This is a genomic window from Iodobacter fluviatilis, assembly GCF_900451195.1.
Classification (GTDB): Bacteria; Pseudomonadota; Gammaproteobacteria; order Burkholderiales; family Chitinibacteraceae; genus Iodobacter; species Iodobacter fluviatilis.
In genome coordinates this window covers 2,304,186-2,361,856 of record NZ_UGHR01000001.1, presented here as the reverse complement: position 1 = coordinate 2,361,856, position 57,671 = coordinate 2,304,186, and the positions used below count along the sequence as shown (strand labels likewise).

The window sequence follows — 57,671 nt, the reverse complement described above, 5'->3', positions numbered from 1 at the left end:
CTTCACAAGCGGTAAATAATACGGAGTCGCCTGCCTTTAAGCGCTCTACCAGGTATTGATGCCCTGCTTCTAAATCTGCCTTTTGATTAAAATGCTGGCGATATTCATCAAACAAGGCCCATGCGCCCCATAAACGCCAGATTTCATGCAAGTCATTTAAATCAGCCTGGCGTATGGTCAGTGTTGTTCCATCATTTAATAGGGTGTTCATTTTCTCATCATCCAGATAAATCATTAGGCAGCGGTTTATTCTTTAGTAAACAACTGTTTTGTATTCCCTTGTTATTTAGCATTCAAACACATGCTTGATTTATGGTAAAACAAGCAATTCTTATGTTGCATAAGCCAAACTGATGCTTGACTACAAATTACTGGAAGCGCTGGATATGGTGGTGCGTGAAAGCAGTTTTGAGCGGGCCGCCAAGCGCCTGTTTTTAACGCAGTCTGCCGTATCGCAGCGCATTAAATCGCTGGAAGAAAAACTGGGCAAAGTATTAGTGGTGCGTGAAAGCCCAGTGCACGCCACGCGCGCGGGTGAAAAGCTGATTGTGCATTTCAGGCAGGTGCGCCAATTAGAGGCCGCCCTTGCCGAGCAAATCGATTTTAAAGAGCAGGATTGGCAAAGCGTGCGCCTAGGGGTGAATGCTGACAGCCTAGCGATTGGTTTACTGGATGCGCTGGCCCCGCTATTAGAAAGCGAGCGTTTACTACTTGAATGTGTAATCGATGATGAAGGCTATACGCTGGATTTGCTGCGGGCAGGCGATGTGGCAGGCTGCATCAGCACGCAGCCCAGCGCGGTAACGGGCTGCGCCGTACAAAGCCTGGGCAGCATGCCCTATGTTTTTGTGGCAACGCCTGCTTTTGCAGAGCGGCATTTCGCTCAGGGCTTTACCCAAACCGCGCTGATGCATGCGCCAACGGCCATTTTTGGCAACCGCGATTCCCTGCACAAACGCTGGTTAGGCGAGCGTTACGGCATTATGGATGATCACTTCCCCTGCCATCAGATCCCTGAAAGCCATGCGCTGTTTGATGCGGTATGCTTTGGCTTGGCTTACGCTGCCATTCCTTACGCCCAAGCCAAACCCGCCATTGCATCGGGTAAAATCATTGAGCTGGCCGCAAGCGAGCGTATTCATATCCCGCTGTACTGGCATCACTGGCAAAAACAAACGCAGGAAGCCAAGCGCATCAGCGATGCGGTATTGGCCTTTGGACGACGCGCTTTGCCATCACAAGAAGCGTCGCTCTATCTGAACGCATTGTAAGTACAATGCAAAGTGGGGCTTACCCCCAAGCGATTAAAAGCACTTTTACTCATAAATAACATGATCAGAGCGAAATAAGCTAAAAATAGAGCGTTTAAGGATAAAACAAGCAGGCAAGGCTTTATATGATGAGGGCTCTGATTAAGGAGCCACACAATGAAAGCCATGCTATTAACCGCCTTACTGATAAGCCAAACAGTTTTTGCCGCAGATTTTAGTGTTCGCAGTACAGATATCAAGGCCGATACCCCGATGTCGGCCAAACAAGAATTTAACGGCTTTGGCTGCAGCGGAGCAAACCTCTCCCCCCAATTACAATGGCAAAATGCGCCCGCTGGCACCAAAAGCTTTGCAATTACCGTATTTGATCCAGACGCACCGACAGGCAGCGGTTGGTGGCACTGGAATGTGGTCAATATCCCAGCAAGTACAACATCTGTAGCCACGGGCAGCGTCCCTAAGGGCGCATTAGAAACGCGTACCGACTACGGCGCAGCAGGCTTTGGTGGAGCATGTCCACCCGCTGGAGACCCCGCTCACCGTTATATCCACACTATCTGGGCTTTAGATATTGAACAGCTTCCATTGGATGCCCAAACCAGCGGTGCATTGGTGGGCTATATGCTGAACCAACACAAGCTTGGCACCGCTCAACTGATCGCGACATATCAGCGGAAAAAATAAACGCCAGAAACCAAGCCGTTTGTACTTGTAAGGCAGGTGAAACCCACGGGCTATCATCCTGCCCCTATCAACTTAAGACAAAAAAACAGGAGCAAGTCTGGTTTTGCATAGGGTGTGCAAGTCGTTTTTCTTGCACCGCATTTTCTGCGCTTCGTCGTTGTACACCCTAAAAAAATGCCGATTTCCTAGAACAAAAGCATCGTTAATAGGATGAGCTTACTTCTGCCTTGCAATCAAGAAAGTGCTTACAATAATTCTCAATCAACTGGAGCCTGAATGAGCCAGCTTACAAGCCGCAGTATTCAGCAGTGTGTGATTCAGGCCAAAGCCACCCAGTCTTTACGACAAGTGTGCTTTCTGCAATTCACCCTGATGCGGGTACGCCATGGTGCCAAGCATATTTACCTCAACGAGCAAACGCAGATTGCCCGTAGTGGCGAGATCATCATTGTGCCCGCAGGGCTAGAAATGAGCTTATCTAATCAACCAGATGCACATGGCTATGTTTGTGAAGTGCTGCAACTCGACCCCCAAATTATGCAAGCATGCCGCAGGGCCTATCCCAAGGCCGTACACGCCTTGCAAACCATAGACCCTAAGCTGTGCGCCAAACTCAACCCCACCCTTACCCAGCTATGGGATGAGCTTTTTACAGCAAGCCAGCATGGCGAAATCATAGAGCTACTAGAGCATAGAGCCATTGGCTTATTACTAGGGCTGGCCTTAGCAGGCTTAGGTGGCGCACTCTTTGTTGACCGTAGCTCAGCGGTCGTTACGCGGGTCCAGCAACAGGTTTTATTCCAGCCAGGCAAAGAATGGACCGTAGAAGAAATGGCTCAACATTTACAAATGGGCGCATCCACGCTACGCCGCCAGCTAGGACTAGAAGGCAGCTCATTTCGAAAAATACTTGAGCACGTCAGATTAAATACAGCTTTAGGCATGATTCAAACAAGCAGGCAACCCATAGGACAAATAGCAAGGCAATGCGGCTTTGCCTCTGCCTCCCGTTTTAGCAGCCGCTTTCATCTGCACTTTGGAATCAAGCCCTTGCTACTCAGGGCCAGTGTAATGTAAGTGCTGTGCCAAACTTATTGCATTTAAAACACCGCCGTAAGCTCTGCGACAAAACACTACATTAAAACGATCGTTTGTAAAGGCGGGATATTCCGGTCACAAGCGGCGCGGTTTCTTGCTATTTTATCTTCTACTCCAGATCGATAAGGCCGCCCAGATGACCCGCCCACTCAATAAAATGAGCCGTATTGCCGCCAAAACGGCCAATCTGCCACAAGGCTTACGCAGCTTTATCCTGACCCGCCTGTTTGGCCGTATCGTGCCTTTTTTATCCACGGCCTCTGTGCAGTTTGAAGAAGTCAGTGCGGCGCGGCTGGTGGTCTCCATTAAAAACCGCCGCAAGGTGCAAAACCATATCAAAGGCGTGCACGCTGCGGCGATGGCATTGCTGGCCGAAACCAGCACCGGCTTTGTGATGGGCATGAATGTGCCGGACGATAAGCTGCTGCTGCTTAAAGCCATGCATGTGGATTACCAAAAGCGCTCACAGGGCGATATGCGTGCCGTAGCCACCCTAAGTGATGATCAAATCGAGCTATTACACAGCACAGAAAAAGGTAATTTTTCTGTAAATGTAGAGATCAGCGATGAATCTGGCGAAGCGCCTATTCAGTGCGAAATGGTCTGGGCGTGGCTGCCTAAAAAGCGCGATTAAGCCTTTCACAACAATTTAATACCACTGCAAGCTTCTATTAAAAAAGGACGCCCCATGCAATACGAAACGATTGAAGTGAATGTCAGCAACGCCATCGCCCTTGTCACCCTGAATCGCCCTAAAAAAGCCAATTCGCTCAACGCCCTGATGTGGCAAGAAATCAAAGCGGCCTTGCAATGGTGCGACCAAAGCGCCGAAGTGCGTGCAGTGGTACTGAATGGCGCCGGGCGTAATTTCTGTGCAGGCATCGATTTAATGATGCTGGCTGAAATTCAGACCAGCCTGACGAGCGAATGCGAAGCGCGTAATCGCGAAACCATCCGCGCACTGATTTTAAACCTGCAATCCTCAGTCAGCAGCCTAGAACTCTGCCGCAAACCCGTGATCGCCGCGATTCATGGTGCCTGCGTGGGTGGCGGCTTAGATTTGGTACTGGCAGCCGATTTTAGATACGCCAGCACAGACGCCAGCTTTAGCGTGCGCGAAGTGGCAATGGGCCTTGTTGCCGACGTAGGCAGCTTGCAGCGCCTAGGCCGTGTGGTTGGGGAGGGCACAGCGCGTGAAATGACCTTCACCGCCATGGACATGCCCGCCAACGAGGCGCTAAGCGTGCGCCTAGTGAACAAAGTCTTAGCCAGCCCAGAAGAATGCCTTGCCGCCGCCATGCGCACCGCCAGCGTCATCGCCGCCCAATCCCCGCTGGCTGTGCGCGGCAGCAAACAGGTGCTGAACTACAGCCGCGATCATAGCGTAAACGACGGTCTGGAATACGTCGCCACCTGGAACGGCGGCATGCTGCTCTCTGCCGACATTAAAGAAGCCATCACCGCACAAATGAGCGGGCGAGCGGCGCAGTATTTGGATTAAATACTCAGGAGGGGCATAAGTATCTAGGCAAGTTTAATGCACTTATTCCACCCTTTGAAAAAGGGGGGTCAGGGGTGATTTGGAATGGCATCTTTTTACAAAGATGCAATAAACAAAGCTACCCCAAGGTAAATCCCCCTCGGGCCCCCTCAGCCCCCTTTAACAAAGGGGGAGGCTACAGTGCTGAAAGAGCCGCTTATTGTATGTAGTTACTTATGCAGAAGTGCTCACCACCAGACCTGCGACTTAAAACAAAAAACAGTTCGATATCTGATTTTATATAGGGTGCACAAGTCGCCTTTCTTGCGCACCGCCCTGTGCACTCCGACTACCTGCTGTACACCCTAAGAAATGCCAATTCATCTTTATGTAAATCAAGAACACAGGCTATAAGCTGTCAAATTATTTAGCAGACTATTAACAGTTTTTAACTAGCGGATGTTAGGCGGTGGAAACCCAAATATTATGCAAGGGATGTTGGCTTTGACCCGAAGGTAATATTGCAAGAGGCAAGGACTGACCCCAGCCCCTGAATAATTACAAAACAAGAAAGAAAATAGGAAGTGATTAAAGCACAGAGAGACGAGGCATTTTAGATAGAAGGATCATTTAGTACGGGCCCCTAGAAAACTTTTCGCGACTTCAAACACGCGATTAGCAATGGTGCGCTCATAACCAGACATTAATAGGTTGCCAACTCGAAAGAGATCCGCATAGGAGGCAATGAGAATTAGTTCACAAATAAAGCCTGCAGTTGCATACCATGTTGACGATGACTCTCTTTCGCCCGCAATGTACTGCGCATGTAAGTATTCCTTCGACCATCGAACTGCTCTATTGAGCACGGCATCAAAATCTTCTACTGTTGTAAGGCCAGCAATTGTAGCAAGCCGAAGTGTATCGGAGAGCCGATCTATAGAGTCATCTTCGTCGACTATTTCATTGTCAGGGGTCTCAAAAGAAAAACCAGCAGATTCCGCGTCGGCACAAATCTCCATAACCACTAGCGAGGTAGAAATGTATTCGTCTAGTGAGACACTATCGAGCAGAATAGAACGCTCCCCTGTTGCAAGTTGAGCAGTGATCTCCTTTCGAACCTCCCCCGAGGCATCGCGTAGAGAAACGAATTCATCATCTGCAAGTTCGAACAGGGCAGAAAGGCGGAAGAGCTTTCGCTTGAGAGCGATCGGGACGTCTTCTTCACGCTTATACTGGAGCTTATGAGAGATGGCGGCCCAAGCGTGCTGCAGCACAGTTCGCACTTGAATTTCTGCACAAATGGCGTCAAACCCACCCCACTCCAATAAAGCTGAACGCGTTGGAGAAAGACGCACCACAAAGTGTGATGACCGATAGCCAAACTCAGCCCCCTGTGATGAGTGAAGAACTGAGAGGCCGTCATCTACGAGAAACTCCTCTTGGATAAGTCTGCCAATCGCGTCTGCATGATCTTGGTAGTAGGTAATCACCCGGAGACCGCATAAGTCAGACACTTCGCTCAACGGGTCGCGGTATGATTTTGATGAGCGGTTAATCTTCTCCTTGAGACTAACGACATCCTTGGTACGCGATTCGATGAGATGAAACTCGAGCTTCTGAGCCTGAAGAAGATCGCGAAGCAAAACCTCAAGTTTAGTAGTAAAACTCACCAACAGCGGGCGCTTCAGAGCATATTCATTCACCGCCTCTACGTTTGAGAGGGCAGGTTTTGAAGTAAGCATGGGTATTCCTAGTCCTAACGCCGAGTTCAGCGGCAATTAATAAGTTGTGGTCTTGTGAAATATTGTTTCACAGCAAAAACACAAAACTGCGATTTAAAAACCATCCGACGGTAGCGGGGCGCAGTCATTGTCTTTATTCACTTACTGACTGGCGTACTGCGCATCGCTGAGCGACTAAAAACTGTCGCACGCGGAGCTTCGAGTACGCCCTACACATATCATTCAAACAAAAATACTAAGCCAATCCCTGCTCCAAATCAGCAATTAAATCATCAATATATTCCAGCCCTACCGAAATACGGATCAGGCCTTCGGTGATGCCTGCTGCTTCACGCGCGGCGGGGGTGATTCGGCCGTGGGTGGTGCTGGCGGGGTGGGTGATGGTGCTGCGGGTGTCGCCCAGATTGGCGGTGCGGCTGATCAGTTGCACGGCGTCGACGATTTTCCAGGCTTGCTCGCGGCCACCTTTCACCACGAAAGACACCATGCCGCCGCCCGCGTTTTGCTGGGTCATGGCCAGCGCGTGCTGCGGGTGCGAAGGCAGGCCGGGGTAGTAGACTTGCTCTACGGCGGGGTGCGCTTCTAGGTAGGAGGCCAGTTTTAAGGCGGTTTCTGAATGGGCGCGCATGCGGATTGGCAGGGTTTCTAGGCCCTTGAGTAAGACCCATGCATTAAAGGCTGACAAGCTTGGGCCAGCGGTGCGCAGGAATAAATACACGGGGTCAACCAGTGCTGATGAGCCGACGACCGCCCCGCCCAGCACGCGGCCCTGGCCATCGATATATTTGGTGGCCGAATGCACCACCAAATCGGCGCCAAGTGCTAATGGTTTTTGCAGGATGGGGGTGCAAAAGCAGTTGTCCACCACCAGCAGGGCATCGTGGGCATGGGCGATATCGGCAATGGTGCGAATATCGCTAATTTCAGTCAGCGGATTGGATGGCGTTTCTAAAAACAGCAACTTGGTATTCGGCTGGCAGGCCGCTGCCCATTCGGCGGTATCCGTCGCTGAAACATAGGTGACACTAACACCAAACTTACTTAGGTAGACATTTAGTAGCTGAATGGTGGAGCCAAACAGGCTGGCCGAGGCCACTACATGATCGCCGGATTTTAAATGCGCCATAAACAGCGACAAGATCGCGCTCATGCCTGATGCGGTGGCCACGGCGCGCTCGGCCCCTTCTAAGGCGGCGAGTCTTTCTTCAAAGGCTGTGACTGTGGGATTAGTAAAGCGGGAGTAAATAAAGCCGGGCATCTGGCCGGTAAATTTTAATGAGGCTTCTTCAGCGCTGCCCACCACAAAGCTAGATGTCAGGTACATCGCATCAGAGTGTTCGCCAAACTGACTGCGGGTAGTGCCCGCTCTAACGGCTAAAGTATCGGGGTGCAGGAATTCATCTTCAAACATGGCTTTCTCTACTTGTTCTAAGGAGGGGCATTCATTCAAGGCAGCAACATCCGCTTTTGGCGCTTATTATAACGTAAGCATTACAGCCCGCTGCCCCTTTCCCCGCTTATTCAAGCCTTTTTTCAGCCACTCCCAAGCCATGCAATTACTGATCTGCAAAACGATCCTGTATCCGCCGCCGCTCCTGCTCTGCGCCACGCAGGGCATTCACGCATTCTGCATCCAGACGTCCAAGCGCTGCTTCGCGCTCTAGCTCGGCCCAAACCCGCTCTTCTGTCCATGACAGCTTGTAGGGCCGTACATTGCTCAGGGCATCAAACACATCGGCTACGGCCACAATGCGCGCTTCCAGCGGGATATCTGCCATCAGCAGGCCACGCGGATAGCCAGAGCCATCTCCCCGCTCATGATGACCCGCCACCATATTACGCATCACACTGGTTGACATGTTTTCTACCATCCCCAAGCCTGAAATAATCTGATCAATCAGATTTTCGCCCATTTCCACATGACTGCGCATGACCCGCCATTCTTCATCATCTAATTGACCCGGTTTAAATAAAATTCGATCAGGGATGCCTACCTTGCCAATATCATGCAAAGGTGCAAATAAATAAACATATTCAACAAATTCATCTGGCAGTGAATATGAATGAGCCAGTTCTTTAGCAATAATGCGCGAATAGCTGGCCATACGCTCTAGGTGATTACCGGTTTCCAAATCACGGACTTTGGCTAAATCACTGGCAATATGCACCGTGCCAATCAGGCTGCGCACGGCGGTGAGCTGCAATAAATAAAGCTGAGCAATCAGACCCGTAAAAATATCTAAAAAGCGGGCAGATTCTTCAGTAAAAAAACAGGCCGACTTTGAATCAAAAAAGATAAACCCTGCCAGCTCGTCTCTTTGATATACCGGCACGGTATAGCTGGATAAATAGCCCATACCCTTCAGCCAAGCGGTATGTTCTGTGCATTTAGGGAAACTGTCGTCAATATCCTGCACAACGCGCGACTGACGAGCCTTTGCAAGCGCTCTTAAGGAGGGCACGTTTTGCAACTTCGCCTCATAGGCAGCCAAAGCCACGCCATCATGGTTGCTGCTCACAAAGGTTTTCAGCGTATCACTGGCCGAGTCATAAATCGCCAGTGCCACCCGGTCTACACCGGGATAGCGGGATGAAATCACTTTGTGAATTGTCTCTACACTTTCAGTCATGTTTTTGGCTGAAGGGCCCAGCTCTAAAAATTGGGGGGTCGCATTGTGCATACAAAACCTGCTGATGGTTTAGAAGCGCCATAAAAGCAAAAGACCAGACTAAGCTAGAAATAAACTAGATTACTTAAACAATAGATTCAATCCATGGCCGCAACAAGACTACAGCCAACCTTTGGGCAGGTAGCCATAAAATGTGCGTAAGCTAACAACTTAATGCAATCTATTTTTGTAAGAAATGCATGCGTCATACCTATTCGCCCTCTTTTTTTATCTGACACCCAGCGAAAACACTGCTTACCTAGGATAAGACAAAGAAACGTTTATGCTGGAAACGGCAGGCAAAAAAAACGCCAGCCCTCAGGCTGGCGTTTTAATTATGGGCAGGCTTAGAGCAAATTCTGCTCGCCTACGCCAATATTCATATCTAATAAACGGCTTTCTGCCACATCACCAGCTTTTGCAGACAAGGGCGACAAACGCTTTGCTTCTAATTCATCCAGATACGCAGGTGTAATATCACCTGTAATGTACTGACCATCGAAACATGATGTTTCAAATGAAGTGATTACCCCGCCGCTGGCTTTGCTGCATGCATCAATCAGGGCATCTAATTCCTGATAGATAATGGCATCCACGCCAATTTCATCGGCAATTTGCTGATCAGTGCGCCCTGTTGCAATCAGCTCGGCACGGGTTGGCATATCAATACCGTAAACATGCGGATACATAACAGGTGGCGCTGCAGAGGCCAGATACACCTTTGTGGCACCGCAATCTCGCACCATTTGTACGATCTGGCGGCTAGTTGTGCCACGCACAATGGAATCATCGACCAGCAATACATTTTTGCCACGGAATTCAACGGCAATTGGATTGAGCTTTTGGCGAACCGATTTTTTACGGCTGGCTTGGCCAGGCATAATAAAGGTGCGGCCAATATAGCGGTTTTTCATAAAGCCTTCGCGATATGGCAAACCTAATTTATTAGCTAATTGCAAGGCTGAATCACGGCTAGTATCCGGAATAGGAATCACCACGTCGATATCAAGCTTTGGAATCACGGCAGCTACTTTATCGGCCAGATTTTCACCCATGTTTAAGCGCGCTTCGTGCACTGAAATACCATCAATCACGGTATCCGGGCGGGCAAAATAAACATGTTCAAAAATACAAGGCACCAGCACAGGATTAGCGTGGCATTGCTTGCTGTGGAATTCGCCTTCAAAAGTCACGAATACGGCTTCACCCGGCGCAATATCGCGCTCAAATTTAAAGCCCAATACATCATGCGCCACCGATTCGGAGGCCACGATGTACTCCAAGCCTTCTGGTGTTTCATGCGTACCTAAGCAAAGCGGGCGAATACCGTAAGGATCACGGAATGCCACCAAGCCAAAGCCTGCAATCATGGCAACTACCGCGTAAGCCCCTTTAACCCGGGCATGCACCGCAGTAATTGCATCAAAAATGGTTTCCGCATTCAGCTCAGGGCCTTTTACGCGGCGGGACAATTCGTGGGCAAAAACATTCAGCAGTGCTTCAGAATCAGAATTGGTATTGATATGGCGCAGGTCAGTGCGGTACATATCTTCTTTGAGCTGCTTATCGTTGGTTAAGTTGCCGTTATGCGCCAGCACGATACCAAACGGGCTGTTGACATAAAAAGGCTGAGATTCAGCCAAGCTGGATGCAGATCCTGCGGTTGGGTAACGCACATGCCCAATACCGGCATTGCCCATCAAAGAGCGCATATTGCGAGTGCGGAACACATCACTCACTAAGCCCTGCCCTTTGTGCATATGGAGCGTCAGCCCCTCTGCCGTTACAATCCCTGCTGCATCTTGCCCACGATGCTGTAAAACCAACAAGCCATCGTACAACAGCTGATTAACGGGTGTCTTGGCGACGATACCTACAATGCCACACATCAGAAATGCCCCTTTGAGTTCTTAATCGTAACAAATGCGTACTGCCAGTCAGTCTGGCAGTTAATTTTGGCCTGAACGGCAACTGCTAAAAACAAGGGACGAAGGACTCATCCAAATCAATCCGCCAACTGCACAGCGGTTAATCATAATGAATGCGGGCTGCCAGTGCTTCTGGCAGCCAAATCTTGGCCATCACGGCCGCTTCTTCAAACAGGGGGCTGAACATGGCATTCCGCCATATTGTTTGCTTGGGCAGACTAGTAAACCCCGCCAGCAAAACCAGCGTTAAACTCAGTAAAAAACCGCGAACCAAACCAAAACCTGCACCAAAAAGCCGGTCAGCCGGCTTAAGTCCGGTGGCTTGCATAAATTGATTCAGCGTTACCCTTAACATAGCCGAGGCCACCCAGGTCACAAAAAAAATCGCGACAAAAGCGGCCAGATAGCGCAGCTCTTCATTCGGCAGATTTTTAGGCATCCATACAGACACCTGGCTGGAATAATGGCTGGCCAGCCAAAACGCCAACACCCATGCCGCCAGCGCCAACGCTTCCTGCACAAGGCCCCGCATTACTGAGAGCAGCATGGAAAGCCCCATGATGCCTAATATTGTGTAATCAAAGCCAGTCATGCTTTAACCTATTTGCCAGACAGGTGCCCGCTAAAACCAAGCACTCCCATTTTTTTAAGGTAACTCTGAGCTTTTTCTTCATCGTGAACAGGGCCAACACGTACACGGGTTAAAGCGCCTTTGTCTGTAACCGTTTTTTCGGAATAAGCAGGAATCCCAGCTCCTTGTAATTTACTGACCACCTGAGCCGCCTTATCCGCGTCGGCATAAGCGCCAATTTGAATGTAATAGCGCTTAGGATCAGCAGCCGCCGATTTTGCTGCGGGGGCTACATCCAGCCCTTCCAAAATACGCTGCGGGTCGACGGCAGGCTTGGGAGTGGGCGTGGGTTTGGCTACAGGAGCAGGTTTAGGAGAAGGTGTCGCGGTAGGAATCACCACTTTTTTCTGGTGATTCACCAGTTTACCCGGCAGCACACTCTGTGCAGGGCTGGCCACGCGGTAAGCGGGTTCGGGTGTTGCAACAGGAGGCTGAATTTCTTCAGGCACAGGGGTAATCAGTGCGGCACCGGCCTGCTCTACAGCTGAGGCCTGCGCCACAACGACAGGCTCGGGCGATGGCTGTTGTAATGCCGGCGAGCTGGAAATAATTTCAATATTATTTCCACCGGCAATGACGGCTGGCGGCGCACTATCGAGTGCAGTCCATAAAACGATCAGAGCAAACAGCACCAGTGCAATCGCACCCACAAGGCGGCGGCGGGCACGTTTTTTAAGCTGCAGCAAATCATCGCTGACATTTCGGTTGATCATATTCAGCGCTCACGCGTCGCCATGACTTCAGCAACTGTGTAAAAGGATCCAAAGGCGAGAATTCTATCACTTTCATCCGCAAGCTTACAGGCCGAAGCGAAAGCAAGCGCTACATTCTCATAAATATTTATTTTCGCCAGCGGTGCAAGCTTGCCGACAATTTCAGCAAGTTGCGTCGGGGTTGCTGCTCGTGGCAGCTGTGGTGCAGCTAAATGCCAGACATCAATACGATCTGCCAATAAAGCCACTACACCGGCAATATCTTTATCCGCCATCATCCCCAGCACCGCATGGGTGCTTGAATAAAAGCCCATATTATCTAAATTGGCACGTAAGACTTTCGCCGCATGCGGATTATGCCCCACATCCAGCACAACAGCAGGACGGCCGGGTAAAACCTGAAAGCGTGCAGCCAGCTCAACTTCCAGCAGGCCACGTTTAATATCACCAATCCCAACCGGCAGTACATCTTTTACCGCATCGAGCAGCGCCAGCACAACGGCAGCATTACCTAACTGGTACTGGCCGCGTAGTGCAGGAAACGGCAGCGCATGGCGGCGCACGCCTGCTTTATTCCACCATGTCCACTGCTGCCCTTCTGCCTGTTTTTCAAAACCGAAATCTTGTCCGATCAGCTGCAGATGCGCGCCGATGCGCTGCGCTTCAGCAATCAGCGTGGCAGGTGGTTCGGGGTCTGCGCAAAGTGCAATTTTGCCCTGCCGGTAAATGCCGGCTTTTTCATGCCCGATGGCTTCGCGGGTATCACCCAAAAATGACTGATGATCCAGCCCCACATTAACCACAGCAGAAGCCACAGGCTCAAAAGCATTCACGGCATCCAGACGCCCGCCTAAGCCGACTTCCATCACAGCCACATCAACGCCTGCGGCCATAAACTGCTGCATTGCGGCTAAGGTGCCAAATTCGAAATAAGTGAGGGAAGTGTCGCCACGGGCGTTTTCAATTGCTTGAAAGCTGGCGACAATATCGGCATCAGAAGCGGGGCGAAGATTAATCGCCACCCTTTCCTGATAATGCAGTAAGTGAGGTGAGGTATAAGTGCCTACTTTATATCCTGCTGCACACAAAATACTGGAAAGCATGGTACAAACTGAGCCTTTGCCATTTGTCCCCCCCACCAGCAGCACAGAAAAATCAGGTTTTAAACCTAAGGCATCCCGCACGCGAACAACACGCTCCAAACCCATATCAATGGCGCTTGGGTGAAGTTGCTCTAAATGGGATAACCACGCATCAAGGGAGAGGGAATCAAACGGCATAGACATCAGTTAAGGGCTGGCTGTTTAGAAAGAAGGGTCATTAATTGCGCTAATTTCTGACGCATTTCACGGCGATCAACCACCATATCCAATGCGCCTTTTTCCAGCAGGAACTCAGCACGCTGAAAACCTTCCGGTAATGTTTCACGCACGGTCTGCTCAATCACGCGCTGGCCCGCAAAGCCAATCAGTGCACCAGGCTCAGCCATTACGATGTCACCCAGAAAGGCAAAAGAGGCAGATACCCCCCCATTGTCGGGTCCGTCAGAATAGAAATAAACGGCAGTTTCTTATCCGCAAGCTTAGTCAAAATGGCGCTGGTTTTGGTCATTTGCATCAGCGAATTCAAACCTTCCTGCATTCGCGCACCGCCTGAAGCTGAAACGCAAATAAAGGGGACATTGTTTTCAATCGCAGTAAGTACGCCGCGCACAAAACGCTCGCCCACAACCGAGCCCATTGAGCCGCCGATAAATTTAAATTCAAATGCCGCCATGACAACCGGCACATTCTGAATCGCGCCCTGCATCACGACCAGCGCGTCTTCTTCGCCCGTTGCTGCCTGAGCTGCGCTCAGCCTCTCGCTGTATTTCTTGCTGTCTTTAAACTTCAGAACATCCAGCGGTTTAACTTCTGCGCCAATCTCAAATCGCCCTTCCTGATCAAGCAGGATGTCCAGCCGGCGACGTGCAGAAACAGCATTGTGATAATCACATTTAGGGCAGACTTCTAAATTATTTTCCAGATCAGTGCGGTATAAAACCGCGCTGCAGGCCGGGCACTTGTGCCAGAGGCCTTCCGGTACACCGGACTTACTCACCGTGGTACGGATCTTAATCTTTGGCGGAAGCAGTTTTTGCAGCCAGCTCATTGTATTCCTCCATCAGCACCGCTCTAAGGGGCGTTAAAATCCCGCCATCTTTGCAGATGACGGGATTTTAAAACACGCTTAAACGCGAGCGGTGTCCATCGCGGCACGAATGCCGGTAAGAAAATCAGTTAATCGATCAGCAAGGCCTTCTTCTCCGGCCTCAGCTTCTTTTACCAAACGTGAACCAATCACCACTGCATCGGCCACGGCAGCCACTGCTTTTGCAGTAGCTGCATCACTAATCCCAAAACCAACGCCAATCGGGATGGTGAGATATTCTTTTAATACACTTAGCTTTTCTGTTACATCAGCGATGTCCAGATTGGCCGAGCCTGTTACCCCTTTCAGGGAAACATAGTACACATAGCCCGATGCCAGCTCGGCAACTGCTTTAATTCTGGATGCGTGCGTTGTTGGTGCCAGCAAAAAGATCGGATCAATGCCGTGAGCTTTTAAAATAGCCACGCGCTCTTTGGCTTCTTCCGGCGGCAAATCAACGGTCAGTACGCCGTCCACGCCCGCTTGTACTGCTGCTTTGGAAAAAGCCTCATAGCCCATTGCTTCCATCGGATTCGCGTAGCCCATCAGCACAACGGGTGTTTCTGTGTTTTTCTGGCGAAATTCAGCCACCATTCCAAGCACATTGCGTAAACTCACGCCGTGCAGGAGTGCGCGCTCTGATGCGCGTTGAATCACCGGGCCATCGGCCATCGGATCAGAAAAAGGCACGCCCAATTCCAAAATATCCGCACCGCCAGCGACCAGTGCATGCATGACATCCACCGTTACACGGGGATGCGGATCACCTGCCGTGACAAAAGGAATCAGGGCTTGGCGATTTTGGCTTTGTAAGCGCGAGAATGTCTGTTGAATTCTGGACATAGCATTAGTTTCCAAGTTCGATGCCGGAAAGGCGGGCCAACGTAGGAATATCTTTATCACCACGACCGGATAAATTCACCAGAATCACCTGATCTTTAGACATCGTTTTTGCCATCTTTGCAGCATGGGCCAGCGCATGGCTCGACTCAAGGGCCGGAATGATACCCTCAAAATGACAAAGATCGTGAAAAGCTGCAATGGCTTCGTCATCATTAATTGCCACATACTCAGCGCGACCGATGTCTTTCAGGTAGCTGTGCTCTGGCCCCACCCCCGGATAATCCAGCCCGGCAGAGATAGAATGCGTGTCTGCAATCTGCCCATCTTCATCCTGCATCAGGAAGGTACGGTTGCCGTGCAGGATACCTACTTTAGCGTCAGAGGTCAGCGGCGCAGCATGGCGGCCGGTTTCAACGCCATCCCCCCCTGCCTCTACACCAATCAAACGCACGGATAAATCATCCACATAGGGGTAGAAAATCCCAATCGCATTCGAGCCACCGCCCACACAAGCCACAACCGCATCAGGCTGACGGCCTATCATTTCCGGCATCTGTACTTTGCACTCATCGCCGATAACACGCTGAAAATCGCGCACCAGCTGCGGATAAGGATGCGGGCCTGCACATGTGCCAATAATGTAGTAGGTAGAATCCACATTGGTTACCCAATCACGCATCGCTTCATTCATCGCGTCTTTCAGGGTTTTTGTGCCTGATTCTACGGCGACCACTTTTGCGCCCAGCAATTTCATCCTGAATACATTAGGTGCCTGGCGCTTCACATCTTCCGCGCCCATATAAACGATACATTCAAGGCCATAACGTGCCGCTACGGTCGCCGAAGCGACACCGTGCTGACCCGCGCCCGTTTCGGCAATGACCCGTTTTTTACCCATACGGCGGGCAAGCAGCGCCTGGCCGATGGTGTTGTTCACTTTATGCGCGCCGGTGTGATTCAGGTCTTCGCGCTTTAAATAGATTTGTGCGCCACCCAGTGCCTCGGACCAGCGTTTTGCGTGATAAATGGGGCTTGGACGTCCAACATAGTGTTTGAGCTCGCTGTGATACTCAGCAACAAAATCTGGGTCTTGCAGGGCTTTTTCGTACTCAATACGTAGCTCATCCAAAGCAGGAATCAGGGTTTCAGCAACAAAAATGCCACCAAATTGGCCAAAATGGCCGAGGGAATCAGGTTGCTGATAGGGCTGCTGCTCGTGTTTAGTCTCAGTCATGCGCTTTTCTCTCTGCTTGATTAATAAAGGCAGCAATTTTTGCTGCATCTTTGATTCCCTTGCTGCTTTCTACGCCGCTAGATACATCCACGGCCCAAGGCCTAACCTTACAAATCGCTTCATAGACATTATCCGGATGCAAACCACCCGACAAAACCAGTGGCAAAGACAGATCTTTAGGCAAAAGATCCCAATCAAAAGCCTCACCCGTCCCACCTGGCACCCCTTCTACAAAAGCATCAACTAAAATCCCTTTGCAAAGCGCGTCCACAAAACGCTGTGCATATTCTACCAAATTTATGTCAGGTGTTACCCTTAGTGCTTTTAAATAAGGGCGTCCAAACTGACGGCAATACTCAGGTGTTTCATCACCATGAAATTGCAAGATATCCAGCGGCACACGGTCAAGTACGCTGCGCACAAAAGCCGCCTCTGCATTCACAAACAAACCCACACTGCTTACAAAAGCAGGCAAAGCGGCGACAATTTGCGCCGCAACGGCAATCTCTACATGCCGTGGGCTGGGTGGATAAAACACCAGACCAATTGCATCAGCCCCCAGCTCCGCCGTACGTCTTGCCATTTCCGGATCAAGCAAACCGCAAATTTTGATACGTGGATTCATTCGCCTCCCCCCTTTTTAAATCAAACCATGACGCGAAACCGGCTCGCTGGCCAGACCAAACTCAGGGGGATAGCTTACACCAGCAAGATAGAGTCCGTCTGGCATAAAGGTAGGAGGAGCACTCGTTCTGTCACGGGCAAGGATTAAATCAGCCATCCATTCAGGGGATTCATGCCCTTTTCCGACATGCAGCAAGGCCCCCATAATATTGCGCACCATATGGTGGAGGAAGGCGTCTGCAGAGAAATCACAGATAATCAGACTGCCTTCTTTCTGAATATGGGCCCTAGTCATGGTTTTAACGGGGGTTTTAGCTTGGCACTCCGCCGCTCTGAAGCTTGAAAAATCATGCTGCCCCAAAAGATGCACGGCTGCGGCTTGCATTGCAGCAAAATCCAGATCATTAAAAGCCCAGCCCATGCGGCCAGACCATAATGCCGGGCGCACAGGGTGATTGAGCAGCAGATAACGATAGTGACGAGCAAAGGCAGAAAAGCGCGCATGAAAGGCATCGGGTACGGGCGCAGCCCACAATACAGCCACCGTATCAGGCAAAAAGCTGTTCACCCCCCTCACCCACGCAGTTAATGGGCGATTAACATCCGTTTCAAAATGAACGATTTGTCTGGCCCCGTGCACCCCGGCATCTGTGCGGCCAGCGGCATGAACCTGAACAGGCTCTCCTGCCATTTGACTGAGCGCAGCCTCTAAAGCGGCCTGCACAGTCGGTAAGTCTTTTTGAATTTGCCAGCCATAGAAGGCCCGGCCATCGTATTCCACTGCGAGCGCGTATTTCATTACACCATCATCAATAAAGTGAACAGCACTGCGGCAAACAAGGCCCAAAGCAGCGCCAAATCAAAAAAAGACAGCGACTCTACCAGAATAGAGACTTCCTGCAACTCGCAAGGCTGCTCAGCCCCGGCCAATTGCATCAAAAACCCCTCCCGGTTTAAAGCGTGTTGTTGCAGCAGCAGATCACCCGAAAAAGCCATGGTCAGGCTTAAACGCAGGGCCCAGCGCTCACGATCGAACCCAAGGAATGTAAAAGGAGTGAGGAGCACATAGAGCCCCGAAAACATTCGGGCAGAACTTAAGCGCCACAACAACAGCTGCAAAGCCGCTAGCACACCCAGAAGGCGCACCAGCTGCAGCAAACCCCAGCAGAGCCCCTCTTCTGTGGGAGACCATCGGCTCGGCCACAGATACTGCCCAGGCGTGGACCAGCCATAGACCAAGGTAATGACCAAGAGCAGGAAACGCATCCGTTTTAAAGTGCGCCAGCAGCGCCCAGAGCAACAACAAAAGGCCAGAAAAATGCATATGGCAGAAAAAACAATGAGTGGCGCACCCTGCAAAACTTGCAGGATGCACGCCACCCAAAGCCAGACTGCAATTTGATTTGCAGAATGAATTCTAATCAAAGATTACCCAACAAAGCCTGTGCTTGCTTTTGCTGCTCAGGATTACCTTCACCAATGGCCTCTTGCAAGATCTCTCTTGCCCCTTCAGTGTCTCCCATATCAACATAAGCCTTTGCCAGATCAATTTTGGTTTGCACCGGATCATCCCCGGCAAATTCCAGTAATGAATCTGAAGACGCACCTGAATCTGCAGCAAAATCCAGATTCATTTCGGCCAGATCAATCGATTCTTCCGCGCCAGAAGCCGCAGGCACTGAAGCCTCAAGCGGCGTATCCAGTGAGAAATCAAAATCCAGACCTAAACCATCATCTGCACTTGTTGCCTCCAGTACATCCTCAGCCACAGGCAGCGCCTTTGCTGCTGGTGCAACAGGCACTTCCGGAGCAGAAAGCACGCCCAAATCCAGATCAGGCAATTCAGCAGAGAAATCAGCAGGTACTGTCGCGGCTTCCGGCATGCTGTCCAGACCATCAAAATCCAGATCAAACGCCTCATCTGCCGGGGCACTTGCTTCCAAAGCGTTTCCAAAATCGACTGGCATATCCAGAGATAACATATTCTCTGATTCAGGCGCACTGGCTGGTGCCGCGACCTTTGCAGGCTCTTCCGGAACCAAAAAGTCATCTAGGCCAAAGTCAATCCCCATCGCAAAATCATCAGGGGCTGGCGTACTTGCTGCAGGAGCAGGTGTAACCTCAGGTAGATCAAAATCCAGCGAAGATAAAGCAGCCGGCTGCGAAGTATCCGCAAACGGATTAAGCTCCTGCACAGGCTCAGGCGCTGTGCCCATGTCAAAATCAAGCGACAGATCTAAATCAGCCAGATCATTTTGTATTTTATCTTGCGGTGCATCCGGGATCTCTTCGCTCATCAAAGCATCAAAATCACTCACACCCGCAGAAGGTGCAGTTGCCGCTGGATCATCAAAAGACAAATCAAAATCATCAGCCACGGGTGCAATTGCCTGACTTACAAGCGGTGCAGCCGCGACGGCAGCCACGGCTGCCACGGCTGCCACAACAGGTGCTACTGCGGGCTCAATGCGTTTGTACAAAGGATTTTCAGGATCCAGTACGCTACCCTGATATGCCGCTTGCTCCCATTGCGCGCCCTTACCTCCGGTCATGGCAAATAAATCAGCCGCAATTTCTTCGTATGATGTTGGGTCTTTCTTGGCTGCAAATATTTCCAGCAGCTTCATACGAATTTCATGACGCGCAGGGTCTTTAAGCAGTGCATCCCGCAGAATTTCTTCTGCTTGCTCATTACGATCGTAAGCCATATAAACTTCGGCTTCAGCAATCGGATCAACCTCATCCGTATCAATCGTACCTAAGCCCTGGCGGCTGAAATCAGTAAGAAAAGAGTTTTCAGTGGGCTGAGTACTAATGACTGCACCACCGGTATTACCCAGAAGGGTATTGGACTTTAAATCGCCACCGGTCAGTACGCTGTCTGCAAATGCAGAGCCCTGCTTACGACGACGCGCCCACCAAAGACCAGCCCCGCCCAATAAAAGCGCAGCCAGCCCGCCACCAATCGGCAAGGCATTATCAGCCACTACATCCATCATGCCGGGCTCTGGCTCGGGTGCCGGAGGCGGAGCAATAACGCGGCGTTTTTTAGGCTGGCTGGCAGCCGCCTGAATGGGTTGCTCAGTAGGTGCACTACCCGCAATAGCCGCAGCCTCAGAGGCATGTTCAGCTACGGGCACTGATGCTGCTGCCGGCACCGCTGTGGCAACAGGGGCCACGGCAGGCGTATCCGTTGGTTTGCTTGCCAGCTCTACACCTGCTCGGCTTTTAAGGGCCAGCAGCTTTTCCATATCCTGTACATTTTTTTGCAGTGCTGCGACGCGCTGATTTGCTTCATCCAAACCCTTTTGCCGTGCAGTTACCTCTTCCTCCAGAGCACGAATCCGCGCCTGCTCGCCCTGCTGATCAGCCTTCGCCTTACCAGGCGCTTCACCCTTAGAGAGCTTAAGCACATCTTGGTTGGCATTACCTGATTTTACTTTTTCTTCAACTTTCGGGCTAATGCGCCCGGCATTTGCAGACTCATTCCCCGCAACAGCGGCACGTTTTTGAACCGACTCTGCTACTTTATTGCGATACGCCTGCCAGTCTTTAGACTGCAAACGCACCTCTTGCCCGGCTTCCTTTGCAGGGACTGCCTGCAAATTTTCTTTAGCTGGAATATTTAAAATCTTACCCCGGCGCAAACGATTCATATTGCCATCAAAAGCATCAGGGTTTTGCCGGTAAAGCCCAACCAGCATCTGCTCAAGTGAGACGCCCTCAGCAGCAGTCTGGCGAGCAACACTCGATAAAGTATCGCCCGGCTGTACTTTATATTGCTGATCGCCGCTGGCTTTTTCTGCCTGACTTGCCGCTGATGAGGTTTTTTTACTTGGCGCAGCAACTGCACCTTTGCGACGGGTGCCCGGCAAGGCTGATGGCGCAAACTGCTCGTTTGCCTTTGCCTCAGCGCCCGCAGACGAGCGCGAGTTCTGATAACCCGGCGGATCAATCAAGGCGGTATAGTCCCGCTGAATTTTGCCTCCAGACCAGTTCAGATCAACCAGCAGATCCAGAAAAGGCTCAGACACAGATTGTGCAGAACTGATTAATACATATTGCTGCCCATTCGCGCGTTTTTCTATAACCAGACGCAAACCTAGCGACGCAGGTGGATAAGCCACCTGTGCTTGGGCAAATGCCTCTGGTGACGCAAGCCGGACAAGCAAGCTTTCGGATTCCCCTGGCTGAACTGAAACCAGATCAATTTCAGCCCGAAATGGCTGACCAAGCCCGGAAAGCACGTTTAACCTACCCAAGCCCACTGCACCAGCAGAGGGTGGCAAAGTCAATATAAGAGCAAGGACACACGCCTTGAGTTTCGGTTTGATTGGCACAATTCCCCCAGCACTTCACTTTATTTTTAACCAGGTATGATATAAAACCCAGCGCTTACAGCCCGACGAACATAACATTTGCGCCAAGCCTGACGCAAGTCATGCACTTAATTTACACATACCGCCACGATGGCAAATCTGCTTTTTTTTGAGACATCTCAATATCCGGTCCGGACTGAAAATCTGCAAAAAAACAGGAGAGCAAAACTGGCAATACATCAATTTGCTAATAAAAAATACACTTAAATCATATAGCAAATAATATAGCACTATTCCAATAGTTATCTACACAAATCAAAAATTCAACTTAAATACCACGTTTTTCCCCTGATGAAGTATGGAAAAAATCATAAAATCCCGGACCGACCATCCTTAAGTCATTGATTTTACTTAGCCACTTTTTGCCGACCACGATTTAATCAAAGTCAGCCCGGAAATTTATTATTCCAAAGTCAGGATAAAAAAAATCAATCCATTACCCAGGAAGGGTAAACACAAAATATCCGAGCAGAGCAATTATAACGCCCATTGCCATTACACCAAAATCCTCACTCAAGCCCCAGCGCAACAATAAGGTGAATACCCGAGCGGAAACGATAACAGACAAATCAATTAAATCATCCTTATTAATGAAAACCATCCCGCTTGCACTATCCACTTAACATAAAACCATAGATAAAACTCATCCAAAATCGCAAAATAGCCCAGCTAGCCGGCACGATGCTAGCGCAGCACGAATCACAATCGCACGCACCGATTATCACTACTAATTATTTATAAATAACTAGCTTATTGCTTCTAAAGCACGGGGCTCTGCTAAAATCAGGGACGATCTGCCCAAACTTTGTGCAGCTCAAGGACCAGTGCCCAATATATATAAGGATTCAATCATGACGTACGTAGTGACCGACGCCTGTGTGAAATGCAAATACACGGATTGCGTCGATGTATGCCCGGTAGACTGTTTTCGTGAAGGGCCAAATTTTTTAGTGATTGATCCTGATGAATGTATCGATTGCACACTCTGTGTTGCCGAATGCCCCGTTGAAGCGATTTATGCAGAAGACGACGTTCCGGCTGACATGCAGGACTACATTGAACTTAACGCTGAAATGTCTAAAATCTGGCATGCCATTGTAGAAAAGAAAGATCCGCTCCCCGATCACGAAACATGGGCTGCGGTCAGCGGCAAGATTGATCAGATCGAACGTTAAGTGCCTGCGTTTTATATCCCTTGAGTCCGGCTCAATTCTCCGGTATGATCCGCCCCTCTTAACAACCCTTGCCTGACCGTAGTCGCACGCGGCAGGCTTAACATCCATAAGGAGATGTCATGCGACATTACGAAATCGTATTTATCGTGCATCCGGATCAAAGCGAACAGGTTCCAGCGATGATTGATCGCTACAAGACCCTGATCACCAACGGTGGTGGTGCTATTCACCGCCTTGAAGACTGGGGCCGTCGTCAGTTAGCTTACCCGATCCAAAAGATCCACAAAGCTCACTACGTCATGATGAACGTCGAAATCAGCCAATTGATTTTGGACGAACTCGAACACGCCTTCAAATTCAATGACGCCGTTCTGCGCCACATCACTCTGCGCACAGAACATGCTGTTGTTGAAGCTTCCCCAATGATGAAGGAAGAGAAGTCCAAGTCCCTGACACCAGCCGCCGAAGGCGTTCCTGCTGCCTAAGGTAAACAGTAAGCACTGCGAAATTTTCGCCTTGCTTGCTATGGACTACTAAATTGGACAAACGCAACCGGGTACTTATTGACGGTACCGTTATAAAACGAAGCGATATACGTTACACCCCTGCTGGAACGCCTGTTTTAGAAATTGTGATCACTCACCTTTCCGAGCAGACCGAAGCAGGTAAACACCGCAAGGTGGAGTGTGAAGTGGCCATGTTGGCACTCGGTGATATTGCAGCAAGACTTGCACCCATTCAAATCGGGCAAAGACTTGCCAGCAAAGGTTTTATTGCCGCAAAAAGTAATCGTTACCGCAATGAGCTTGTGTTGCATCTCGAAGAATTTGAATTGTTGAATTGAGGTTTATCATGTCGCGTCATCTGTTCAAGCGGAAAAAATTCTGCCGCTTTACCGCCGAAGGCATTGCCCACGTGGATTACAAAGATATTGCTCTGTTAAAAGACTTTATCTCTGAAAACGGTAAAATCATCCCAGCTCGTATCACTGGTACTAAAGCTAAGTTCCAACGCCAGCTGTCTGAAGCAATCAAAGTAGCTCGTCTGCTTGCGCTTCTGCCATACACCGACCAACACTAAGAGAGAAGAATAAAAATGCAAATCATTCTGCTCGAAAAAGTAGCAAACTTAGGTGGTCTTGGTGATGTTGTTACCGTAAAAGATGGTTACGCACGTAACTTTCTGGTACCACAAGGTAAAGCAAAACGCGCAACTGCAGCTAACCTGGCACAATTCGAAGCTCGTCGTGTAGAGCTCGAAGCACGTCAGGCTGAAATCATTGCAGCAGCTACAGCTCGCGCTGCTAAGCTGGAAGGCTCCGCAGTAACGATCGAACAAAAAGCCGGTGTTGATGGCCGTCTGTTCGGTTCAGTAAGCACACAAGACATCGCCGAAGCATTCGTTGCTGCTGGCTTTGAAGTGGCTAAATCTGAAGTTCGTCTGCCTGATGGTCCTTTCAAGCAAATCGGCGAATACGATGTTGAACTTGCTCTGCACCACGAAATCGTTGCTGCAGTGAAAGTTACTGTTGTTGGTATTAACTAATCTTTACGATTAATTAATAGCTTCACATATGAAAACGGCAATCTTTCGATTGCCGTTTTTTTATATCAAATACCTCTTTTCTCAAGCTTACATTCGTAACTAAGCAAAACCCTTCCCTTTTCATCAACACTCTCCAGCTTTACCGAAAACCCCCACAGCCGTGAAATATGCTTCAGCACCTCATGCACACTATTTCCTAAAGGCCTGCGCTGATATTGGTAATGCCTTAAAGTTAATGAACGATCCCCTTGGGTATTAGCCTCGTACACCTGAATATTAGGCTCACGTCCCGCTAAATTATATTGATCAGCCAATTTTTGCCGGATATCCAGATAGCCTGCATCATCATGAATGGCAGCCACTTTTAATTTAGGCAAATAGTCATCGTCTAAAATAGCGAACAAGCGGAATTCACGCATTAATTTAGGCGAAAGATACTGCAAAATAAAACTTTCATCCTTAAAGTTTCGCATTGCAAAATCCAGCGTTTTTTTCCAGTCGGTATTAACCAAATCCGGAAACCATACCTTATCTTCTTCAGTAGGCTCCTCACAAATCCGCCGCAGATCACGAAACATAGCAAAACCCAAGGCATAAGGATTAATCCCGTTAAACCATTTGCTGGTTACAGGCTGCTGAAACACCACATTGGTGTGGCTATGCAAAAACTCCAGCATAAAAGCATCATCAACCAAGCCTTCGTCATACAATTGATTTAGCAATGTGTAATGCCAGAATGTCGCCCACCCCTCATTCATCACCTGGGTTTGCCGCTGCGGATAAAAGTATTGAGCAATTTTGCGAATAATCCGCACAATTTCTCTTTGCCATGGCGCTAATAAAGGCGCGTATTTCTCAATAAAATACAGCAAATTCTCTTGCGGCTCAGAAGGGAAACGGCTTTCCTCATGCGCCTTCTCTTCCTCTGTTCGCTTAGGGATAGTTCGCCATAATTCATTAATTTGCGATTGCTGATAATTCTCCCGCTCCGATTGCTTGGCCAATTCTAATGAGAGCGATAATTTTTGCGGCCGTTTATAGCGATCAACGCCATAATTCATCAGCGCATGGCAAGAATCAAGCAGCTCTTCAACCTTATCTTCGCCATATCTTTGCTCACACTGAGCAATATAATTTTTTGCAAAGACCAAGTAATCAATAATGGCGGTTGCATCCGTCCAGCTTCTGAATAAATAATTGCCCTTAAAAAAAGAATTATGGCCAAAAGCGGCATGCGCAATGACAAGCGCCTGCATGGTCATGGTATTTTCTTCCATCAAATAGGCAATACAAGGACTGGAATTAATCACAATCTCATAGGCCAGCCCCATTGCACCGCGCTGATACGATTTTTGCGTTGATAAAAAATGCTTACCGTAACTCCAATGGTTATACATGACTGGCATACCTACGGAGGCATAGGCATCCATCATTTGTTCGGCTGAAATCACCTCCAATTGATTAGGATAAGTATCGAGACCAAACTGCTTTGCTACGCGCGCAATTTCCCGATAATAATCATCAATTAAATCAAATGACCATTCCGAGCCCGTTGATAAAAGCTTTTTTGCGCGCGATTTTTTTTGGCGTGTATTTGTACTCATGCCCCCCCCCTTGCGCTCACTTTTTTAAACAGCTCTTTAAATATCGGCCAAATTTCTGCGGGATTACGAATGCGCCGCATCGTAAAGTGAGCATGCTGTTCGGCCACTTTTTCATATTCAAACCAAAGATTTTGCGGCTCCCCCTCGGTGATTTCCACATAAGCATAATATTGCAGCAGCGGCATAATTTCGGCGCTTAATAATTGCCGGCATTGAGGCGAATCAGAATCCCAATTATCCCCATCACTGGCTTGTGCCACATAAATATTCCAATCGGCATCTGGGTAGCGTTCATCAATTATTTTCTTGGTGAGCTTGATTGCCGATGAAACAACGGTCCCCCCCGTATCCCTTGCATGAAAAAAATCGTGCTCATTGACTTCGGTGGCCTGAGTATGGTGCCGGATAAAGACCACCTCAATTTTTTCATAGGCGCGAACAAGAAATAAATAAAGCAAAATAAAGAATCGCTTTGCAATATCTTTCTTTGCCTCGTCCATCGAGCCTGAAACATCCATTACACAAAACATGACCGCTTGGGTGGTTGGCTTCGGCACCCGAACACGATTCGTATACTTCAGATCAAACGGATCAATATAGGGAATACAAACCAATTTTGCTTTTAATTCACGAATAATAGCCTGCAAGGTTTGCACTTCCTGCGAGCGCTCACCTTGCGTCTCAAGCAATTCATCCAATTGCTCCTGCAGGGTATTAAGCTCCTCCAGCGGGCCAGCAGATAAGGCAATACGCCGCCCTAATGCCGCACGCAAGCTGCGCAATACATGGATATTGGTTGGCGTACCATCGGAGGTAAACCCAGCCCTGACAGGCTTCATAACCATGCTTTGCTTTAATTGCGTTTTAACTAAATTGGGCAATTCAAGATCATCAAAGAAAAATTCTAAAAACTCTTCTTTGCTTAATTCAAAAACAAAGTCATCCTCGCCATCACCGCCATTTCCAGCGCCGCCATTTCCCCCGCCCCCCCCACCGCCATCAGGACGATCAATTTCATCACCCCGGCTATAGCGATCATTCCCGGGAAAAACGCGCTCCCAAATACCACCTGGGGCATGGGCGAAACCCGGCTCATTAATATCTTTGACCGGAATAGATACTTTTTCACCGCGCTCTATATCAGTAATAGATCTGCCATTTACGGCACGTGTCACCGCCTCTTTAATTTGCCCCTTAAAACGACGAAGAAATCGCTCCCGATTTATCGCCGACTTATTTTTGCCATTCAAACGCCGATCAATCATATGGATCATTTTGCAACTCCAGTGAGGAGTGAGAAGCAAGGAGCGATCCCGAGCCACCCTCGATACCACTCCTCCCCCTCACTGGATTACGATGATTTACGCACTCTTAAATACCACTCGCATAACAATCTGACCTGCTTGGGCGTATAGCCCTTACTGACCATCCTGTTTACAAAATCTTCATGTTTACGTGCGTCATCATGGCTTGCTTTAGCATTAAATGAAATCACCGGCAGCAATTCTTCGGTATTAGAGAACATTTTTTTCTCAATAACCGAACGCAATTTTTCATAAGAAGTCCATGCAGGATTATTGCCGCCATTATTAGCGCGGGCCCGCAAAACAAAATTAACGATTTCATTTCTGAAGTCTTTTGGATTAGAAATGCCTGCCGGTTTTTCAATTTTTTCCAGCTCATTATTTAAACTGGTGCGGTCAAATGATTCGCCTGTATCAGCATCTCGATACTCCTGATCCTGAATCCAGTAATCAGCTAGCGTGACATAGCGGTCAAAAATGTTCTGACCGTATTCCGAATAGCTTTCAAGATATGCCGTCTGAATTTCCTTGCCAATAAAATCAACATATTTCAAAGCCATAAATTCTTTGATATATGAGATATATTTTTGCTCAAGCTCGGCAGAGAACTGCTCACGCTCTACCTGCTGCTCCAGCAAATACAGTAAATGAACCGGATTTGCCGCCACTTCTGCATGATCAAAATTAAAAACTTTTGACAAAATCTTAAAAGCAAACCGGGTAGACAAGCCATTCATCCCCTCATCAACGCCAGCAAAATCACGATATTCCTGAATTGATTTTGCCTTGGGATCAACGTCTTTTAAATTTTCACCATCGTAAACCAACATTTTTGAAAAAATGCTGGAATTTTCCGGCTCACGCAGCCGAGATAAAATGGCAAACTGCGCCATCATTTTTAAAGTGCCAGGAGCGCATGGTGCTTTTGATAGAGAGGAATTAAGCACCAATTTCTCATAAATTTTTACTTCCTCACTAACCCTCAGGCAGTAAGGGACTTTTACAATATAAATACGATCTAAAAATGCTTCGTTATTCTTATTGTTTTTAAATTGCTTCCATTCCGATTCATTAGAGTGAGCAAGCACAACACCATCAAAAGGAATCGCACCAAAACCCTCCGTCCCTTTAAAATTACCTTCCTGCGTTGCCGTTAGCAAAGGGTGTAAAACTTTAATGGGCGCTTTAAACATTTCTACAAATTCAAGCAAGCCCTGATTGGCAAGGCAAAGTCCGCCAGAATAGCTGTACGCATCGGGATCATCTTGCGCATATTTTTCTAATTTACGAATATCGACCTTACCCACTAGGGCAGAGATATCCTGATTGTTTTCATCGCCCGGCTCAGTTTTAGCAATTGCCACCTGACGCAATACCGAAGGGTGGCGCTTCACCACTCTAAACTGATTGATATCGCCATTAAATTCATGAAGCCGCTTAACGGCCCAAGGGCTTGGAATGGTTTTTAAATAACGCCCTTCAATTCCAAATTGCTCCTGCAATAAAGCGCCGTCTTCTTCAGCATTAAACAAACCCAAAGGCGATTCATTAACTGGAGAGCCTTTAATGCAATAAAAAGGAACACACTCCATTAATTCTTTTAGTTTTTCGGCAATAGAGCTTTTCCCGCCCCCCACAGGCCCAAGCAAATATAAAATTTGTTTCTTTTCTTCAAGCCCCTGTGCAGCATGGCGAAAATAAGCAACGACCTGCTCAATCACTTCTTCCATGCCATAAAACTCACGAAATGCCGGATAGATACGGATCACTTTATTTTGGAAAATACGCGACAAGCTTGAATCCAGCCGGGTATCAATTAATTCGGGTTCACCAATCGCCATCAGCATGCGTTCTGCCGCCGTGGCATAAGCGACCTGATCATGTTTGCACAGCTCAAGATAGTCACGCAGTGACATTTCTTCTTCGCGTGTGCGCTCATAACGTGCAGCAAAATTATTAAAGACATCCATGACGCCTCTCCTCACCGTGTATGTCATTCGAGTGGCGCGGCGATTGCTGCACCTCTGCACTCTTTATAGACATAGTGAAGTTGATTATTTCAAAAAATTACGTGCACATTGCTGATAAATTTAACTTGGGCTTTTATTCATGCAAAAAAAACCCAAAAAAAAGAGCCCCTAAGGGCTCTGCTTAATAAGAGAAGAAAATCAGGATTCGCGTAAATCCGCAGAGAAAACCGTCACTCGATTACGCCCGTTTTGCTTGGATGCATAAAGCGCCAAATCAGCCTCTTCAATCACACTCTGAGGATCACTGCAGCCAGAATGGCACGCTGACAAACCTAAGCTGGCAGAGATTTGAATATAGGTTTCTCCAACCTGCACTGGAGAAGAACATAAGATTTCACGAATACGCTCTGCAGCAATTTCTGCACCGGCCAAATCAGTCTGAGGCAGTAAAAGTAAAAACTCTTCGCCACCGTAGCGGCCAAACACATCCGTATCACGCAAAGTGGTTAGCACGCGTGACGAGACGACCCGCAGCACCTCATCGCCTGCAATATGCCCGTACTGATCATTCACTTGCTTAAAGCGATCAAGGTCAAACAGAATTACCGTAAAAAAAGCGGCCTGGTAGCGAGACATCCGCTCCAGCTCCTGCGTGAAGCGCATATCCAGATAACGGCGGTTATAAATACCGGTTAAACCATCTCGATTAGAAAACTCTTCCAGTTTTCCCATCGCTTCCTGCAATAGATTTTGCGCAATCGCGTTATCGGTGACATCAAACAGATTCACAGTCACCGCATCCACTTCCCCTGAGTCATTACGCACTGGCATAAACGTGGTGTTTTGTTGCATAAAATCCATACCGCCGGTAATGGGGCGATTATGTGAAAATTTGAATAAATAAGGCCTTTGCTCCCATGAAGTAAAGGCGAAATTCTTCAGCACAAAAACACTTTCAATTTTTTTACTCAGCCATTTTTGAGGTAACTCAGGGAATAATTCAAATAAATTTGCCCCAATTGCCTGCTCAGCACTGATGCCGCTATGCTGGGCCATAAAACGATTCCACAATAAAATACGATGGTTTTTATCCAGTGAAAAAACACCAACGCCCACTTCATTCACAATAAAATCACAGAGTCTTTGTTGCATCAGATCTTTTCCATAAACGCATCAATCGCCAGCTGCAATCGCAAAATTGATTCTTCTGGCATAAGAGTGAGCAAATGGCAGGTGAAATCACGAATCTCTAAAGTGAAATGAACCTCTACCAGCAGGGCGTAATTCCATGTTATTTGCTTAATATTGATCAGCTTATCGACTTCAACATTTTCGGCCATAATGGTAGGCGCGGAATAAACCAGCGATGCACCTAATAAATCAGCCACCCCATTTAAACAAGCGCCTACTAAAACATTGCCCACATCCAAAAGCAGCTCGCGCTCAGAAGTGCGGTCAATCACGCCATCGTAGCCCATCAGATCAGCAAGATTTCTGCACCCATGCTGGTCATAAACCACCATCGCTTCACCCGATAAAGAGCCGTTAAATGATTGGCGGATGGCCGTTGCAGCGCTTTTAGAGCCAATCATCTTCAAAATATTGCTGGATACAGAGGAGGACTGAATAATATTAATGCGGGGAACGGACAGCTTAATAAAGGTGTCTAAAATTTGAGCCAGCTGCGCACCTGCACGGCCCATTGCAATATTAGTAATTTCTTGCAATGCATCCGTTTGCTCTTCAGTCAAAAACAATTCTTCATTCATAAAGCGATTCCATATTCGCGCAAAATAATCTCAATATCAGAAGCTTTCACTGGTTTTTGAACAAAGGCCGCAGCCCCCAATTGTCGTACACGCTCACGTGCCAGCGGCTGAATATCTGCCGAAACAACCACTACATAACTATTCAGCCCCTCTTTTTGCATGGTTTCAAGTACAGAATAACCATCCAAGAGCGGCATGGTTAAATCTAAAAACATAACATCTGCTTTGCCCGCGCGATAAGCAGCCAGTGCTTCAATGCCATTGCACGCATGTGTAATTTCAACATCCCAATTAACAGGCAACGCTCTGATCAGCATTTTTCTGGCCATAGCAGAATCATCAACAACCAAAATGGGGGTAGGCATTTTTCTAGAAAATCCTTTTTTATAAACAGGCACTACACTAAAACGCAATGAATATTATTATTTATATAAATGTCAATTAATTTAATTTCTTAATAAGCATAAAGAGGATAAAAGATCCTATTTATGCTTAAAAAACATACTGAATTAATCTGTACGTCCCCAAAGCCATCAAACCGCCCCCGATCAGCCAGCGTAAATATTTGTTTTTAAATAAATATCTGAGCTGCTCAGAAAACGCAGACATCAATAATAAATTAGGGAGTGTACCCAAACCAAAAGACAACATAATTAAAGCTCCGTGCCACGGGCTGGCACTTGCCAGAGCATTTAATGATGCGGTATAGACTAGGCCACAGGGAAGCCAGCCCCAAAGCGCTCCGACAATCAGGGTATCCGGCCAGCGCTTAATGGGTAAAAACAGCCGCATATACGGCTGAATTTTACCCCATAAAGGGCGCCCTGCTTTTTCTAAAAACAGAATCAATGAAGACCACCCTGCCATATAACTGCCCAATAAGATCAACAGTAAATTGGCAAAGATATACAAGCCCGCTTTAACACCTTGCAGTGAAAGCAGCGCAGATAATGATCCCAGCAAGCCCGCAAGCATACCAATCAGGCAATAACCCAGCAAGCGCCCAAAATTAAAACCAAGGTGATAATGCAAGCGGGGACCATTTGGAAGCTGCAAACTAAAAGCGGCGACCACGCCGCCGCACATTCCTGCACAATGCCCGCCCCCTAAGAGGCCGGCAAGAAACAATGCGAAAAGATCAAATTCAAGCATTCATTTATATCAACTTTGAATAGCGCCCCGCTGGTGCGGCATGGCGTAAATACCGGTCAAAAACCATTGCAATAGAGCGAACCAAGAAACGCCCTTTGGCTGTGATTGTGATTGAGTCATTTTTCAATACAAGTAAACCATCCTGCTCATAAGGCGCAAGCAGTTTCAATTCTTCTGCAAAATAACTTTTAAAATCAATCAAATAAGACAATTCAACAGGCTGAAAGCTAAGCTCAAACTGACACATCAGCGACTGAATCACTGAGCCACGTAAAAAATCATCGTGATTAATTAATAAACCACGCTCAACAGGTAGATGATCTGTATCTAAAACCTGATAGTACGTATCTAAATCTTTGACGTTCTGAGCAAAACAATTAGCCACTTTGCCAATTGCAGACACCCCAAAAGCCATCAAATCGCAATCTGCATGGGTAGAATAGCCCTGGAAATTACGGTGTAATTGACCACGCCTTTGGGCAATAGCTAAAGCATCATCCGGCAAGGAAAAATGATCCATACCGATATAAATATAGCCGGCCGCGAGTAGCTGATTCACACTACTTTGTAAGATATCGAGTTTACCCTCTGTAGTGGGTAAATGCCCAGCATCAATGCGTCTTTGCGGCATAAATCGCTCAGGTAAATGAGCGTAGCTATACAATGCCAGCCGGTCGGGGCGCAAAGAGATCACTTTTTCGATGGTCTGGTGCATACTGGCCTGACTTTGGTGCGGCAAGCCATAGATCAGATCAATGCTGACAGATTTAAAACCATTTGCTCTTGCTGCATCAATGACGATACTTGTTTCTTCTTCACTTTGCACACGGTTCACCGCCTGCTGAACTTCCAGATTAAAATCCTGAATACCCACACTCATCCGGTTAAAACCAATGGCACCTAAATGCGCCACTGTTGCGGCACTGACTTTCCGAGGATCAATTTCAATTGAAAACTCGCCATCGGGCTTTAAATCAAAATGGGTGCGAATCCCATCCATTAATCTGCTTAATTGATCATCAGTCAAAAAAGTAGGCGTGCCGCCGCCAAAATGCAACTGTGAAACCGTGCCACGCTTTGTTAATAATGCCGACTGTAATTTTACCTCTTTAAGGAGATAATTAAGATATTGGTCTGCTTTGCTCTGATCCTTGGTAATGACTTTGTTACAGGCGCAGTAATAACAAATGGTATTACAGAATGGCAGGTGAAAATACAAAGATAATGGCTTAACACGGGTACCGGGCTGTTGCTGCGAAACACTTTGCTCATAAGTATGTGCATCCATTGCAGCAAATCGATCCGCAGTGGGGTAGGATGTATACCTTGGGCCTTTCCCATTGTGTTGGCTAATTAAATTTCGATCAAAATCAAGTGGCTGTAATACAGCAACATTATCTTGGAGCATCCTGTTTCATCCTTTTATCGTATCGGTGCAGCTTGCCCAGATTCATTTTTCATAACCTTGATCGATATCAAAATCTGCACGGGAAATCGTGCATACTAGGTGATATCGAGAACACGAATTGAAACGCCCCATGACAACGACACCTCACATCCCCGTACGTGACCTCAGCCTTAAGCATCTTCGCCAAAGCTGTGTCAATTGCAGCTTGCGTGAGCTTTGCCTGCCTATCGGTCTTTCTACAGAAGAAATGCGCGAGCTGGATACCCTGATCACCCAGGCCAAGCCCATTAAGCGAGGCGAAGCGCTCTACCGTGCCGGAGAACCTTTCCGTTCCCTGTTCGCTATACGGCTTGGCTTTTTCAAAGCCAGTGTTATTTCAGAAGACGGCCGCGAACAGGTCACAGGCTTTCATATGACTGGCGAGCTGATGGGCATGGATGCAGTCAGCTCAGATCTTCACACTTGCGATGCCATTGCGCTGGAAGACAGCGAAGTTTGCGAGCTGCCCTTTACCGATATGGAAGAATTAAGCCGCCGCATCCCTATTTTGCAACATCACTTTTATAAGCTGATGAGCCGGGAAATTGTTCGCGACCATGGCGTGATGCTCTTACTGGGCAATATGAAGGCAGAAGAACGTATTGCCGCCTTTCTGCTGAATCTGTCTCAGCGTTTCGCCATTCGTGGCTATTCGGCCAGCAGCTTTCATTTACGCATGACGCGTGAAGAAATCGGCAGCTACTTGGGGCTCAAGCTGGAAACAGTCAGCCGCTCGCTTTCTAAGTTCCAGGAAAATGGTTTAATTAAAGTGCAAAACCGTCTGATTGAAATCATCAATCCCGATGCACTGAAGCAGCTTATCAACAACTGCCAGCAATAAGCCCTATGACTCTATTAAATGGCCCGGTTCTGTTTCTTGCCCCTGTGGCCATTTTAGAGTCATTGCAATCTCGGCTTAATCCCCTTCAGCTTTCGCAGCTTATGCTGCTCCCCTTGGGTATGCAGGCCCAGATTCCTGCTTTGCCCCCGGGAGGATTATTAATCAGCGCGGGGCATACCTGCCTAGATGATTATCTGCTCAGTGCCCAATGGGCTCAGGCTCAGCAGTGGCAGCATGTCGATCTGGCCCTTACCGGCGAGCCCCAATGTGCGGCGCAATTTGGCTGGATGCTGGCAGCTGGCGGCACGCACCAAGCACTAAGCCTTGCTGCGCCGCTGCTGGACGCGCTGGCCCCCGCTGACCGCAACAGCTGGCTGCACGCTGGTGGCCCTGGAGCGGCCAGTTTCTTAGCCTTATTACAACTCATCCTAATGAAGCCGCTTCTGGAAAGCTGGAAAATCATTTTCCCAAATGGGAAGCCTTCACCCAAAGCAGATTTACTGAAATTAGCCCAACTTCAAACAGAGCAATGGCAAGACATTGTGCCGCTGTGTACACGCTATTTAATCCTTGCTCAAGATAGAAAACATCAAGCGTTTCATGCACAAAATTGCCACTTCAATCTACCTGCACATGCCGAACCTGCATCCTCACTGGCACAGTTTATTTTGTCTTTAACAAAAGCAAACTAAAAGCCAAGTTCAAAATACAGCCCTCCTGCTACCTTTTTTCATTTAGTTTATTACGCCCCATCAATACGCCTTTCCGTGGGCGCATGGCATTTAATGCCTATCCCCTAGCAACAAAGCCAATAAAGCAAAATGAATAAATAGCTTTTAAGCTGAAAAAGTCAGATTTTCATGCTTTAACCGCCATTTATTTGACAATTTCTTTATGTTTTCTATAGTAAGTCGAGTCTCGGTCAACACCATTGACATATTTAAATCGTCCGACATAAAAAAACAAAAACTCTTCCCTTACCTTTCAAGTTTGCTTATTGCATACCAAACAGGGCACGGCTTTGCCTCTGATTTGTATTGAGCGCTAAACGAGTGCATGCACCGTTGGCACGATGCAGTACCCCTCACCGAGGGTGCAGTAAATGGGGGTAGAACAGGTCTGCGCCTGCTTATACCTTTCCTCTTATAAAACCAAAGAAGAGACAACCATGAAAAAACACTTCAGATTAGCTGCAAGCTTACTCACCACACTATGTGTGCTGCCATTCTCCAGCATGGCGGCCAGTAATACCCCCGCCAAACCCACCATTGTAGGGGGTATTGAAACAACGCCTAACTCCAGACCTTACCAGGTTGCCTTACTCATGAATGGCCGCCAGGGCTGCGGTGGCACCTTAATCAGCCCCAACTGGGTTTTAACAGCAGCCCATTGCGTGGATGGCGCATCGACCAGCTCACTGACGGTACAGGTGGGCGCTCATAGCATGAGCCGTCGTGACGGGCAAAATATTCGAGTCAGCCAAATCATTACCCATGAAAACTGGAGTGGCGCACAGGGGATACGTTCAGGCTGGGATATTACAGTACTAAAACTTGCAAGCCCCGCCAGTGCAAGTATTAAACCAGCCAAACTACCTACTGTTGCCATTGAAAACCAAATTGCCAGCGTAGGCAAAAATGTCACCGTATCAGGCTGGGGCCTGACAAGAAATCAAGGCAGCCCGAGTGATGTGCTTCGTGAAGTGAATTTACCGGTAATAAGCAATCAGGTCTGTAGCAGTGAGCTGAATTTCAACCTGCCCGCATCGGTGATTTGCGGCGGAGGTGCGGGTGGTGTTTCGGCCTGCAATGGCGATAGTGGTGGGCCATTTGTTGCGGCCCAAAACGGCAATTTCTATAGCATCGGCATTGTTAGCTGGGGCAATTCATGCGTCGGTGCCACGGCATTCACCCGCACCTCCAGCTACCTGCCATGGATTGCACAAAAAACCGGCATCACTCCCGATGAAACAGGAGGTGGTGACCAAAAACCTATTGCCTCGTTCAGCAGCAATATTGTTGGAATGAATGCCAGCTTTAAAGACACATCATCTGACGACAAAGGCATCAGCAATTGGGCATGGAACTTTGGTGACAATTCAAGCTCAACGCAGCAATCTCCAAGCCACAGCTATGCCAGCGCAGGCACTTACAATGTCAGCCTCACCGTAACCGATACGGCAGGACAAAGTAACAGCATGTCGCAGCTAGTCAAAATAGGCGGCGACAGCGGCTGCGGCAATATTACGGCATGGAGCGCAAGCGTTACCTATAAAGTCATGGATATTGTCAGCTTTATGGGCAATAAGTATCAGGCAAGCTGGTGGTCAAATGCCGCACGTCCTGATGTTTACAGTAATGTATGGACACTACTTGGCAGCTGCAGCGCTAAGTAATATTTAAATGCCCCCTGTTCCTACACATAGTCATTATTTGCAGTTGGGAAACAGGGGGTATTTTCGCTTTTACCAAAGAAACGCTTCCGCCCCATTTTTTTAACTTCTCGCTATTCGTTACATTTTTTACATCAAGTCAGCGAAGGGTCTGTTTGAATTTAATTTAAATTAATATTAATCAGGTAAGAAATTCGACGCTATTTATTCCCTAAAAATAAATTGCCATATAAGTAAAAACAGCCCCAAGCGGGGCTGTTTTTACTTACAAAAACCGATCCAAATCAAGTGCTGATTATTTCCCGCCCAAAGCCTTAAACGCTTGCGCTGATGCGGCCAAACGGGCGCGGCGGGTTTCGATTAAGCCTTGGCTGGCCGCGTAAAACTCACGCTGCGCGTCTAGCACATCCAAATACCCTGCCAAACCCGATGCATAGCGTGCTTCTGCCAGCTTCAGTCGCTGCTCCTGCCTGTCGCTCAGGCGCTGCTGAGCCGTTAATTGCTTGCTCAGCCATGCCTGATCCGACAAAACATCGGCCGCGTCTTTGAATGCCAGCTGAATGGCTTTTTCATATTCAGCCACGGCAATCACTTTGCGCGCTTCGGCAATATCTGCACCTGCGCGTAAGCGGCCACCATCAAACAAGGGCAGGCTGATTTGCGGTAAAAAACTCCATGCGCGGTTACCGCCAGAGAATAAATCTTCCAGCTCATTGCTTACCACGCCACCACTACCCATTAATGTGACTTTAGGGAAGAAGGCCGCACGTGCTGCGCCGATATTGGCATTGGCCGCCACCAGCTTTTGCTCAGCAGCGCGTACATCGGGGCGCTCCAGCAAAACGCTAGAATTTAAACCACTTGGTAACTGCACCACTTCTGCATTTAAATTGGCCGCAGGCAGGCTCACCGCTTCACCCACCAAAACCGTCAACGCTGTTTGCGCATTCGCGGCTTGGCGGGCAAGGGCCGCGTGATCACTGATGGCCGCGTCTTGCGCGCTTTGCGCTTGTAAAAAATCAAGACGGTTCGCCACGCCCACATCCACACGGCGTTTTACCACGCGCAGGCTTTCTTCCCGCGCCTTAGCGGTTTGCTCGGCAAAACGGCTGCGCGCTTGCAAGGCTTGTGCGCTGTAATAGCTATTGGCCACATCGGCAATCAGCGTGCTGCGTACCGATTGCTGCGCCTCTTCACTTGCCAGATAATTGGCTTTGGCCGCTTCGCTTAAACGACGCACACGCCCCCAAAAATCCACCTCGTAAGAGAGCAGCGCCAGATTTGCCTCATATCGACGGCTGATATCGGCATCCGGATTGCTGCGGCTGATACTCGCTGAGCCATTGGCATTCACGGCAGGTAAGAAATCCGCCTTTTGAATGCCATACAAGGCACGAGCCTCTTCGATTCTGGCTGTGGCAATTTTTAGATCGCGGTTATTAGCCAGTGCTTTTTCAATCACCGCTTGCAAGGCAGGGTCGCTAAAGTAGCTAGCCCATTGCGGCGCAGCCATATCCACAGGCTGGCTACCCACTACACTAGCAACGGGTGCTTGCGGGCGAATATAATCCGGCCCCATTGCGCATGCGCCCAAGCCCAGCGTCATTGCAAGCAGCAGCGTCTTAGACATTAATTGTTTTTTCATCAGTTTTTCGTACCTGTTGGTTCGCGTCATGATTCGAAGGACTGAGGTACAGCCCTTCGAATACCGGCAAGTCTTTTAACGATGGTCGTCCGCAATTTCATCGCTGCGTACCACGGGGTTCTCAGGGAAGAAACGGCGCACCACGACAAAGAACACCGGCACAAGGAACACCGCAAAAACCGTAGCCGTAATCATCCCGCCCATTACCCCGGTACCAATAGCACGGCGGCTTGCCGCACCAGCACCCGAACTCATCGCCAGCGGCAATACACCAGCAATAAAAGCAAAGGAGGTCATCAGAATTGGGCGGAAGCGTAAGCGGCAAGCTTCCAGCGTGGCATCGACCGCACTCAAGCCCTGGCGCTGCAAATCACGGGCAAATTCAATAATCAGAATCGCGTTCTTTGCCGACAAACCAATAATGGCAATCAGCCCCACCTTAAAGTACACATCATCTGGCAAGCCGCGCAATGTCATGGCGGCCACCGCACCAAAGATACCCAGCGGCACAACCCACAGCACGGCAAACGGAATTGACCAGCTCTCATAAAGCGCAGCAAGGCATAAGAACACGATCAAAATCGATAAGCCAAACAAGAATGGCGCTTGTGATCCGGATAAACGCTCTTCAAACGAAGTACCCGACCATTCAAAACCCACGCCAGGCGGCAATTGCTTAGCCATGGCTTCCATCGCATCCATCGCCTCGCCCGAGCTTTTACCCGGAGCCGGGCCACCCGAAATCTTAAATGCTGGTAAGCCGTTATAGCGATCAAGTGCAGAAGCACCTGCCTGCCATTTGGCCACGGCAATTTCAGATAGCGGCACTAAATTGCCTGCACGCGTTTTAACTTGCAGCTTAAGTAAATCGTCTGGTGAAAGACGGCTTTCCGGTGTGGCTTGCATCAAGACACGCAAGATACGGCCTTCGCGCACAAAGTCGTTTACATAGGCAGAGCCCAGTGAAATCGCCAAGGTGCTATTCAGCTCGGTCATATCAATGCCCAGCTGGCTGGCTTTTACCTTGTTGACATCAAGTAACAGCTGCTGCCCAGGCTCCTGACCATCCGGGCGAACCCCGGCTAGGGCTTTGTTTTGTGCGGCCATACCCAGCAGCATATTGCGTGCTTCGTACAAACGGTCCCGCCCTAAACCTGCACGATCTTGCAAGCGGAAATCAAAACCGCCCACCGATGCCAATTCAGGAATCGGCGGCACATTGGTGGCAAATGCAAATGCCTGCTTAATGCGGAACAACATCATATTGGCGCGTTGCACCACTGGGCCAACCTGATCGTTTGGCAGCGGACGATCTTTCCAGTCTTTTAAAGTGACAAACGCTAGCGCCGCATTCTGGCCACGGCCAAAGAAGCTGAAACCCACAATCGCAATCACGCGATCCACTTCAGGCTGCTTCACAAAGTGTGCTTCAACCTGCTGAACGATTTCCAGCGTGCGCTCGTGTGTTGCCCCAGCAGGCAATTGCACCACGCTAATAAAGTAACCTTGGTCTTCGTCAGGCAGGAAAGACGTAGGCAAGCGCGACATCAGCCAGCCGGTAGAGGCCAGAATCAAGGCAAAAAACAGCAGGGATAAGCCGGTTTTACGAATGCATGTGCCTACCCAGCCCTGATAACGGATGGTTAAGGCGGCAAACTTACGGTTAAACCAGCCTAAAAAGCCCTTGGTGCCATGATGCTCGCCCTTTTTCAAAGGCTTCAGGAAGGTGGCGCACAGTGCCGGTGTTAAGGTTAAAGCCATCAGCGCCGAGAAGAACATGGTCAGCACTAAAGTCACCGAGAACTGGCGATAAATCGCGCCCACCGCGCCCGAGAAAAACGCCATCGGCACAAACACCGCCGTCAGCACGAGGGTAATCGCGATAATCGGGCCGATAATCTGCCCCATCGCTTTTTGCGTGGCTTCGCGCGGAGCAAGTCCCTCTTCAGACATAATCCGTTCGACGTTTTCGATCACCACAATGGCATCGTCAACCAGAATACCAATGGCCAATACCATGGCAAACATCGTCAACACATTGATCGAATAACCAAACAGCTGCAAGCCCACCAAAGCACCCAAAAGCGCAATCGGCACAACAATGGTCGGGATCAAGGTCGCGCGGATATTACCCAAGAATAAATACATCACCACAAACACAAGGCCAATCGCTTCGACCAGTGTTTTCATTACTTCATGGATAGAGATATCCACAAATTTGGACGTATCGTAAGGCACTTCATAAGCCACGCCCTTAGGAAAGAACTTAGACAGCTCTGCCAGCTTGGCCTTCACCGCCTTAGCTGTTTCCAGCGCATTGCCATCCGGGGAGAGCTTAATCCCGATCGCCGCAATACTCTTGCCATTTAAACGTGCCAGCACGCTGTAATCGGAGGCGCCCAGCTCAACTCTGGCCACGTCTTTTAAACGTAACTGTGAGCCATTTTTGCCATCGCGCAGCACAATATTGCCAAACTGCTCTGCCGTAACATAACGCCCCTGAGTTACTACCGTTGCCGTAAACTGCTGGCCCGGTGGCGCGGGCAACTGCCCAATCTCACCCGTAGCCAATTGCACGTTTTGTGCGCGCACCGCAGCCAGCGCTTCAGCCGCAGACAGCTTGAACCCAGTCAGCTTGGCCGGATCCAGCCAGATACGCATGGCGTATTCAGAGCCAAACAGCATGGCTTCACCCACACCCGGCACACGGCGGATCGAATCAATGACGCTGGAATTCACATAACTGCCCAGCGCTACATTGTCGTGGCTGCCATCAGGCGACAAGAGCGTGACAAACATCAGATAGTTACTACGCGATTTAACCACCTGCACGCCCTGCTGGCGTACTTCACTTGGCAAACGCGCTTCAACCCGCTTAACACGGTTTTGCGCTTCTACCGAGGCGATGTCTAAATCTGTACCGGGTCTGAAGGTCAGCGTAATCGCCATATTGCCGGCGCTATCGCTGTTGGAGCTCATATATTGCATGTTCTCCAGGCCATTCATTTCCTGCTCAATCAGCGCTGTAACTGTTTCCTCCATCACCTGTGCACTAGCACCAGGATAAGTAGCGTTAATCGTTAAAGCAGGCGGAGCCACTTCGGGGTATTGAGAGATCGGCAAGCTTTTAAAAGCCAGCAAACCTGCCAAAACAATAATAATGGCGATCACCCATGCAAAAACAGGGCGATCGATAAAAAATCGAGCAAACATAAACTCTCCTAATGCACCAGTGATGCTTATGCATCATCAGCAGCATCTATTTTTTTGCAGGGGCAGAAGCAGATGTCGCAGATGCAGGTGCAGATTTAGCCGCAGCTGCATCCACCGGATTCACCACCGCACCGGGGCGTACTTTCTGAATACCATCGACCATCACCCGTTCGCCGCCCTTTAAGCCGCTCAGAATAATCCAGTCCGTACCCGAGAAACCGCCGGTTTTAACCGGAGCGGGTGCCACTTTATTATCACCGCCCACGATATAAACAAATTGCCCCTGCGGAGAAGACACAATCGCGGCCTGTGGCACGCGCACGGTGGCATCCATTGCGCCCTGAGCCACACGCACTGTTGCAAACATACCTGGCAGCAAGAGGTGATCAGGATTCGGGAATTCAGCGCGCAAAGTCACTGTGCCCGTGGCGGGATCAATGGTTTGCTCAGCAAACAGCAATTTGCCTGCGTGCGCGTAAGGTGTGCCATCTTCCAGCAGTAAATCAACCGGCAGCGTTGCTTGTTTCAGCTTACCCACTTTGGCCAGCTGCTTTAAGCGCAGCAGATCAGCTCCAGACTGGTTGAAATCCACATAAACCGAATCAAGCTGCTCGATCAGCGCCAGAGGTGTGCCTGTGCCCTTATTCAGCAGTGCCCCTTCTGAAACCAAGGCCCGGCCAATACGGCCACTGATCGGTGCCTGCACGCTGGCGTATTCCAAATCCACACTGCTGCGGCGCACTTCTGCCTCTGCTGCAGCCACTTCGGCTTCGGCCTGCTTAAGCTGGGTCTCGGCCTGATCAAATTCCTGGCGACTTACACCCTGCTCACCCACCAGCTGGCGATAGCGATCGGCCGTTTGCTTAGCAATCGAAACACTGGCTTTTGCTTTCGCCAGCGCAGCTTTTGCCGTGGCGGCATTGGCCTCCAGCACGCGTGAATCAATCTTAAATAAGGATTGGCCTGCTTTCACTTCGCCGCCTTCGTTAAATAAGCGCTTTTCCAAAATACCGTCTACCCGTGCGCGCACTTCAGCGGTGCGCACTGCGGTAATCCGGCCGCTTAAATCACGAGTCAGCGCAGAGCTGCCAGCCTGAGCGGTCACCACAGTGACTTCAGGTGGCGGCATGCCGCCCGCAGCGCCACCAGGCCCGCCCTCTTGCTTACCGCAGGCCGCCAGCAAGCTAGCCGCTCCAATAACTAAAACCACACTTTTTTTAAGCGAAGGAAGCATTCCTAATCCTTTGTAATTTGACATTATTTTTCATGCCTATAAATTTCAACAGTAATGAGATTGCATTTCATTACCATGAATACCGCAATTTAACACTTGAACCCTAACTGACACCACAAAACACTTACACCTGATATGCGCGTAAGAACATATCTACAATACGGGTCACCTTTGCCGTTTCCCCTGCAGGATCGGGCGGCTCGCCACCAAACAATAATTTCAGCTGATCGTAACCTGCCAACATGTCAAATAAAAACGTGGCCGCTTCAAAAGGGTCTGCCGGGCGCAATACGCCCTCTTGCATGGCAGTTTCCAGCTGCGCAGCCAGTTGCTTTGCTGTGCGCTCAATACACAGCTCAAAATGCCGGCGGGCTAATTCTGGAAAGCGCGGTGCCTCACCGGTCAGTACCCGATGTGCCTTTACCGATTCCGGCGTCATGATTTGCGCGCGAAACGATAAAGAAAAACGCAATAAACGCTCCCGCACATCCCCTTCATTCACCGCCAGCGGCGCAAGCATCTCACCAATAAAGTGATCAATCGCCAATTCAAACAAGGCTTGTTTACAGCCAAAACGGTTATAAATAGTCTGCCTTGCCACGCCTGCCCGGGCGGCCACTTTTTCAATGCTGGCACGGTAACCCATTTCACAAAAAACAGACTTAGCAGCACAAATGACAGGATCTAGCCCCGATTCATCTTCTGCAAGCTTACTCTTAACCATCGCCACACCTCATTTTGGACTGGACAGTCTAATCTAATTTAGTACAAAAGTGAAGACATTACCAAGCAGCACAGGCCCTCAAAATAATGAGCCCACCCTTTGTGCATATAAGCAAATAAAATCAAACAATTAAATAAAACAACCGCGCCACCCCCCCGTCCGGTTTATTAAGCAAAAAAAGCCACAAATTCGATCATTCAGCCCGAACTAAAAAAGCGAACAAGCTGACAAAGCTCTAAACTCACAAGGCAATAGTGTGAATTTATAAAAACACTATGCACTGGTTTGCAAAAATAAAAACCAATACTCTGGGCAGCCCGATTTTCTTCAATGCAAATGACATTGCATTGAACGCTGACAAAAAGTACGGCACAAAGAGGGTGTTTGGGAAATGCGCCTAGCTGGCCTGTTTCTTAAAGCCCCGGACTTAAAGCGGCACACATTGCTTTAGCCACTATTTAATAATAACCAGCCGGAGATAACCCATGCATCAGGGAACCAGGTCTTTACCCCATTTATTTCGTCTAAGCGCCTTTGCTGCGCTTGTTTTACTCAGTGCCTGTGGCAAAGAAACCGGCCCTGCCACACCCCCACCTGCCCCTGTTGGCTATATTGAATTAAAACCCGCAGATATTGCACTCACCAAAGAGATGGTAGGCGAGACGGCTGGCTATCGCGATGTGGAAGTACGCTCCCGCGTCAATGGCATCTTATTAAGAAGAACCTATGTGGAAGGCGCGCAAGTAAGTGCCGGACAAGTCTTATTCGAAATAGACCCAGAGCCTTATAAAGCCACCCTAGACCAAGCCAAAGGCCAGCTATCTTTAGAAGCCTCGAAGTTAGACAAAGCCCGCGCCGATCGTGACCGAATTATTCCGCTATTTAAAGAAAACGCCGTTAGCCGTAAAGATTACGACGATGCACTTTCTGCTTACGCATCTGCCCTAGCCAGTAGCCAAACGGCTCAGGCCAGCGTCAAGCAAGCCGAACTTAATTTAGGCTACACCAAAGTAACTGCACCTATTGCAGGCACCACCAGCAAGCTAGTGCAATCTGAAGGTAGCCTGATTTCTGCTACTGGCGACTCCGGCCGCCTTACCACCATCAGCCAGCTTGACCCGCTGTATGTAAACTTCTCTTACTCCGAGCAAGATCGCCAAGAGCTAGAAGCCGCAACGCGTAATGGGCAAATCAAGCTGAACGATTCTAAAAATTTCGTCGCCAAAATCAAGCTCGCCGACGGCAGCATCTACTCAGAATCTGGCCTGATTAACTTCTCGGATAATCGCGTCGACCCTAAAACCGGCACCATTCGCGCCCGCGCTATTTTCAAAAACCCCAAGGGTGACTTACTACCTGGGCAATTTGTTCGTGTGAATTTAGAGCTTGGCAAACGCAAAAATGCCCTTTTGATTCCAGAGCGCGCCGTGGTTCAGTCGCAGGCCGACCATATCGTAATGACACTGGGTGCAGACAATAAAGTGGTGCCCATCCCCGTCAAGCTGGGCTCGGTCATTGATGGCAAAGTCATCATTGAATCGGGATTAAAAGTGGGCCAGAAAGTAATTGTCGATGGCCTGATGAAAGCAAGACCTGGTGCGGTGGTTAATCCATCTCCCGCCAGCAGCCCTGCTGCCCAATAAGGACACACTATGTTTTCTAAATTCTTTATTGAGCGCCCTATTTTCTCCAGCGTGATTTCAATCATTATTGTGCTGGCAGGCTTGGCGGCAATGCGCTCGCTACCGATTGAACAATACCCAGGCATTACGCCCCCCGTTGTTTCAGTGACGGCGGTTTACCCTGGCGCCACCCCCGAAGTCATCGCACAAACCGTTGCCGCGCCGCTGGAGCAGCAAATCAACGGTGTAGAAAAAATGATTTATGTTCAGTCTGGCTCTGCATCAAATGGCCAGATGAATATGAATGTTTACTTTGAAATTGGTACAGATCCTGATCAGGCCACTATTAACGTCAATAACCGCGTATCTGCGGCGCTGGCGCAATTGCCTGAAGAGGTAAAACGCCAGGGTGTGACGGTTAAAAAGAAATCCACATCCATCCTAGAAGTCGTTGCGCTTAATTCGCCAAATGGCCGCTATGACACCACCTACTTATCCAACTACGCCTTACTTAATATTGTGGATGAGCTTAAACGCTTGCCGGGCGTGGGTGATCTGGGCATGTTCGGGGGAACCGACTACGCCATGCGTGTATGGCTTCGCCCGGATCGGCTGGCTCAACTCAAGCTATCCCCATCCGATGTCATCGGCGCAATCCGCGAGCAAAATGCACAATTTGCTGCAGGTAAGATTGGTGCGCAGCCCACCACAGCCCCCATTGATTTTACTTACACGGTAAACACTCAGGGGCGTTTAAAAGACGCTAAAGAGTTTGAAAACATTATCGTCCGCTCCACTTCGGACGGTGCGAAGATTCGCCTTAAAGACGTGGCTCGCGTAGAAATGGGCGGCAAAGATTACGACCTGCAAGCGCGTTTGAATGGCAAATCGGCGGTCGCCATCGGCTTGTATCTGCAACCCGGAGCCAATGCCGTAGCCGTGGCTGCCAGTGTTAAAGCAAAAATGGAAGAGCTAAAATCGCGCTTCCCAGAAGGCATTGCCTACTCTATCCCTTACGACACCACCGAATTTGTAAAGATCTCCATTGAAGAAGTGGTGCATACCCTGTTTGAAGCCATTATTTTGGTTTTCATCGTAGTGTATCTCTTCTTACAAAACTTCCGTGCCACGCTTATTCCTTGTATTGCCGTACCCATTTCGCTGATTGGTACTTTCGCCGGAATGCTGATTTTAGGCTTTTCGATCAACCTCTTAACCCTGTTCGGAATGGTGCTGGCCATTGGCATTGTGGTGGATGACGCCATTGTGGTGCTAGAAAACGTCGAACGGATTATGAGCGAAACCAAATGCTCCGCTAAAGAAGCCTCCATCCAAGCCATGCAGGAAGTGGCAGGCCCAGTGATTGCCATTGTGCTGGTACTGTGTGCCGTGTTCTTACCCGTGGCCTTTATGGGCGGGATGACGGGTGTGATGTATAAACAATTTGCGGTTACGATTGCCGTTTCAGTGGTGATTTCAGGGATTGTGGCTTTAACGCTCACCCCTGCGCTCTGTGCTATTTTGCTGAAAAACAGCCATAGCGAACCGGCTAAATTTTTTGTGTGGTTTAACAAAAGTTTTGATCGCATCACCAATGGTTATGTCAGTGGTGTCGCATTTCTGAACCGCCGGGTTGGTGTGGCCTTCATTCTGTTTGCAGCCATTTTACTGGCCAGCTTTGTACTGCTTAAGAAAGTCCCTGGTGCACTGGTGCCCGATGAAGATCAGGGTACGTTGATTAGTGCCGTTATGCTGCCTGATGCGTCCTCGCTTAACCGGACGGCCGCCTCCAGCGATCATTTTGAAAAAATGCTGATGGCCAATAAAAACGTCGAGAACGTCGTGTCCTTTGTGGGCTTTGACATTCTTTCCGGCTCAATTATCAGCAATAGCGGCATTGTGTTCTCCACGCTTAAAAACTGGAAAGAACGCCAAGACCCCGCTGACAGCTCATTCGCTCTGGCTAAAAAATTCCAGGGCATGGCCTATATGGGCATGAAAGACGGCTTTGCAGCTACTTTTAACCCGCCGGCCATTCAAGGCATGTCCACCACAGGCGGGATTGAAGGTTACTTACAAAACCGGGGCACAGGCAACACGGCCGAATTTTCTAAAGCCACTCAGCGTTTTGTAGATGAAGCCAAAAAACGCCCGGAGTTTGCCAGCGTTTCAACCACTTTCCGCGCCAATGTGCCGCAAATTTATCTTGATCTGGACCGGGAAAAAGCCAAGGCACTTGGCGTGAGCATCAACCAAGTGTTTGACACCATGCAAGCCACCTTCGGCCAAGTTTATGTCAACGACTTTAACCAGTTTGGCCGCACCTACCGTGTGCAATTGCAATCAGAAGCGGATTTCCGTGCCCGCCCTGATGATATCCGCAATGTGTATGTACGTTCTGATAAAGGCGACATGATTCCACTGACCAGCCTTGTGCAAGCTAAAACATCGGTTGGGCCAGAGCTGGTTGAGCGTTTCAACGTCTTCCAGGCTGCAAAAATCATGGCGCAACCTGCGCCTGGCGTCAGCTCTGGTCAGGCCATTAAAGCGCTAGAAGAAGTCGAAGCCAGCGTGATGGGTAGCGATTACAAGCTGCAATGGACAGGCTCGGCCTACCAGGAAAAAGCCGCCGGATCCTCCGCAGCGCTGGCTTTTGGCTTTGGTATCATCATGGTGTTTTTAATTTTGGCGGCGCAGTACGAGCGCTGGACTTTGCCAATTGCCGTGATCAGCGCGGTGCCTTTTGCGCTATTTGGTGCGCTCTTGGCGGTATTTTTAACCGGCTTAACCAACGACGTTTACTTCCAGATTGGCCTAGTCACGCTGGTAGGACTGGCGGCTAAAAATGCCATTCTGATTGTGGAATTCGCCGTCATGAAACACGAAGAAGGCATGAGCCTGCTTGATTCTGCCTTGGCTGCCGCACGCTTACGCTTTCGCCCGATTGTGATGACCTCACTCGCGTTTATCCTAGGCTGCTTACCGCTGGTTTTATCCAGCGGCGCAGGCTCAGCCAGCCGTCACTCCTTGGGCACGCCAGTAATTGGCGGGATGCTTGCCGCTACCTTTATTGCCATCTTCTTTATCCCGCTCTTTTTCCGCTTGATTATGAAAAGCAGCGAAAAAAAGACCGCCACAAGCCCTGAAGGAGATCATCATGCGTAAAACAATCCTCGCGCTTCTGATCGCATCCACCTTAAGCGCCTGCGCCTTAACACCACCCGTCGCCGACACCCAAACCGAGCTACCCAGCGCATGGCGCAGCGATTTTGTCAGCGATGTCAGCATAGGCCGCAACTGGTGGGCGCAATTTGACGACCCCGTACTGGATCAACTCATCAGCGCAGCAGAAGCGCATAACCAGAACCTGGTCATTGCTGCAGCCCGTATCGACGAGGCCCGTGCAGCACTCGGCATCAGCTCTGCCGAGCAGCTGCCACGGCTGGATTTAGGCGGAAAAGCGGGCCGGGGCCAGTCCACGCAAATTGGCAGCCCGTCAGACAGCTACTCGCTGGGCGCAACGGCTTCCTGGGAGCTGGATCTGTGGGGGCGGATTAAAAACACCAATGACGCCGCAAAAGCGGATCTTTTAGCCAGTGAATATAATCGCGATGCGGTAGCATTGGCGCTTTATGCCAATGTAGCGCAAAGCTACTTTAATTTACGCGCACTTGATCAGCAGCTTGCTATTGCGCAAGACACGCTTAAAACTAGGCAGGAAAGCTTTCAATTACGTAAGCGCCGTTTTGAAGGCGGCGTCACATCCGAGCTGGATATGCGCCAGGCCGAAGTAGAGCTCGCTGCAGCACAAGCCAGCGTGCCAGGCATCGAGCAAAGTATCGCGAAAGTAAGCAGCAGCCTGAGCATTCTGATCGGCCAGAATCCGCGTGAAATGATCGAATCAGGCATCGCACGGGGCAAAGAACTGAAACAGATTATTTTGCCGGTGAATGTGCCGCTAGGCCTACCTTCCGAGCTATTAGTCCGCCGACCAGATATTCAGGCCAGCGAGCAATCACTCAAGGCCGCAGGTGCCCGCATCGCCGCAGCAAGGGCGGCTTACTACCCCACCATCTCCCTTACGGGGCTACTGGGCACAGAAAGCGCATCGATCGGCGATTTATTCTCCGGCCCGGCCAAAACATGGTCTTTCCTTGGCAATCTAGCCGCACCGCTGTTTGATAATGGCCGCACTGCCGCCAATGTGGATGGCGCCACTGCACGCCAGAAACAAGCCGTGGCCAATTACCGCCTGAGTATTCAGCAGGCCTTTGCCGAAACACAAAGCGCCCTGATCGCCCGCAGCAGCAGCGCAAAAGTCGTCGCGGCCCAGCAGCTGCAACTCGATTCACTCAGCCGGCAATTAAAACTCGCCACACTGCGCTACGACAATGGCTTCTCTGGCTACCTAGAAGTGCTGGACGCCCAGCGCTCCCTGTTCCAGGCCCAGCTCAACCTGGCCGCAGCTCAGCGCGACCAGCTTAATGCCACGGTTGATCTTTACAAAGCCATGGGTGGCGGCTGGAAAGCAGGCACTTAATCAATAAAATGTGCTTGCAGGCACTGCCCTGCTTTCAAACGCATCAGGCCGCCTCAGACAGATTATTGTGTCTGAAGCGGCCTGATGTACTTTAGCACCCGTCTACCAACCATCACTCCGCAGGGGCTTCTCCAGCCATCGATGCAGGCTTTGCATCGCCGCTAAACGGCCAGTGATCATTCATATTTGTCATAGTCTGATTAGCACTACGCATCACCACATCAGCGTCTTTAATCGCTTTTTGCAATAAAGGCCGCGTTTCTTTCACCAGAGTCTGCACTTCTTTCAGTGTTTGATCCGCAGTGTTTCCAGTGCGCTCATACTGATCTAATGTGTCCTGCAGCTTGCCACTGATCTGAGCCAGTTGCTCGTCCGTGCTTTGTGCCGTTTTTTTAAAACCTGCCAGCGTGCCGTCCACATAGCCTAAAGTATCGGGGATATTTTTATGCGTCAGCAAGGCCGCGCTCGCCAGCGTTTTATCGATTTGCACACGGGTATTGCGCAGCTCATGCAGCAAGGCACGTGCCTCACCCAGCGTACTGCCCAGCTGGCCATCTGGCGCTTTAAGCGATGCAGCAAGGCTTTGCATCTCTTCCAGCAGCGGAAACAAACGCTCGCGTAACTGCTGCAAAAGCTCATTCATGCCGCTGCCCGGGTCAAAAACCAACACGGCCCCGCTTTCTAAAGAGGCCCCTTTATCTTTGCCCGCAGTAATCTGAATAAAGCTGTCGCCAAATATCCCTTCCCGGGCTAAAGACGCCGCCGAATCACTTTTAATCCAGCGCTGAAAATCTTTATTAATCTGTAGCTGGACTCGCACACGCGCATCGTCTTCCAGCTTTATCCCCGTCACCTTGCCCACAGGCAGGCCCGACAAACGCACCAACATCCCTTTATTTAAAGATTCGGCACTTGCTGCATGAAACTCTAAAGTATAACTTTGCTCAAACCAGCCCAATGACCTAGCCAGCACAAAAAGAGCGACCGCCATAAAAAACACGCCACCCGCCACAAACAGCCCGACTTGGGTTCGTTTGTCTTTTTTCAAGGGGTTTGCATGTGAATCAACACTCATTTTTAAACTCATTCAATAGCATAGAAAGATCGCATCGTTGCCAATCCACATCTGACACAGGCTCTCCCTGATCATCGCTCAACACCCACCAGTGGCAGTGTGCAATAAGCGGCCCTGCACGCTGCATTAAATCCCGGTCTGCGTGCAGCACGCCCGCAAACCAATCGTTATCAGCCAGCATAATTGCAGGCTCCATCAGCAAAGCCCTGGCTAAAATAACCGCCCGCAAATCAGTGGCACTCAGCTGAGCGGGCCTGGCTGCAAGTATTCGGGCCCCATTTGCATGCTCATAACCCAGCTTGGCCAATTGCTGCTGTAGCACAGGCAAAACAGCCTCTGCGCTTTGCTGACGATGCCAATTGGCACAAAGCCATAAATTTTCAGCCACATTGATATTACTCAGCAGCGCCCCACGCAAAGCCAGCAAACCAAAGGGCTGCTTACGCTGATGCAAGAAAGCGCAGACTGTATCTAATGCCTGATTTTTCTCTTCGGCATCACGGCAAGCCAGAAGTAAGCGCCGTGCAGTCATGACAGGTTATTCATCAAAACCGCAATCAATGCATCAAGCAGCAACATGGCCACAATACTTACCAGCACCGCCCGCGAAGCCAGCCTTGGGATTTCTGTACTGGCCAACCCCGCACTTAAGCCCAGATAACACGCACTGGCGCTGGTCACAAAACCAAACAAAGCACTTTTCCCCAGCCCCATCAGCAAAGAAGACGCAGAAAGCTGGCTCAAACTGCTGTCAATTTCTGCAATCAAGCCCGATTGTGGCGTTGTGAAAGCACCGCAAATCAAAGCCGCCACCATAAAATAGCAAAACAGCATCATGCAGCTCAGCGCAGCCGCCACAACCCGTGGCCAAATGAGGTAATCCCCCACAGAGACTCCCAGCCTGCACAGCGTACGCAACTCCCCTGCTACCTTCATTGTGACTAGCTCTGTAGCAATCGCCGAAGCACTGCGTGCCGTAAAAATCAGCGCCACCATCAAAGGCCCAACCTCCTGCATACAGCTGATCATCAGCACATTCATAGCCCTGGCGCCGCTCTGCCCAAAGTTACCCTGCACCAGAGCAATCACAATGGTCCCCATAGCCGCTCCCGCCAAAACACTCACCCCGATCGACTGGACACCAGAAAAATACAACTGGCGCAGCAAAACGCGATGCATAGCGGCATGGGTAAAAGGCCTGATCTAGGAAGTAAGCATAGAAAGCCAAAGCGGCCAAGGTAAAGCGAGTATAGAAACGCGTACCGGGAAGCGCCATGAAAGTAGCCGAGAAGATCAAAACCAGCAGCGCTTACAAAGCGCCCTACTTATAGCAGACTTCAAAAAAAAGATCATGGTCTAAATGAATTTACTTAGAATGCCACTCAATAAATCCTCTTTTTCTTACAAATTGCATAAAAACGCCACCGGCAACGCATATTTCAAAGTAAAAAAGTCATAGTGGCACGCTGAAAGCTTGCAAAAAGCATCTACCGCACTTACAATACGCCAGCATTACACGGCGGGCGTCGTATAATGGTAATACCCTAGCTTCCCAAGCTAGCGCCGTGGGTTCGATTCCCATCGCCCGCTCCAAATTCAAACGCCGCTCAGCCAGTGCTAAGCGGCGTTTTCAATTGGGTTTTAGTGTTCTTTTGCATCCTCAAAAACTAAGAATACCCTGCAAACCCTTCAGTACATCCTGCTCCAAATTTACCCCCAACCACCGACTAAATACACCAGCATGAATCCGGGCTTGCATACATTACTCCCTCAGCAATCTCAAGCCATTTAACACCACCAGTAAGCTCACCCCCATATCGGCAAACACAGCCATCCATAGCGTGCCGTGGCCTGCCAGGGTGAGGGCTAGAAACAGCGCTTTTACCAGCAGCGCCAGTGCAATGTTTTGTACCAAGATGCGATGCGTGGCTTGGGATAATCGAATAAATTCAGGGATTTTGCGCAGGTCGTCATCCATCAGCGCCACATCGGCAGTTTCGATGGCGGTATCTGTACCCGCCGCGCCCATGGCAAAGCCAATATCGGCGCGAGCTAAGGCCGGTGCATCGTTGATACCATCCCCCACCATACCAGACGATGCCACCATGCCTTCCACAAGGCGCAGCTTATCTTCCGGCAATAAATTACCGTGCGCTTGGGCGATGCCCAGATCACGGGCAATCGCCGCCACGGTGTGCTCGTTGTCCCCAGATAACACAACCGTTGTTACGCCTAAGGCTTGCAGTTGGGCAATCGCCTCACGGCTGCTTGGCCGCACTGTATCCGCCACGGCAAATAACGCCAGTACCCGATTAGAGGCCAATACCACCACCGATTTACCCTGCATTTCCAGCGCCTGCAGCTTTTCCTCCAGCGCTGGCGAGCAAAGGCCCAGCTCTTCGATCAGGCGATGATTGCCCATTGCATAAGATATGCCATCCATCTGGCCGCTGATGCCACGCCCGAGTAGCGCTTTTACATCACTCACTTCAAGATAATCATTGCTCTGCACGGCAATGGCTTTAGAAACGGGGTGATCCGAGCGCCCGCCAAGGCTAGAGGCAATACGCTGGCAAACCTCTAAAGGCACATCCGCCAAGGCCACCACATCGGTCTGCACCGGCTTGCCAAAAGTCAGCGTGCCGGTTTTATCCAGCGCTAAGCTTTTTAATTTGCGACCTTCTTCTAAATACACGCCGCCTTTAATCAAGATGCCCTGCCGCGCTGCACGGGCAAGACCACTGACAATCGTCACCGGCGTAGAAATCACCAAGGCACAGGGGCAGGCAATCACCAACATCGCCAGCGCACGGTACAGCCACTCCTGCCACGCGCCGCCCATTAGCAGCGGCGGAAACACCGCCACGGCCAGTGCCAGCGCGCACACAAGAGGGGTGTAAATTTTAGAAAAGCGATCCACAAACCGCTGGGTTGGCGCACGCACGCCCTGCGCCGCCTCAACCGCGTGGATAATCCGCGCCAGCATGGTGTTGCCCGCCACTGCAGTGACCCGATATTCAAACGAGCCGGTTTCATTTATCGTGCTGGCAAACACCGTATCGCCAACATTCTTTTCAACCACCAAGCTCTCCCCGGTAATCGCCGCCTGATTAATAAACGATTGCCCGGCAATGAGCTCGCCATCCAGCGCGATCCGCTCGCCAGGCCGTACCCGCAACACACTACCGAGCGCAATATCGGCGGCCGCCTGCTCTTGCCAGCTGCCATCCGCCTGCTGCACCGTGGCGCGCTCTGGTGTGAGTTGCAATAAACCACTGATCGCGTTTCTGGCACGGCCTAAAGATTTGGCCTCGATCAGCTCGGCCAGGGTAAACAACACCATCACCATCGCCGCTTCCGGGCACTGGCCAATCAACAAGGCGCCCGTCACCGCAATACTCATCAGCGCATTGATATTTAAATCGCCATTAGAAACTGCAATCCAGCCTTTTTTGTAAGTTGTCAGCCCACAAGTCAGCACCGCAGCAACCGCCAACACTGCCGTTAACCACACCGGCATCGCCAGCCAATCGCAAACCTCAGCTCCCACCGCCAATACGCCCGCCAACGCCAAGGGCCACCAAGGCTTAGCCACTTCGGCAACAACGGCTTTGCTTGCGTCATCCAAGCGTGGCGTAAAGCCCAGATCGCGAATCGCGGCCAGAATCGCAGGCAACGCCTCTTGCCGATGTGATACGGTCAGCACGCGCTGCAGCAAGTTGAACTGCAAACCACTCACATCGGCCATTGCGCCCAGCTTTTTACGAATCAGCCCCTCCTCTGTCGGGCAATCCATTTGCTGAATATGAATTTTACTCAACACCCCGGCCCCATCGCCTTGAGGCAAAGGCGGTGGAGGTGAGCCAACAATGCGGTAGCGGGGTTTGGCTGGGGAAGAATGATTGCAACAGCTAGACATAGTGCGTACTCCTGATATGCTTGAGAGCATTACACAGCCTGAAGCCACTTTAGGGTCAAGCACCATTGCAAAATATGTTTTGCCGGGTATGCCTCCCCAGCCAGCCATTAGCGTTAAGCAAAGAAATAGCTGTGCTTTACTTACTAAAATCAGCATACACATGAAGCAAGGGCGATTCGCTCAAGCAAAAAGGAAAACCATGAAAATCGGTGAGCTCGCCCAGGCCGCACAATGCACGGTTGAAACGATTAGATATTACGAGAAGGAAGCGCTGCTGCCTGCGCCGGCGCGCACCAGCGGCAACTATCGTGATTACAGTGAGATTCATCTGGAGCGCTTAAGCTTTATCCGCAACTGTCGAGCGCTGGATATGACGCATCAGGAAATCCGTGCCTTATTGCAACTGATGGATCAGCCCGAAGACAACTGCCACTCAGTCAACACTCTGCTCGACGCGCATATAGAGCATGTCAGCATTCGGATTCAGGAACTGCTTAAGCTGGAAGAGCAGCTAAAAACACTCAGGCAGCAGTGCCAGAGCGAGCAAGCGGTGCAAGACTGCGGCATTGTGCAAGGTTTAAATAATATGGAAGTCAGCAATACACCTGAACGGCATACTCATTTAGGCTAGTATCTTACACACATAAAACCCACTCCTCACCCACCGGATTCGTGCATGTCGCCCTTCTTTAGAAAAATCGCCCTCGCCATCGTTGCCCGCCCGCGACTTGCCGCCAAGCTGATGAAATTTGGTCTAAATTGGTTTCCCGCCATCCGCCGCACCGGCTGCAAAGTGACAGAAGTATCACCCGATATACGCTATATCCGCGTAGAGCTGCCGCTCAACTGGAAGACGCGCAATATCAATGGCACGATTTTTGGCGGCAGCATGTTTGCCGCCACCGATCCGTTTTATATGAGCATGCTGTATTTTAATCTGGGGGATGATTATGTAGTGTGGGATAAAGGCGGCACCATCCGCTTTAAACGCCCGGGCCGTGGCACGCTGGTGGCCGAATTTAAAGTCGACGAATCCGAGCTCACCGAAATCCGCGACCTGCTCGCCCTTACCCCAGAAATAGACCGCGTCTACCCCGTGCAGCTCATCGATCAAAAAGGCTATGTCTGCGCCGAAGTAGAGCGTGTCTTATACATCGCCCATAAAAGCGCTTACGACAATAAAATGGCAGAAAGACGGGCGAGGCGGGATTTGGCTGAGGCAGAAAGCCCCAAATAAAAACCAATTACAGACAGGCAATTAACTATATATTTCCAAACAAGTACAGCAAGTGAATAACTTAATTAAACAGAAGCCGGCTTATTAAATAATATGCCGGCTTCTGTTTATAAAATATTATTTTTTTAAAGGCATACCCGTTGCCACATCCAAACCTTTCGCTTCCGCCAGTTTTTTTATAAGTGCTTCTGATGGTTTTTCTGGTGCAATATTCGCTTTAAACTCCTTCAGCCATTGAAATGTACCATCCCATTTAGGGAGCTTAGCAGGAGGCAAGGGCGCAATCAGATCTAAATCAGGAACCTTAGGCTTGGCGTAGGAATATGCGCTTAAAAAATCTCCAATTTTTGTATAACGCTGAGCTCTCTCCTCATCTTTACCTAAGGCTAAATAAAATAGTCTGCTATCAACAGACGGTGATCTAAAACCTTTTTCTAATGCAAGAGCAGAGCTATCATCACCTGCTGCCACACCTAATTGAAATGCATTCACTGCTGCATCAAACCTCCGGTATGCAGACTGATGATGACCTAGAGCTGTTGCCGCATTTGCATTACCCTGTTCAGCTGCACACTGCCACATCTGGACGGCCACATCAGGGGCATTATCAATCGCAGATAATTTATCTCCAACATAATACTGGGCATCTGGATTTCCCATATCGGCTGCTTTGCGAAAGTACCGCAAAGCCAATGCAGCATCCTGATGAATGCCCGCACTGCCACTCTTAATATAAAGCCCCATTAAAAAATAACCCGCGGGTATATTATCTTTAATCAACGCCTGCGCCCAATCAGCCATCTCTATTGAATCACCACTAAACTTCTTGCGCATCATGCCATTCTGTAAATTAATACTGGCTTTATAATGACCATGCGCCGTAGCAATGCGATACAAACGACTAATTTCCATATATACAGACTCTTTCTGAGCCAAAATGTTATTTTTATCCAAATAGCGAGCATATTTAAACAACAAATCCGGCTCTGCTGCTAATTCAGGTAAAACATCCTGCTCTTTCGCACAGGAAAAAGCCAATTTAGCCTTTATATTTTCCAATTTATCCATTTTTTTATCCATAAAACCATATACGAAAGAGTGAAGTGAGCAGCTAAACAAGGTAAGAAATAATAACCGTATGAACATTTTCAATCCTGATCAACAATTTTAGGATCATCCCGGTAAAATTCCACCAAGGGCGCAATAGGTAGGTCCTTCAACAACTTAAGAGATTTATTTTTATCCATAATATATTTCCAATTTTTATGGGCGTTTCCTACTTCATCTTGCGCGCCCTCTCCACTTGTATGCATTTTCCATAAGTCACGGCGCAATTTTTGTGTTACTGACATCCACTCATAAGCAATATTTAGCTCGCTATCTACTTCCATACTACGCACATTTACATTAGCAGACCCATGTGTTGTAAATACATCGTTTATAATCATCAATTTGCTATGTATATATACTTGAGTCCACTCATCATATGTTTTCAGCCCATCAAAAAGATTTGCCTTTAGCATAGGATCAGGTGCAACAAGGGTACATATATGCACCTTTAAATGAGGGATGTCTATACTTGGTACACTTATTTCTTTATCCTTTAGTTCTTCTTTCTTTTTCTTTAACTCATCTATTTTTTTCTGAGCTTCATCCTGGTCAATAGATGGGTTAGCCTTGACCTTAATTTCTTCATTTATCTGACGAGATACATCCTTAACTTTAATTTTTCGTGCGATACCTGGAATAACATCTGCACGACCTAAACTATCTAACA

51 protein-coding genes, 1 tRNA gene and 1 pseudogene (2 of these 53 cut by a window edge) are annotated in these 57,671 nt (G+C 49.3%); 19 read left to right on the top strand and 34 right to left on the bottom strand.

Features of this window, described 5'->3' with window-relative positions:
* Window positions 1–211, bottom strand: the beginning of a protein-coding gene (locus DYD62_RS10805; RefSeq protein WP_165928648.1) for a GNAT family N-acetyltransferase. It extends 287 nt beyond the left edge of the window; the window shows 211 of its 498 coding nt (coding positions 1–211); the start codon lies at window positions 209–211; its stop codon lies off the left edge, out of view.
* Between the two features lie 142 nt (window positions 212–353).
* Between DYD62_RS10805 and DYD62_RS10800 the strand changes: the two genes are divergently transcribed.
* The 5 genes from DYD62_RS10800 to DYD62_RS10780 all read left to right on the top strand — a co-directional run bounded on the left by DYD62_RS10800 (window position 354) and on the right by DYD62_RS10780 (window position 4,554).
* Window positions 354–1,271: a LysR family transcriptional regulator ArgP gene (locus DYD62_RS10800; protein WP_115227339.1), complete on the top strand. Its 918-nt coding sequence runs from the start codon at window positions 354–356 to the stop codon at window positions 1,269–1,271.
* Window positions 1,272–1,427: 156 nt separating this feature from the next.
* Complete coding sequence (locus tag DYD62_RS10795) at window positions 1,428–1,955, top strand: YbhB/YbcL family Raf kinase inhibitor-like protein (RefSeq protein WP_115227338.1); 528 nt, start codon at window positions 1,428–1,430, stop codon at window positions 1,953–1,955.
* Window positions 1,956–2,231: 276 nt separating this feature from the next.
* Window positions 2,232–3,032 carry a helix-turn-helix transcriptional regulator gene (locus DYD62_RS10790; RefSeq protein ID WP_115227337.1) on the top strand — a complete coding sequence of 267 codons (801 nt, stop codon included), beginning with the start codon at window positions 2,232–2,234 and terminating at the stop codon, window positions 3,030–3,032.
* Window positions 3,033–3,189: 157 nt separating this feature from the next.
* Entirely contained in the window at window positions 3,190–3,687 is a 498-nt protein-coding gene (locus DYD62_RS10785; RefSeq protein WP_115227336.1) for a DUF4442 domain-containing protein, read from the top strand.
* 54 nt (window positions 3,688–3,741) lie between these two features.
* Entirely contained in the window at window positions 3,742–4,554 is an 813-nt protein-coding gene (locus DYD62_RS10780) for a crotonase/enoyl-CoA hydratase family protein (protein WP_115227335.1), read from the top strand.
* 605 nt (window positions 4,555–5,159) lie between these two features.
* On the opposite strand, the gene DYD62_RS10775 is transcribed toward DYD62_RS10780, so the two are convergent.
* From DYD62_RS10775 to DYD62_RS23435, 15 genes and pseudogenes are all read right to left on the bottom strand, one after another.
* Window positions 5,160–6,275 (bottom strand): GTP pyrophosphokinase, encoded by a 1,116-nt coding sequence (locus tag DYD62_RS10775; protein ID WP_115227334.1) that lies wholly within the window; start codon window positions 6,273–6,275, stop codon window positions 5,160–5,162.
* A gap of 235 nt (window positions 6,276–6,510) precedes the next feature.
* Window positions 6,511–7,686 (bottom strand): O-succinylhomoserine sulfhydrylase, encoded by a 1,176-nt coding sequence (locus tag DYD62_RS10770; RefSeq protein WP_115227333.1) that lies wholly within the window; start codon window positions 7,684–7,686, stop codon window positions 6,511–6,513.
* A 145-nt stretch (window positions 7,687–7,831) separates the two neighbouring features.
* On the bottom strand, window positions 7,832–8,956 hold the full coding sequence (locus DYD62_RS10765; RefSeq protein ID WP_115227332.1) for an HD domain-containing phosphohydrolase: 1,125 nt from the start codon (window positions 8,954–8,956) through the stop codon (window positions 7,832–7,834).
* A gap of 335 nt (window positions 8,957–9,291) precedes the next feature.
* Window positions 9,292–10,833, bottom strand: a complete 1,542-nt coding sequence (purF, locus tag DYD62_RS10760; protein WP_115227331.1) for an amidophosphoribosyltransferase — start codon at window positions 10,831–10,833, stop codon at window positions 9,292–9,294.
* A gap of 139 nt (window positions 10,834–10,972) precedes the next feature.
* Window positions 10,973–11,464, bottom strand: coding sequence for a CvpA family protein (locus DYD62_RS10755; protein ID WP_115227330.1), 492 nt, complete (start codon window positions 11,462–11,464; stop codon window positions 10,973–10,975).
* Between the two features lie 8 nt (window positions 11,465–11,472).
* A complete protein-coding gene (locus tag DYD62_RS10750; protein ID WP_115227329.1) occupies window positions 11,473–12,216 on the bottom strand; it encodes an SPOR domain-containing protein in 744 nt (247 codons plus the stop codon).
* Between the two features lie 2 nt (window positions 12,217–12,218).
* The gene (gene folC / locus DYD62_RS10745) at window positions 12,219–13,502 is read right to left on the bottom strand and encodes a bifunctional tetrahydrofolate synthase/dihydrofolate synthase (protein ID WP_115227328.1); all 1,284 of its coding nucleotides are present in this window, start codon (window positions 13,500–13,502) and stop codon (window positions 12,219–12,221) included.
* Window positions 13,502–14,367, bottom strand: a pseudogene (gene accD, locus DYD62_RS10740) (acetyl-CoA carboxylase, carboxyltransferase subunit beta). Before accD ends, folC begins: the two are co-directional and overlap by 1 nt.
* Window positions 14,368–14,445: 78 nt before the next feature.
* Window positions 14,446–15,249, bottom strand: a complete 804-nt coding sequence (gene trpA / locus DYD62_RS10735; RefSeq protein ID WP_115227327.1) for a tryptophan synthase subunit alpha — start codon at window positions 15,247–15,249, stop codon at window positions 14,446–14,448.
* Window positions 15,250–15,253: 4 nt separating this feature from the next.
* Window positions 15,254–16,483 carry a tryptophan synthase subunit beta gene (gene trpB, locus DYD62_RS10730; RefSeq protein WP_115228273.1) on the bottom strand — a complete coding sequence of 410 codons (1,230 nt, stop codon included), beginning with the start codon at window positions 16,481–16,483 and terminating at the stop codon, window positions 15,254–15,256.
* Complete coding sequence (locus tag DYD62_RS10725; protein WP_115227326.1) at window positions 16,476–17,108, bottom strand: phosphoribosylanthranilate isomerase; 633 nt, start codon at window positions 17,106–17,108, stop codon at window positions 16,476–16,478. Before DYD62_RS10725 ends, trpB begins: the two co-directional genes overlap by 8 nt.
* Window positions 17,109–17,123: 15 nt before the next feature.
* Window positions 17,124–17,906, bottom strand: coding sequence for a tRNA pseudouridine(38-40) synthase TruA (truA, locus tag DYD62_RS10720; protein ID WP_115227325.1), 783 nt, complete (start codon window positions 17,904–17,906; stop codon window positions 17,124–17,126).
* Window positions 17,906–18,532, bottom strand: coding sequence for an energy-coupling factor transporter transmembrane component T family protein (locus DYD62_RS10715; RefSeq protein WP_115227324.1), 627 nt, complete (start codon window positions 18,530–18,532; stop codon window positions 17,906–17,908). The genes truA and DYD62_RS10715 overlap by 1 nt, the downstream gene beginning before the upstream one ends.
* Entirely contained in the window at window positions 18,529–21,402 is a 2,874-nt protein-coding gene (locus tag DYD62_RS10710; protein WP_132038650.1) for a motility hub landmark protein FimV, read from the bottom strand. Before DYD62_RS10710 ends, DYD62_RS10715 begins: the two co-directional genes overlap by 4 nt.
* A 520-nt stretch (window positions 21,403–21,922) precedes the next feature.
* Window positions 21,923–22,105 (bottom strand): hypothetical protein, encoded by a 183-nt coding sequence (locus DYD62_RS23435; protein WP_132038651.1) that lies wholly within the window; start codon window positions 22,103–22,105, stop codon window positions 21,923–21,925.
* Between the two features lie 232 nt (window positions 22,106–22,337).
* On the opposite strand from DYD62_RS23435, the gene fdxA reads away from it, so the two are divergent.
* The 5 genes from fdxA (at window position 22,338) to rplI (ending at window position 24,206) form a co-directional block, all read left to right on the top strand.
* Window positions 22,338–22,661: a ferredoxin FdxA gene (fdxA, locus tag DYD62_RS10705; RefSeq protein WP_115227322.1), complete on the top strand. Its 324-nt coding sequence runs from the start codon at window positions 22,338–22,340 to the stop codon at window positions 22,659–22,661.
* Between the two features lie 119 nt (window positions 22,662–22,780).
* Complete coding sequence (rpsF, locus tag DYD62_RS10700) at window positions 22,781–23,146, top strand: 30S ribosomal protein S6 (protein ID WP_046351878.1); 366 nt, start codon at window positions 22,781–22,783, stop codon at window positions 23,144–23,146.
* Window positions 23,147–23,199: 53 nt separating this feature from the next.
* Window positions 23,200–23,505, top strand: a complete 306-nt coding sequence (priB, locus tag DYD62_RS10695; protein ID WP_165928650.1) for a primosomal replication protein N — start codon at window positions 23,200–23,202, stop codon at window positions 23,503–23,505.
* 8 nt (window positions 23,506–23,513) lie between these two features.
* Window positions 23,514–23,741, top strand: a complete 228-nt coding sequence (gene rpsR, locus DYD62_RS10690) for a 30S ribosomal protein S18 (RefSeq protein ID WP_046351876.1) — start codon at window positions 23,514–23,516, stop codon at window positions 23,739–23,741.
* A 15-nt stretch (window positions 23,742–23,756) separates the two neighbouring features.
* Window positions 23,757–24,206, top strand: a complete 450-nt coding sequence (gene rplI, locus DYD62_RS10685) for a 50S ribosomal protein L9 (RefSeq protein WP_115227320.1) — start codon at window positions 23,757–23,759, stop codon at window positions 24,204–24,206.
* 65 nt (window positions 24,207–24,271) lie between these two features.
* Here the strand turns inward: rplI and DYD62_RS10680 are convergent, their stop codons facing one another.
* The 8 genes from DYD62_RS10680 to hemN all read right to left on the bottom strand — a co-directional run bounded on the left by DYD62_RS10680 (window position 24,272) and on the right by hemN (window position 33,413).
* Window positions 24,272–25,810, bottom strand: coding sequence for a SpoVR family protein (locus DYD62_RS10680; RefSeq protein ID WP_115227319.1), 1,539 nt, complete (start codon window positions 25,808–25,810; stop codon window positions 24,272–24,274).
* The gene (locus DYD62_RS10675) at window positions 25,807–27,084 is read right to left on the bottom strand and encodes a YeaH/YhbH family protein (RefSeq protein WP_099399449.1); all 1,278 of its coding nucleotides are present in this window, start codon (window positions 27,082–27,084) and stop codon (window positions 25,807–25,809) included. The genes DYD62_RS10680 and DYD62_RS10675 overlap by 4 nt, the downstream gene beginning before the upstream one ends.
* Before the next feature lie 77 nt (window positions 27,085–27,161).
* Window positions 27,162–29,084 (bottom strand): PrkA family serine protein kinase, encoded by a 1,923-nt coding sequence (locus DYD62_RS10670; protein WP_099399448.1) that lies wholly within the window; start codon window positions 29,082–29,084, stop codon window positions 27,162–27,164.
* Between the two features lie 198 nt (window positions 29,085–29,282).
* The gene (locus DYD62_RS10665; RefSeq protein WP_115227318.1) at window positions 29,283–30,236 is read right to left on the bottom strand and encodes a GGDEF domain-containing protein; all 954 of its coding nucleotides are present in this window, start codon (window positions 30,234–30,236) and stop codon (window positions 29,283–29,285) included.
* Window positions 30,236–30,853: a chemotaxis protein CheC gene (locus DYD62_RS10660; protein ID WP_115227317.1), complete on the bottom strand. Its 618-nt coding sequence runs from the start codon at window positions 30,851–30,853 to the stop codon at window positions 30,236–30,238. Before DYD62_RS10660 ends, DYD62_RS10665 begins: the two co-directional genes overlap by 1 nt.
* Complete coding sequence (locus tag DYD62_RS10655) at window positions 30,850–31,218, bottom strand: response regulator (RefSeq protein WP_099398764.1); 369 nt, start codon at window positions 31,216–31,218, stop codon at window positions 30,850–30,852. Before DYD62_RS10655 ends, DYD62_RS10660 begins: the two co-directional genes overlap by 4 nt.
* 127 nt (window positions 31,219–31,345) lie before the next feature.
* Window positions 31,346–32,005, bottom strand: coding sequence for a sulfite exporter TauE/SafE family protein (locus DYD62_RS10650; RefSeq protein WP_115227316.1), 660 nt, complete (start codon window positions 32,003–32,005; stop codon window positions 31,346–31,348).
* Between the two features lie 4 nt (window positions 32,006–32,009).
* Complete coding sequence (gene hemN, locus DYD62_RS10645) at window positions 32,010–33,413, bottom strand: oxygen-independent coproporphyrinogen III oxidase (RefSeq protein ID WP_115227315.1); 1,404 nt, start codon at window positions 33,411–33,413, stop codon at window positions 32,010–32,012.
* A 130-nt stretch (window positions 33,414–33,543) separates the two neighbouring features.
* On the opposite strand from hemN, the gene fnr reads away from it, so the two are divergent.
* The 3 genes from fnr to DYD62_RS10630 all read left to right on the top strand — a co-directional run bounded on the left by fnr (window position 33,544) and on the right by DYD62_RS10630 (window position 36,688).
* On the top strand, window positions 33,544–34,293 hold the full coding sequence (fnr, locus tag DYD62_RS10640) for a fumarate/nitrate reduction transcriptional regulator Fnr (RefSeq protein WP_115227314.1): 750 nt from the start codon (window positions 33,544–33,546) through the stop codon (window positions 34,291–34,293).
* Between the two features lie 5 nt (window positions 34,294–34,298).
* The gene (locus tag DYD62_RS10635) at window positions 34,299–34,985 is read left to right on the top strand and encodes a hypothetical protein (RefSeq protein ID WP_115227313.1); all 687 of its coding nucleotides are present in this window, start codon (window positions 34,299–34,301) and stop codon (window positions 34,983–34,985) included.
* A gap of 476 nt (window positions 34,986–35,461) precedes the next feature.
* The gene (locus DYD62_RS10630) at window positions 35,462–36,688 is read left to right on the top strand and encodes a trypsin-like serine protease (RefSeq protein ID WP_115228272.1); all 1,227 of its coding nucleotides are present in this window, start codon (window positions 35,462–35,464) and stop codon (window positions 36,686–36,688) included.
* 292 nt (window positions 36,689–36,980) lie between these two features.
* Here the strand turns inward: DYD62_RS10630 and DYD62_RS10625 are convergent, their stop codons facing one another.
* From DYD62_RS10625 to DYD62_RS10610, 4 genes are all read right to left on the bottom strand, one after another.
* On the bottom strand, window positions 36,981–38,330 hold the full coding sequence (locus tag DYD62_RS10625) for an efflux transporter outer membrane subunit (protein WP_115227312.1): 1,350 nt from the start codon (window positions 38,328–38,330) through the stop codon (window positions 36,981–36,983).
* 75 nt (window positions 38,331–38,405) lie between these two features.
* Complete coding sequence (locus DYD62_RS10620) at window positions 38,406–41,543, bottom strand: efflux RND transporter permease subunit (RefSeq protein WP_115227311.1); 3,138 nt, start codon at window positions 41,541–41,543, stop codon at window positions 38,406–38,408.
* Between the two features lie 46 nt (window positions 41,544–41,589).
* Window positions 41,590–42,777 carry an efflux RND transporter periplasmic adaptor subunit gene (locus DYD62_RS10615; protein ID WP_115227310.1) on the bottom strand — a complete coding sequence of 396 codons (1,188 nt, stop codon included), beginning with the start codon at window positions 42,775–42,777 and terminating at the stop codon, window positions 41,590–41,592.
* A 124-nt stretch (window positions 42,778–42,901) separates the two neighbouring features.
* Complete coding sequence (locus tag DYD62_RS10610) at window positions 42,902–43,501, bottom strand: TetR/AcrR family transcriptional regulator (protein ID WP_115227309.1); 600 nt, start codon at window positions 43,499–43,501, stop codon at window positions 42,902–42,904.
* 485 nt (window positions 43,502–43,986) lie between these two features.
* On the opposite strand from DYD62_RS10610, the gene DYD62_RS10605 reads away from it, so the two are divergent.
* The 3 genes from DYD62_RS10605 to DYD62_RS10595 are packed head-to-tail and all read left to right on the top strand — an operon-like array spanning window position 43,987 to window position 49,663.
* Window positions 43,987–45,144, top strand: a complete 1,158-nt coding sequence (locus tag DYD62_RS10605) for an efflux RND transporter periplasmic adaptor subunit (RefSeq protein ID WP_115227308.1) — start codon at window positions 43,987–43,989, stop codon at window positions 45,142–45,144.
* Window positions 45,145–45,153: 9 nt separating this feature from the next.
* Window positions 45,154–48,288: an efflux RND transporter permease subunit gene (locus DYD62_RS10600; protein WP_115227307.1), complete on the top strand. Its 3,135-nt coding sequence runs from the start codon at window positions 45,154–45,156 to the stop codon at window positions 48,286–48,288.
* A complete protein-coding gene (locus DYD62_RS10595; RefSeq protein WP_115227306.1) occupies window positions 48,281–49,663 on the top strand; it encodes an efflux transporter outer membrane subunit in 1,383 nt (460 codons plus the stop codon). Before DYD62_RS10600 ends, DYD62_RS10595 begins: the two co-directional genes overlap by 8 nt.
* A 112-nt stretch (window positions 49,664–49,775) precedes the next feature.
* Here DYD62_RS10595 and DYD62_RS10590 read toward each other — a convergent pair whose 3' ends face one another.
* From DYD62_RS10590 to DYD62_RS10580, 3 genes are read right to left on the bottom strand one after another with little or no spacing between them, the layout of a single operon-like run.
* Window positions 49,776–50,738, bottom strand: a complete 963-nt coding sequence (locus DYD62_RS10590) for an MlaD family protein (RefSeq protein WP_165928651.1) — start codon at window positions 50,736–50,738, stop codon at window positions 49,776–49,778.
* Window positions 50,728–51,270 carry a P-loop NTPase family protein gene (locus tag DYD62_RS10585; protein ID WP_115227304.1) on the bottom strand — a complete coding sequence of 181 codons (543 nt, stop codon included), beginning with the start codon at window positions 51,268–51,270 and terminating at the stop codon, window positions 50,728–50,730. The genes DYD62_RS10590 and DYD62_RS10585 overlap by 11 nt, the downstream gene beginning before the upstream one ends.
* Complete coding sequence (locus DYD62_RS10580) at window positions 51,267–51,863, bottom strand: ABC transporter permease (RefSeq protein WP_233702940.1); 597 nt, start codon at window positions 51,861–51,863, stop codon at window positions 51,267–51,269. The genes DYD62_RS10585 and DYD62_RS10580 overlap by 4 nt, the downstream gene beginning before the upstream one ends.
* A 394-nt stretch (window positions 51,864–52,257) precedes the next feature.
* Between DYD62_RS10580 and DYD62_RS10575 the strand changes: the two genes are divergently transcribed.
* Window positions 52,258–52,331: transfer RNA gene (locus DYD62_RS10575), tRNA-Gly, on the top strand.
* 169 nt (window positions 52,332–52,500) lie between these two features.
* On the opposite strand, the gene DYD62_RS10570 is transcribed toward DYD62_RS10575, so the two are convergent.
* Window positions 52,501–54,657 (bottom strand): heavy metal translocating P-type ATPase, encoded by a 2,157-nt coding sequence (locus tag DYD62_RS10570; protein WP_115227302.1) that lies wholly within the window; start codon window positions 54,655–54,657, stop codon window positions 52,501–52,503.
* 199 nt (window positions 54,658–54,856) lie between these two features.
* Between DYD62_RS10570 and cadR the strand changes: the two genes are divergently transcribed.
* Window positions 54,857–55,288, top strand: a complete 432-nt coding sequence (cadR, locus tag DYD62_RS10565; protein ID WP_115228271.1) for a Cd(II)/Pb(II)-responsive transcriptional regulator — start codon at window positions 54,857–54,859, stop codon at window positions 55,286–55,288.
* A gap of 45 nt (window positions 55,289–55,333) precedes the next feature.
* Window positions 55,334–55,894, top strand: a complete 561-nt coding sequence (locus DYD62_RS10560) for a DUF4442 domain-containing protein (RefSeq protein WP_115227301.1) — start codon at window positions 55,334–55,336, stop codon at window positions 55,892–55,894.
* 117 nt (window positions 55,895–56,011) lie between these two features.
* On the opposite strand, the gene DYD62_RS10555 is transcribed toward DYD62_RS10560, so the two are convergent.
* Complete coding sequence (locus DYD62_RS10555) at window positions 56,012–56,962, bottom strand: SEL1-like repeat protein (protein WP_132038652.1); 951 nt, start codon at window positions 56,960–56,962, stop codon at window positions 56,012–56,014.
* A gap of 80 nt (window positions 56,963–57,042) precedes the next feature.
* Window positions 57,043–57,671 carry the end of a phospholipase D-like domain-containing protein gene (locus DYD62_RS10550; RefSeq protein ID WP_115227299.1) on the bottom strand. The gene runs 1,195 nt beyond the window's last position, so only the last 629 of its 1,824 coding nucleotides appear in the window; its start codon lies off the right edge, out of view — the gene reads right to left on this strand; its stop codon occupies window positions 57,043–57,045.

Bases quoted from the DNA above. Each gene is read 5' to 3' on its own strand.
- DYD62_RS10800 (WP_115227339.1), top strand. From the start codon at position 354: ATGCTTGACTACAAATTACTGGAAGCGCTGGATATGGTGGTGCGTGAA.
- DYD62_RS10795 (WP_115227338.1), top strand. From the start codon at position 1,428: ATGAAAGCCATGCTATTAACCGCCTTACTGATAAGCCAAACAGTTTTT.
- DYD62_RS10790 (WP_115227337.1), top strand. From the start codon at position 2,232: ATGAGCCAGCTTACAAGCCGCAGTATTCAGCAGTGTGTGATTCAGGCC.
- DYD62_RS10785 (WP_115227336.1), top strand. From the start codon at position 3,190: ATGACCCGCCCACTCAATAAAATGAGCCGTATTGCCGCCAAAACGGCC.
- DYD62_RS10780 (WP_115227335.1), top strand. From the start codon at position 3,742: ATGCAATACGAAACGATTGAAGTGAATGTCAGCAACGCCATCGCCCTT.
- DYD62_RS10775 (WP_115227334.1), bottom strand. From the start codon at position 6,275: ATGCTTACTTCAAAACCTGCCCTCTCAAACGTAGAGGCGGTGAATGAA.
- DYD62_RS10770 (WP_115227333.1), bottom strand. From the start codon at position 7,686: ATGTTTGAAGATGAATTCCTGCACCCCGATACTTTAGCCGTTAGAGCG.
- DYD62_RS10765 (WP_115227332.1), bottom strand. From the start codon at position 8,956: ATGCACAATGCGACCCCCCAATTTTTAGAGCTGGGCCCTTCAGCCAAA.
- purF (WP_115227331.1), bottom strand. From the start codon at position 10,833: ATGTGTGGCATTGTAGGTATCGTCGCCAAGACACCCGTTAATCAGCTG.
- DYD62_RS10755 (WP_115227330.1), bottom strand. From the start codon at position 11,464: ATGACTGGCTTTGATTACACAATATTAGGCATCATGGGGCTTTCCATG.
- DYD62_RS10750 (WP_115227329.1), bottom strand. From the start codon at position 12,216: ATGATCAACCGAAATGTCAGCGATGATTTGCTGCAGCTTAAAAAACGT.
- folC (WP_115227328.1), bottom strand. From the start codon at position 13,502: ATGTCTATGCCGTTTGATTCCCTCTCCCTTGATGCGTGGTTATCCCAT.
- trpA (WP_115227327.1), bottom strand. From the start codon at position 15,249: ATGTCCAGAATTCAACAGACATTCTCGCGCTTACAAAGCCAAAATCGC.
- trpB (WP_115228273.1), bottom strand. From the start codon at position 16,483: ATGACTGAGACTAAACACGAGCAGCAGCCCTATCAGCAACCTGATTCC.
- DYD62_RS10725 (WP_115227326.1), bottom strand. From the start codon at position 17,108: ATGAATCCACGTATCAAAATTTGCGGTTTGCTTGATCCGGAAATGGCA.
- truA (WP_115227325.1), bottom strand. From the start codon at position 17,906: ATGAAATACGCGCTCGCAGTGGAATACGATGGCCGGGCCTTCTATGGC.
- fdxA (WP_115227322.1), top strand. From the start codon at position 22,338: ATGACGTACGTAGTGACCGACGCCTGTGTGAAATGCAAATACACGGAT.
- rpsF (WP_046351878.1), top strand. From the start codon at position 22,781: ATGCGACATTACGAAATCGTATTTATCGTGCATCCGGATCAAAGCGAA.
- rpsR (WP_046351876.1), top strand. From the start codon at position 23,514: ATGTCGCGTCATCTGTTCAAGCGGAAAAAATTCTGCCGCTTTACCGCC.
- rplI (WP_115227320.1), top strand. From the start codon at position 23,757: ATGCAAATCATTCTGCTCGAAAAAGTAGCAAACTTAGGTGGTCTTGGT.
- DYD62_RS10680 (WP_115227319.1), bottom strand. From the start codon at position 25,810: ATGAGTACAAATACACGCCAAAAAAAATCGCGCGCAAAAAAGCTTTTA.
- DYD62_RS10675 (WP_099399449.1), bottom strand. From the start codon at position 27,084: ATGATCCATATGATTGATCGGCGTTTGAATGGCAAAAATAAGTCGGCG.
- DYD62_RS10670 (WP_099399448.1), bottom strand. From the start codon at position 29,084: ATGGATGTCTTTAATAATTTTGCTGCACGTTATGAGCGCACACGCGAA.
- DYD62_RS10665 (WP_115227318.1), bottom strand. From the start codon at position 30,236: ATGCAACAAAGACTCTGTGATTTTATTGTGAATGAAGTGGGCGTTGGT.
- DYD62_RS10660 (WP_115227317.1), bottom strand. From the start codon at position 30,853: ATGAATGAAGAATTGTTTTTGACTGAAGAGCAAACGGATGCATTGCAA.
- DYD62_RS10655 (WP_099398764.1), bottom strand. From the start codon at position 31,218: ATGCCTACCCCCATTTTGGTTGTTGATGATTCTGCTATGGCCAGAAAA.
- DYD62_RS10650 (WP_115227316.1), bottom strand. From the start codon at position 32,005: ATGCTTGAATTTGATCTTTTCGCATTGTTTCTTGCCGGCCTCTTAGGG.
- hemN (WP_115227315.1), bottom strand. From the start codon at position 33,413: ATGCTCCAAGATAATGTTGCTGTATTACAGCCACTTGATTTTGATCGA.
- fnr (WP_115227314.1), top strand. From the start codon at position 33,544: ATGACAACGACACCTCACATCCCCGTACGTGACCTCAGCCTTAAGCAT.
- DYD62_RS10635 (WP_115227313.1), top strand. From the start codon at position 34,299: ATGACTCTATTAAATGGCCCGGTTCTGTTTCTTGCCCCTGTGGCCATT.
- DYD62_RS10630 (WP_115228272.1), top strand. From the start codon at position 35,462: ATGAAAAAACACTTCAGATTAGCTGCAAGCTTACTCACCACACTATGT.
- DYD62_RS10625 (WP_115227312.1), bottom strand. From the start codon at position 38,330: ATGAAAAAACAATTAATGTCTAAGACGCTGCTGCTTGCAATGACGCTG.
- DYD62_RS10620 (WP_115227311.1), bottom strand. From the start codon at position 41,543: ATGTTTGCTCGATTTTTTATCGATCGCCCTGTTTTTGCATGGGTGATC.
- DYD62_RS10615 (WP_115227310.1), bottom strand. From the start codon at position 42,777: ATGCTTCCTTCGCTTAAAAAAAGTGTGGTTTTAGTTATTGGAGCGGCT.
- DYD62_RS10610 (WP_115227309.1), bottom strand. From the start codon at position 43,501: ATGGTTAAGAGTAAGCTTGCAGAAGATGAATCGGGGCTAGATCCTGTC.
- DYD62_RS10605 (WP_115227308.1), top strand. From the start codon at position 43,987: ATGCATCAGGGAACCAGGTCTTTACCCCATTTATTTCGTCTAAGCGCC.
- DYD62_RS10600 (WP_115227307.1), top strand. From the start codon at position 45,154: ATGTTTTCTAAATTCTTTATTGAGCGCCCTATTTTCTCCAGCGTGATT.
- DYD62_RS10595 (WP_115227306.1), top strand. From the start codon at position 48,281: ATGCGTAAAACAATCCTCGCGCTTCTGATCGCATCCACCTTAAGCGCC.
- DYD62_RS10590 (WP_165928651.1), bottom strand. From the start codon at position 50,738: ATGAGTGTTGATTCACATGCAAACCCCTTGAAAAAAGACAAACGAACC.
- DYD62_RS10585 (WP_115227304.1), bottom strand. From the start codon at position 51,270: ATGACTGCACGGCGCTTACTTCTGGCTTGCCGTGATGCCGAAGAGAAA.
- DYD62_RS10570 (WP_115227302.1), bottom strand. From the start codon at position 54,657: ATGTCTAGCTGTTGCAATCATTCTTCCCCAGCCAAACCCCGCTACCGC.
- cadR (WP_115228271.1), top strand. From the start codon at position 54,857: ATGAAAATCGGTGAGCTCGCCCAGGCCGCACAATGCACGGTTGAAACG.
- DYD62_RS10560 (WP_115227301.1), top strand. From the start codon at position 55,334: ATGTCGCCCTTCTTTAGAAAAATCGCCCTCGCCATCGTTGCCCGCCCG.
- DYD62_RS10555 (WP_132038652.1), bottom strand. From the start codon at position 56,962: ATGGATAAATTGGAAAATATAAAGGCTAAATTGGCTTTTTCCTGTGCG.